Annotated in this window: 44 protein-coding genes; 18 read left to right on the top strand and 26 right to left on the bottom strand. The window is 62.9% G+C overall.

The window, feature by feature from the left end; genetic code table 11:
- The 7 genes from AF337_RS07320 to AF337_RS07290 all read right to left on the bottom strand — a co-directional run.
- The coding region (locus AF337_RS07320; protein WP_152970945.1) for an ABC transporter ATP-binding protein at positions 1 to 384 on the bottom strand (384 nt) is incomplete at its 3' end.
- A gap of 21 nt (positions 385 to 405) precedes the next feature.
- Positions 406 to 786 carry a cupin domain-containing protein gene (locus AF337_RS07315; protein ID WP_049731596.1) on the bottom strand — a complete coding sequence of 127 codons (381 nt, stop codon included), beginning with the start codon at positions 784 to 786 and terminating at the stop codon, positions 406 to 408.
- A 15-nt stretch (positions 787 to 801) separates the two neighbouring features.
- Positions 802 to 1,893 (bottom strand): Gfo/Idh/MocA family protein, encoded by a 1,092-nt coding sequence (locus tag AF337_RS07310; RefSeq protein ID WP_049731595.1) that lies wholly within the window; start codon positions 1,891 to 1,893, stop codon positions 802 to 804.
- Between the two features lie 2 nt (positions 1,894 to 1,895).
- Complete coding sequence (locus tag AF337_RS07305) at positions 1,896 to 2,723, bottom strand: carbohydrate ABC transporter permease (protein WP_049731594.1); 828 nt, start codon at positions 2,721 to 2,723, stop codon at positions 1,896 to 1,898.
- On the bottom strand, positions 2,720 to 3,622 hold the full coding sequence (locus AF337_RS07300; RefSeq protein WP_210293407.1) for a carbohydrate ABC transporter permease: 903 nt from the start codon (positions 3,620 to 3,622) through the stop codon (positions 2,720 to 2,722). The genes AF337_RS07305 and AF337_RS07300 overlap by 4 nt, the downstream gene beginning before the upstream one ends.
- A gap of 92 nt (positions 3,623 to 3,714) precedes the next feature.
- Positions 3,715 to 4,971 (bottom strand): ABC transporter substrate-binding protein, encoded by a 1,257-nt coding sequence (locus AF337_RS07295; protein WP_049731593.1) that lies wholly within the window; start codon positions 4,969 to 4,971, stop codon positions 3,715 to 3,717.
- Between the two features lie 78 nt (positions 4,972 to 5,049).
- The gene (locus AF337_RS07290) at positions 5,050 to 5,703 is read right to left on the bottom strand and encodes a GntR family transcriptional regulator (protein WP_049731592.1); all 654 of its coding nucleotides are present in this window, start codon (positions 5,701 to 5,703) and stop codon (positions 5,050 to 5,052) included.
- A 130-nt stretch (positions 5,704 to 5,833) separates the two neighbouring features.
- On the opposite strand from AF337_RS07290, the gene AF337_RS07285 reads away from it, so the two are divergent.
- Both AF337_RS07285 and AF337_RS07280 read left to right on the top strand, forming a co-directional pair.
- Positions 5,834 to 7,030: a Tm-1-like ATP-binding domain-containing protein gene (locus AF337_RS07285; RefSeq protein ID WP_049731591.1), complete on the top strand. Its 1,197-nt coding sequence runs from the start codon at positions 5,834 to 5,836 to the stop codon at positions 7,028 to 7,030.
- Positions 7,031 to 7,041: 11 nt separating this feature from the next.
- Positions 7,042 to 7,866, top strand: a complete 825-nt coding sequence (locus AF337_RS07280; protein ID WP_049731590.1) for a phosphoenolpyruvate hydrolase family protein — start codon at positions 7,042 to 7,044, stop codon at positions 7,864 to 7,866.
- A gap of 74 nt (positions 7,867 to 7,940) precedes the next feature.
- Here AF337_RS07280 and AF337_RS07275 read toward each other — a convergent pair whose 3' ends face one another.
- Positions 7,941 to 8,786 (bottom strand): NAD(P)-dependent oxidoreductase, encoded by an 846-nt coding sequence (locus AF337_RS07275; RefSeq protein WP_049731589.1) that lies wholly within the window; start codon positions 8,784 to 8,786, stop codon positions 7,941 to 7,943.
- A gap of 215 nt (positions 8,787 to 9,001) precedes the next feature.
- Between AF337_RS07275 and AF337_RS07270 the strand changes: the two genes are divergently transcribed.
- From AF337_RS07270 to AF337_RS07260, 3 genes are all read left to right on the top strand, one after another.
- Positions 9,002 to 9,469 (top strand): universal stress protein, encoded by a 468-nt coding sequence (locus AF337_RS07270; RefSeq protein ID WP_049731599.1) that lies wholly within the window; start codon positions 9,002 to 9,004, stop codon positions 9,467 to 9,469.
- 93 nt (positions 9,470 to 9,562) lie between these two features.
- Complete coding sequence (locus AF337_RS07265) at positions 9,563 to 10,477, top strand: DnaJ C-terminal domain-containing protein (protein ID WP_049731588.1); 915 nt, start codon at positions 9,563 to 9,565, stop codon at positions 10,475 to 10,477.
- Between the two features lie 2 nt (positions 10,478 to 10,479).
- Entirely contained in the window at positions 10,480 to 10,803 is a 324-nt protein-coding gene (locus AF337_RS07260) for a chaperone modulator CbpM (protein WP_049731587.1), read from the top strand.
- Between the two features lie 23 nt (positions 10,804 to 10,826).
- Here the strand turns inward: AF337_RS07260 and AF337_RS07255 are convergent, their stop codons facing one another.
- Genes AF337_RS07255 through AF337_RS07245 form a run of 3 tightly spaced genes read right to left on the bottom strand, consistent with a single transcriptional unit; the run spans position 10,827 to position 12,999 of the window.
- Complete coding sequence (locus AF337_RS07255; protein ID WP_049731586.1) at positions 10,827 to 11,756, bottom strand: phosphatidate cytidylyltransferase; 930 nt, start codon at positions 11,754 to 11,756, stop codon at positions 10,827 to 10,829.
- The gene (locus AF337_RS07250; RefSeq protein WP_049731585.1) at positions 11,753 to 12,373 is read right to left on the bottom strand and encodes a lysophospholipid acyltransferase family protein; all 621 of its coding nucleotides are present in this window, start codon (positions 12,371 to 12,373) and stop codon (positions 11,753 to 11,755) included. The genes AF337_RS07255 and AF337_RS07250 overlap by 4 nt, the downstream gene beginning before the upstream one ends.
- Entirely contained in the window at positions 12,370 to 12,999 is a 630-nt protein-coding gene (locus AF337_RS07245) for a CDP-alcohol phosphatidyltransferase family protein (RefSeq protein ID WP_049731584.1), read from the bottom strand. The genes AF337_RS07250 and AF337_RS07245 overlap by 4 nt, the downstream gene beginning before the upstream one ends.
- 115 nt (positions 13,000 to 13,114) lie before the next feature.
- Between AF337_RS07245 and AF337_RS43170 the strand changes: the two genes are divergently transcribed.
- The 7 genes from AF337_RS43170 to AF337_RS07215 all read left to right on the top strand — a co-directional run bounded on the left by AF337_RS43170 (position 13,115) and on the right by AF337_RS07215 (position 20,569).
- Positions 13,115 to 13,261, top strand: a complete 147-nt coding sequence (locus tag AF337_RS43170) for a hypothetical protein (RefSeq protein WP_160320261.1) — start codon at positions 13,115 to 13,117, stop codon at positions 13,259 to 13,261.
- A 75-nt stretch (positions 13,262 to 13,336) separates the two neighbouring features.
- On the top strand, positions 13,337 to 14,323 hold the full coding sequence (locus tag AF337_RS07240) for a BMP family protein (protein WP_049731583.1): 987 nt from the start codon (positions 13,337 to 13,339) through the stop codon (positions 14,321 to 14,323).
- Positions 14,324 to 14,331: 8 nt separating this feature from the next.
- Positions 14,332 to 15,744, top strand: a complete 1,413-nt coding sequence (locus AF337_RS07235; RefSeq protein WP_049731582.1) for an amidase — start codon at positions 14,332 to 14,334, stop codon at positions 15,742 to 15,744.
- The gene (locus tag AF337_RS07230; RefSeq protein ID WP_049731581.1) at positions 15,741 to 17,273 is read left to right on the top strand and encodes an ABC transporter ATP-binding protein; all 1,533 of its coding nucleotides are present in this window, start codon (positions 15,741 to 15,743) and stop codon (positions 17,271 to 17,273) included. Before AF337_RS07235 ends, AF337_RS07230 begins: the two co-directional genes overlap by 4 nt.
- Positions 17,263 to 18,312, top strand: a complete 1,050-nt coding sequence (locus AF337_RS07225; RefSeq protein WP_049731580.1) for an ABC transporter permease — start codon at positions 17,263 to 17,265, stop codon at positions 18,310 to 18,312. The genes AF337_RS07230 and AF337_RS07225 overlap by 11 nt, the downstream gene beginning before the upstream one ends.
- Positions 18,309 to 19,253, top strand: a complete 945-nt coding sequence (locus AF337_RS07220; protein ID WP_049731579.1) for an ABC transporter permease — start codon at positions 18,309 to 18,311, stop codon at positions 19,251 to 19,253. Before AF337_RS07225 ends, AF337_RS07220 begins: the two co-directional genes overlap by 4 nt.
- 26 nt (positions 19,254 to 19,279) lie before the next feature.
- Positions 19,280 to 20,569 (top strand): amidohydrolase family protein, encoded by a 1,290-nt coding sequence (locus AF337_RS07215; protein WP_049731578.1) that lies wholly within the window; start codon positions 19,280 to 19,282, stop codon positions 20,567 to 20,569.
- A gap of 99 nt (positions 20,570 to 20,668) precedes the next feature.
- On the opposite strand, the gene AF337_RS07210 is transcribed toward AF337_RS07215, so the two are convergent.
- The gene (locus AF337_RS07210) at positions 20,669 to 21,367 is read right to left on the bottom strand and encodes a ribonuclease activity regulator RraA (RefSeq protein WP_049731577.1); all 699 of its coding nucleotides are present in this window, start codon (positions 21,365 to 21,367) and stop codon (positions 20,669 to 20,671) included.
- A gap of 25 nt (positions 21,368 to 21,392) precedes the next feature.
- Positions 21,393 to 22,178, bottom strand: a complete 786-nt coding sequence (locus tag AF337_RS07205) for an SDR family oxidoreductase (protein ID WP_049731576.1) — start codon at positions 22,176 to 22,178, stop codon at positions 21,393 to 21,395.
- Positions 22,179 to 22,275: 97 nt separating this feature from the next.
- Between AF337_RS07205 and AF337_RS07200 the strand changes: the two genes are divergently transcribed.
- Positions 22,276 to 23,148, top strand: coding sequence for a LysR family transcriptional regulator (locus AF337_RS07200; protein ID WP_049731575.1), 873 nt, complete (start codon positions 22,276 to 22,278; stop codon positions 23,146 to 23,148).
- Between the two features lie 4 nt (positions 23,149 to 23,152).
- Here AF337_RS07200 and msrA read toward each other — a convergent pair whose 3' ends face one another.
- From msrA to AF337_RS43165, 3 genes are all read right to left on the bottom strand, one after another.
- Complete coding sequence (gene msrA, locus AF337_RS07195; RefSeq protein WP_049731574.1) at positions 23,153 to 23,662, bottom strand: peptide-methionine (S)-S-oxide reductase MsrA; 510 nt, start codon at positions 23,660 to 23,662, stop codon at positions 23,153 to 23,155.
- Positions 23,663 to 24,080: 418 nt separating this feature from the next.
- Positions 24,081 to 24,974: an NAD(P)/FAD-dependent oxidoreductase gene (locus AF337_RS07185; protein ID WP_049731572.1), complete on the bottom strand. Its 894-nt coding sequence runs from the start codon at positions 24,972 to 24,974 to the stop codon at positions 24,081 to 24,083.
- Positions 24,967 to 25,230 (bottom strand): hypothetical protein, encoded by a 264-nt coding sequence (locus tag AF337_RS43165; protein WP_049731571.1) that lies wholly within the window; start codon positions 25,228 to 25,230, stop codon positions 24,967 to 24,969. Before AF337_RS43165 ends, AF337_RS07185 begins: the two co-directional genes overlap by 8 nt.
- 32 nt (positions 25,231 to 25,262) lie before the next feature.
- Between AF337_RS43165 and AF337_RS07175 the strand changes: the two genes are divergently transcribed.
- Complete coding sequence (locus AF337_RS07175) at positions 25,263 to 25,910, top strand: TetR/AcrR family transcriptional regulator (protein WP_049731598.1); 648 nt, start codon at positions 25,263 to 25,265, stop codon at positions 25,908 to 25,910.
- A gap of 37 nt (positions 25,911 to 25,947) precedes the next feature.
- Positions 25,948 to 26,811, top strand: coding sequence for a class I SAM-dependent methyltransferase (locus AF337_RS07170; RefSeq protein ID WP_049731570.1), 864 nt, complete (start codon positions 25,948 to 25,950; stop codon positions 26,809 to 26,811).
- 279 nt (positions 26,812 to 27,090) lie between these two features.
- Here AF337_RS07170 and AF337_RS07165 read toward each other — a convergent pair whose 3' ends face one another.
- The 7 genes from AF337_RS07165 to AF337_RS07135 all read right to left on the bottom strand — a co-directional run bounded on the left by AF337_RS07165 (position 27,091) and on the right by AF337_RS07135 (position 34,343).
- Positions 27,091 to 27,924, bottom strand: a complete 834-nt coding sequence (locus AF337_RS07165) for an inositol monophosphatase family protein (RefSeq protein WP_049731569.1) — start codon at positions 27,922 to 27,924, stop codon at positions 27,091 to 27,093.
- 110 nt (positions 27,925 to 28,034) lie between these two features.
- Positions 28,035 to 29,105 carry an ABC transporter ATP-binding protein gene (locus tag AF337_RS07160; protein ID WP_049731568.1) on the bottom strand — a complete coding sequence of 357 codons (1,071 nt, stop codon included), beginning with the start codon at positions 29,103 to 29,105 and terminating at the stop codon, positions 28,035 to 28,037.
- Positions 29,102 to 29,929: a carbohydrate ABC transporter permease gene (locus AF337_RS07155; RefSeq protein ID WP_049731567.1), complete on the bottom strand. Its 828-nt coding sequence runs from the start codon at positions 29,927 to 29,929 to the stop codon at positions 29,102 to 29,104. Before AF337_RS07155 ends, AF337_RS07160 begins: the two co-directional genes overlap by 4 nt.
- Positions 29,926 to 30,828: a carbohydrate ABC transporter permease gene (locus AF337_RS07150; RefSeq protein ID WP_049731566.1), complete on the bottom strand. Its 903-nt coding sequence runs from the start codon at positions 30,826 to 30,828 to the stop codon at positions 29,926 to 29,928. The genes AF337_RS07155 and AF337_RS07150 overlap by 4 nt, the downstream gene beginning before the upstream one ends.
- A gap of 272 nt (positions 30,829 to 31,100) precedes the next feature.
- Complete coding sequence (locus AF337_RS07145) at positions 31,101 to 32,333, bottom strand: ABC transporter substrate-binding protein (protein ID WP_049731565.1); 1,233 nt, start codon at positions 32,331 to 32,333, stop codon at positions 31,101 to 31,103.
- A 61-nt stretch (positions 32,334 to 32,394) separates the two neighbouring features.
- The gene (locus AF337_RS07140) at positions 32,395 to 33,297 is read right to left on the bottom strand and encodes a sugar phosphate isomerase/epimerase family protein (RefSeq protein ID WP_049731564.1); all 903 of its coding nucleotides are present in this window, start codon (positions 33,295 to 33,297) and stop codon (positions 32,395 to 32,397) included.
- Between the two features lie 11 nt (positions 33,298 to 33,308).
- Positions 33,309 to 34,343 (bottom strand): Gfo/Idh/MocA family protein, encoded by a 1,035-nt coding sequence (locus AF337_RS07135; protein WP_049731597.1) that lies wholly within the window; start codon positions 34,341 to 34,343, stop codon positions 33,309 to 33,311.
- A 134-nt stretch (positions 34,344 to 34,477) separates the two neighbouring features.
- On the opposite strand from AF337_RS07135, the gene AF337_RS07130 reads away from it, so the two are divergent.
- Positions 34,478 to 35,542, top strand: coding sequence for a substrate-binding domain-containing protein (locus AF337_RS07130; protein WP_049731563.1), 1,065 nt, complete (start codon positions 34,478 to 34,480; stop codon positions 35,540 to 35,542).
- 6 nt (positions 35,543 to 35,548) lie between these two features.
- Here AF337_RS07130 and AF337_RS07125 read toward each other — a convergent pair whose 3' ends face one another.
- Entirely contained in the window at positions 35,549 to 36,883 is a 1,335-nt protein-coding gene (locus AF337_RS07125) for an LLM class flavin-dependent oxidoreductase (RefSeq protein ID WP_049731562.1), read from the bottom strand.
- A 304-nt stretch (positions 36,884 to 37,187) separates the two neighbouring features.
- On the opposite strand from AF337_RS07125, the gene AF337_RS07120 reads away from it, so the two are divergent.
- Positions 37,188 to 38,405, top strand: coding sequence for an SfnB family sulfur acquisition oxidoreductase (locus AF337_RS07120; protein ID WP_049731561.1), 1,218 nt, complete (start codon positions 37,188 to 37,190; stop codon positions 38,403 to 38,405).
- Positions 38,406 to 38,484: 79 nt separating this feature from the next.
- Here AF337_RS07120 and AF337_RS07115 read toward each other — a convergent pair whose 3' ends face one another.
- On the bottom strand, positions 38,485 to 39,693 hold the full coding sequence (locus AF337_RS07115; protein ID WP_049731560.1) for an acyl-CoA dehydrogenase family protein: 1,209 nt from the start codon (positions 39,691 to 39,693) through the stop codon (positions 38,485 to 38,487).
- 77 nt (positions 39,694 to 39,770) lie between these two features.
- On the bottom strand, positions 39,771 to 40,817 hold the full coding sequence (locus AF337_RS07110; RefSeq protein ID WP_049731559.1) for a substrate-binding domain-containing protein: 1,047 nt from the start codon (positions 40,815 to 40,817) through the stop codon (positions 39,771 to 39,773).
- Between the two features lie 232 nt (positions 40,818 to 41,049).
- Between AF337_RS07110 and AF337_RS07105 the strand changes: the two genes are divergently transcribed.
- Positions 41,050 to 41,263 (top strand): ATP-binding cassette domain-containing protein (locus AF337_RS07105; protein WP_152970944.1); only part of this gene is annotated, 214 nt, incomplete at its 3' end.

Below are 41,263 nucleotides of genomic sequence, written 5' to 3'. Positions count from 1 at the left end.
GTCGAGATAGGGTTCGATCGCCAGGATCCTGGCGGCGGACTGCACCCGCCGGCCGATCTCGTCCTTGGCCGTGCCGCGCAGCTTCAGCGAAAATCCCATATTCTCGGCGACCGTCAGATGCGGATAGAGCGCGTAGCTCTGGAACACCATGGCAATGTCCCGCTCCTTCGACGGCAGGCCGTTGACCATGCGGCCGTCGATCGAAAGACGGCCCTCCGAGATCGTCTCCAGGCCGGCAATCATGCGTAAGAGCGTGGACTTGCCGCAGCCGGACGGGCCGACGAGCACGATGAACTCGCCATCTTCGATGTCGACATCGACGCCATGGATGACGGGTAGCGTGCCGTAGGATTTGCGGATGTTGTGAAGCGCGATCGACGCCATGATATTTTCCTCAGGTTGCGCTCAGGCCGCGCCTTCGCCTTCATGATTGACCGCCGTCCTGGTGCCGGAGGAAAACATGATCAGGGCGAAGAGCGGTTCGGTGCCGAGTGCGCGCGCCCAATGACGGACATTGCGGGGAATGCGGATGGCGTCGCCGGCTTCGAGCCGGTAAAGCGCATCGCCGAGCTTGTGTTCGCAAAGGCCGGAAACGACGTAGAGGATCTCCTCGCAATCGGGATGCGAATGCAGCTGGTTGCGCTCACCGGGATTGATGCGGCAGGTGCCGAAGGTCATCTCGGCGCCGGGCGTGCCGTCGCCAGTGATCTTCCAATTGAGTTCGCCCCATGTGGTCGGCATGAATTCGCCGCCGGCTTTCCTGAAAATAATATCGGTCTCGCTCAAGGCGGTCCCTCCCCGTCAGAGATTGGTGGTGACGCCGGCATCCGTGCGTCGGTAAAATTCGAAGAGCTTCATGATCTCGCGGGCGATTTCGAGCGTGCCCCGGGTGATCGATGTGCCGGAAAGGATCGCATCCGTCATATGCAGGATCTCGGGCACATAGCCGAGATAGAAGAGATTGTTGTTGTAGAGCTGGCCGAGCGAATGCTCCGGCTCGTAGATGAGCGCGGCATTCTCGTCCGGCTGGATGAAGCTTGCGGCGCGGCCATAGGACGGCAGCTCCGCCTTGCGGAAGTAGGTCAGCCGGCTGCCGTTTTCGACGATGGCATTGGCGCCTTCGCCGATGATCTCCACCCGCTCGAAGATGCTGCCGCCGGATTGGCCGGCGGCAAGATGCAGCGTGCCGATCGCGCCGGAGCGGAAGCGCAGGCTGGTGACGGTCGCTCCGGTCAGCGCTTCCCATTCGTAGCCGGCGCGTTCGATCTCGCCGCCGAGAAAATTGAGGATCGCTCCCGGATGGTAAATATGGTCGAGGAAGCTCTGCATCTTGACGAGATCGGCACGGTCTTCCGGGCTCGGCAGGCTCTGGGGATAGCGGACGTTGATCGAGGTCAGTCTGCCGAAGCCGGGCGAGCCGATCAAATCCCTGAGCTTCTCGATCGTGGGGAAGAAGGTCTTCTTGAGACCGGTCATCACCATGCGGCCGGCCGCGGCACTTGCCGCCTGCAGCCTTCCGATATCCTCCAGGCTCGCCGCCGTCGGCTTCTCCATCCAGACATGCGCGCCGGCTGCCAGCGCGTCGAGTGCCAGATCGGTCGCCTGCACCCGGCCGTCGGGATGATAGGCGGTGACGAGAAAGACCAGGTCCGGCCTTTCCTGCTCGAGCATATCGCGGTGATCGGTATAGGCTTTGCCGGCGCCGAAAAGCTTGGCGAATTTTTCGGCGCGGCCGAGATCGAGATCGCAGATGCCGGCAAGCTCGACCGGTGCATAACGCAGTGCCGGATAGACATTGCGATAGGCATGGCCGCCGGCGCCGATGAAGCAGGCCCTGATGCGATGGTCGAATTCGAAATTGTAGCGGATGTCCCGCTGGACGTGGTGCGACATGGTCAGCCCTTGATTGCTCCCTGCGTCAGCCCCTCGGTGAAGCGGCGCTGCATCAGGATGTAGAGAAGAATGATCGGCAGGAACGAAATCACGGTCCCTGAGAAGACCAGGCGGTAATCCGAGGCATAGGTGCTGGCGAAACGGACCAGCCCGAGCGGCAGCGTTTGGACCTCAGGGCTGATCAGCACGATCAGCGGCAGGAAGAAATCGTTCCAGGTGGAGAGCGCGCTGATGATGACGAGCGCCTGCACCGCCGGCGTGGAGATCGGCAGAAAGACCTTGGTGAGGATCTGGAAATGCGAAGCGCCGTCGATCTTGGCGGCCTCGATCAGATCATCCGGCACGCCGATGAAGAAGCTCCGCATCAGGAAGATGCCGAAGGGAATGCCGTTGCTGACCTGCACCAGCACGATACCAGCAAGCGTGTTGACGAGGTTCAGTCCGAAAAGCACCTGGTAGAGCGGAATGACGATCGCCTGGACCGGCACGGTGAGGCCGAGGATGAAGGCATAGAACAGCCATTCCCGGCCGGGAAAGCGGATTTTGGCGAGCGCATAACCGGCCGGCGCGCAGGTGACGAGCGACAGGGCGACGACACCGATGAGGTTGATGAGGCTGTTGCCGACGAGGTCGCCGAAGCCGCCGATCTGCCAGGCGTCCAGATAGTTCCGCCACATCAGGTCGGCGGGCCAGGTGAAGGGATCGGCTCGGCCGATCTCGGCCTCGGTCTTGAAACTCGATATCAGCAGCCAGACGAAGGGGGCGAGGATCAGGATCAGAACAGGGGTCAGCGCCAGCGCCACCGGCCATTCGCGATTGCGCACACTCATTGGGAAAGCCTCGCGCGCCAGCGGTTGAAGACGATGGTGATGGCGATCGCAAGTAGGCTCAGCAGGATGCAGAGCACCGCCGCAAGCCCGTGATCCTGGGACTGGAAGGCAAGCCGGTAGATGTAGGTGGTGATCAGCTCGCTCTGATAGAACGGGCCGCCATTGGTCATGACGAAGACGGTGGCGAAGCCCTTCAGGCCGTTGATCATCGCCAGCGAAACGACGAAGGTCGTCACCTCGCGAAGCCCCGGCAGCGTCACATGGATCAGCTTCTGGAAGGCGTTGGCGCCGTCCACCTCAGCCGCATCGTAAAGCGAGCGGTCGATATTCTGCAGCCCGGCGATGAAGAGCAGCATGTAGAGGCCGAAACCCTGCCAGGAGCTTGCGAGATTGACGGAAAAGAGCACCAGCGCCGGGTCGGAAAGCCAGCCCTGCGTGAAGGCGCCGAGCCCGATCCGCGTCAGGCCGGTGTTCAGCAGGCCAAAAAACGGATCGTAGATATTGGCCCAGATGACGCCGACGACGGCGAGCGACACCAGATGCGGCAGGAAGAAGGCGGTGCGGAAGAAGACTTGCGTCACTCTCAGCCTGCTGACGGCAAGCGCCAGCAGCAGGCCGAGCCCGCCCGCCATCACCACATGATAGGCCAGCCAGACGAAGGTATGGACCAGGCTCTTCCAGACGATCGGATCATGCGCCGCCTTGGCATAATTGCCGAAGCCGACGAAGCTCGCGGATGTGTTGAAGCCGGCCGAGCTGTTGAAGCTCAGCCAGAAGGTGGCGACGATCGGCAGCAGGGTGAAGACGGCATAGAGGCCGAGTGCTGGCGCCATCAACCAGAACGCGGTGCCGGCATCGCCGTTGGGCGAAGCGGACCTGGCCGTACGGCGTTTGGACATACGGGCGGACAGGCCGCCCGCATGTCCCGCCACGGCAGACGCATCCCTGAGAGGAGCCACGACCTTGCTTCCGGGCGTTTCTGGAATGACCACTATTTCGCCTCTGCCATCTTCGCCTGGATCTGCTTCATGCCGTCCTCGCCGCCGATCTGGCCGGAGATGAGGCCCTGGATGACCTGGAAATAGGTGTCGAGCACGGTGCCCGGCAGATAGACGCTCGGATTGTAGCCGACGCCGCCGGCCGCGGCCGTGAAGATATCCTTCAGCACCGGGGTCGGCGGCTCGACGCCTGTGATTTCACGCGGATAGATCATCGTGCTTGCCGGATCCTGGGCGCGTTTCTTCATCACCGCATCAGACAGCATGAAGTCGATCCATTTCATCGCGAGTTCCGGCTGCTTTGAGTTGACCGGCACCAGCCAGCTCCAGCCGACGCCGCCGGTCGGCATCGCCGCGCCCTGGATGTCGGAAGGCATGGGCGCATAGCCGGCGTTAGTGAGGTCATAGCCTGCCTTGCGGGCATTGGCGGTGAACCAGGGGCCTGCGACGAACATGGCCGCGCGTTTGTTGAACCAGAGGCGCGAGGCGCCATCGAGATCGAGACCCGCCATTTCCTTCTTGATATAGCCCGCCTCGACCAGCTTCTGCAGCCGGATGGCGCCGGCGGCGACCGATGGATCGTCCCAAGCGATCTCGCGGCGCAGCGCCTTGCCGATCACCTCCTTGCCGCTTGCCGATTGCAGCAGGTTGCCGAAGAGATGGCCGGCGCTGCCCGTTGTGCGCGGGCCGATGGCGATCGGCTGCAGACCGGTCTCCTCGATCGATTTCATCAGCGCTTCGAATTCGCTCCAGCTCGCCGGGATCTTCCAGCCGGCCTGCGCGAAAATATCCTTGTGGTACCAGATACCAAGCGCATCGAGGCCATCGGGAACCTCATAGATCTCGCCGCCGAACTGGCCCTTCAGCTCGGTGTAGAGCCAGGGATAGATCTGGTCCTTCCAGCCGCGCTTTTCATATTGCTTGGTGAGCGGCATGACCTGCTTGGCGTTCTTGACGACGCTGATGCGGCCGATGCCTGAATTGGTGAGGATCACGTCCGGGCCGGCATCCGACTGGATCGCCGCCTGCACCGCGCCATTGCTGATCGTTCCGGTCGGCGGCATGAACTCGACGGTCACGCCGGGATTGGCCTTCTCGAAATCGGCCTTGATGCCGTTCCAGAGCTGCGCGACCAGCGGTTCGGTGATCTGTTCCGGCCCCCACATCTTCAGGGTCTCGGCATGTGCCGCCAGCGAACTTGCGGCAAGCATCGCCGCCAGTGCCGTGCTGCGGGCAAGAAATTTCAGCATTGTTCCCTCCTCCGGGCCGCTCCTCGGCCACGTTTTTACTGTTGAAAAGGAGACCTCCCTCTCCTTCACGTCCTTCGGCTAACCCTTCTGAAAGCGCGCCATGACCGCCTGCTGGACGTCGCTGATATGCGCGTGCATCAGCGCCTTCGCGCGGCCAATGTCGCGCGCCCGGAAAGCCTGCAGGATCTGATCGCGCTCCTCGGCCGCCCTTTCGGCCAGGTCGCGGCTCTCATTGGCGATCGAGCGGCAGATCTGGATCTGCAGCGCCAGCCGCGCCAGCGTCTCGATCAGTGGCAGGCTTCCCGACAGCTCGGCGATGGTCTCGTGAAATTCCTTGTCGCGGATGCCATAGGTCTCCATGTCGCCGCGGCGCAGCGCCGCCACCGCCTCGTCCAGGATGCGTTCGAAGCCTGAAATATGCCGGTCGCTCATCTGCGGGACGGCGAGCTCGACGGCGAAACATTCGAGCGTCTTGCGCAGATTGTAGAGATCATCGATCTCCTTCGGCGTGAAGCTGCGCACGAAGAAGCCGCGATAGGGCTTGATCTCGATCAGCCCTTCCTTGGCCAGCGTGCCGATCGCCTCGCGGAACGGCGTGCGGCTGACCTGCAGGCGTTCCGTGAGTTCCTTTTCATCGATCGAGACGCCGCTCGGCAGTTCGCCGGAGACGATCAGGCGAACGATTTCCTCGTAGATCCGCTCGCGAAGGGTGAGGTGGCGCGGTGCGTTCATGGTCTCCATTTCCGTCTGGCGTTCATGATTTAAGTATGCAATATGCGAAAGAATATACAATATGGAAAATACAAAATCGGAAATTTTATCGAAAACACACAGAGAAAGTTCAAAAAGAGGAGGAAAACCAATGGGAAAGGTCTATGTCGTCGGCACCTGCGACACCAAGGGAGCGGAACTGAACTACGCCCGGGAGGTGGTTCATGCGGCCGGCGCCGATGCCGTGCTGGTTGATGTCGGCACGCTTGGGGAGGATGCCGGCGCCGACATCCGGCCGCGCGAAGTCGCTGAATTTCATCCCGAGGGCGCGGCGGCCGTGCTCGGGCAGAGCGATCGGGGAACGGCGGTCTCAGCCATGGCCAAGGCGCTGACGGCATTCCTGAGATCGCGTGATGACATCGGCGCCGTCCTCGGCCTTGGCGGAACCGGCAATACCGCGCTGGTGACCGAGGCGATGCGTGCGCTTCCGATCGGCCTGCCGAAACTGATGGTCTCGACGGTCGCCTCCGGCAATGTCGCGCCCTATGTCGGGCCGAACGATCTGACCATGATGTATTCGGTCGTCGATGTCGCCGGCCTCAACGCGATCTCGCGCAAAGTGATCGGCAATGCGGCGAACGCCGCCGCCGGCATGGCCCGCAATCCGATCGCCGCTTCGAGCGATGATCGGCTTGGTATCGGCATGACCATGTTCGGCGTCACCACGCCTTGCGTCACGCAGGTTCGCGACATGCTCGGCAAAACGCATGAAATCTACGTCTTCCATGCAACCGGCGTCGGCGGCCAGTCGATGGAGAAACTTGCCGATTCCGGTCTGCTGCAGGGCGTGATCGATGTGACGACGACGGAGGTTCCCGACCTCCTGGTCGGCGGCGTCTTTCCGGCGACCGAGGATCGCTTCGGTGCCATCATCCGCACCGGCCTGCCCTATGTCGGCTCGGTCGGTGCCGTCGACATGGTCAATTTCGGTGCGCGGGAAACCGTGCCGGCGCCTTTTCGCGACCGCAGACTTCACGTCCACAATGCGCAGGTGACGCTGATGCGCACCACGCCGGAGGAAAACGCCCGGATCGGTGCCTTTATCGTCGAACGGCTGAACCGGATGCAGGGTCCGGTCTGCTTCCTGCTGCCGCTTCGAGGTGTTTCGGCCATCGATGCCGTCGGTCAGCCATTCCACGATCCGGACGCCGATGCGGCGCTGTTTTCAGCCATCCGTACCGGTTGGCGCGATGCGGAGAACAGGCGCCTCGTCGAGATCGACGCCCACATCAACAGCCCGGAATTTGCGGCTGTGCTCGTTTCCAATTTCCACGACATTCATGCCTGAAGGAGAGAGTTTTGACCCGTATCGACAGAAACGACATTCTGACCAAGCTTCGCCGCAAGATCGCCGCGGGCCGGCCGATCATCGGCGGCGGCGCCGGCACCGGCCTTTCGGCCAAGAGCGAGGAGGCCGGCGGCATCGATCTGATCGTGATCTACAATTCCGGTCGTTACCGCATGGCCGGGCGCGGCTCGCTGGCCGGCTTGCTCGCCTATGGCAATGCCAATGAGATTGTCAAGGAGATGGGCCGCGAGGTGCTGCCGGTCGTGCACCACACGCCGGTGCTTGCCGGCGTCAACGGCACCGATCCCTTCATGCTGCCAGATCTTTTCCTCGACGAGTTGAAGGCAATGGGTTTTGCCGGCATCCAGAATTTCCCGACCGTCGGGCTGATCGACGGCACCTTCCGCGCCAATCTAGAAGAGACCGGCATGGGCTTCGATCTGGAAATCGACATCATCGCCCGCGCCAATGCCAAGGACATGCTGACGACCCCTTACGTCTTCAGCAGCGAGGACGCCATAGCCATGACCAAAGCCGGCGCCGATATCGTCGTCTGCCATCTCGGCCTGACCACGGGCGGCGCGATCGGCGCCGAAACGGCGCTGACGCTCGACGGATGCGTGGAGAAGATCAACGCATGGTCGGATGCCGCAAGGTCGGTGCGCGACGACGTCATCGTGCTCTGCCATGGCGGACCGATCGCCATGCCGGCGGATGCGGCCCATGTGCTCGCCCGCTGCAAGGGGTGCAACGGCTTTTACGGCGCAAGCTCGATGGAGCGGTTGCCGACCGAGGTCGCGATCCGGGCGCAGGTCGAGGATTTCGCCAAGATATAGGCGCGGTTTGGACCGGCCGTACGCCAGCTGTCGGCGTCTCCGTTGGGGGCGCCGACGGCGAAGAGCCATAGTGGTCAGCCGCCGGTTTCCGCCAGGATCTCGTCCAACTGACTGGTGAGCATACGGCTGCCCTTGACGTCGTCCGCCAGCCTGGCAAAAACCTCCGCCATGCCCCGAAAAATCGTCGCAGCCGGATCGTCTTCTCCGAGGAAATCGGCGATCTCCTGCATTTCGGCGACCCAGCGATAGGCTTTCGGATACATGTCGGGAATGGATTTCGAGAGCTTTCGGTCGACGTCGGGAAGGCTTTCGGTGAGTTCGGCCTTCAGGCTTTCGGCAGCACCCGAGCGCGATGCGGCAAGCAGCATCGCCGCGCCGAGGCCGGTAAAGCCCTTGTTGATGCCGGCGTAACACATCTTCAGCGCCGAAGCCGCGCCGAGCGGCCCATCGAGTCTGCGGACCTTGAGGCCGTAATCTTCGAGCAGCCTGCTTTGCTCCGCGCTATCGCCGCTGACATAGAGGGTCGGACCTGGTTTACCGGGAGCCGGCGGCCCGCCGATGATGGTGCCGTCCAACACGTCCATAGTGGTGCCGCCGAACCGCGCCGCCAATGCCTGCATGGTTTTCGGCGCAATCGCGTTGAGGTCGATGAAAGGCGGCGGCGTCGGCAATCCCGACGATATGTCGGCGACGAACTCGGCAACGCCGATCGCTTCCGCCGGCGGAACAATCGACAGGATGAGCGCGGCCTTCGCCAGATCCTGCCTGCCGACCGGCACCATGCCGGCTGCCGCAGCCCGCGCGATCGTCTGTTCACTGCGACCTTCGAGACAGGTCAGCACCGTGGCGCCATGGTCGATAAGCCGTCTGGCGACAGCGCTTCCCATGGCGCCCGCTCCGATAATCGCAAAATCCGGCATGTGAACCTCATGGTGTGACGGCATCGCATGAGAGCTATGGCCGATCGCGCCGCCGTCAACTGCGACACGTCGGCAGAACTCTCGTGTTGAAGGGGCGTTTTCCGTCCGGCCCGCCGATGGTGGTTGCGCATTTCGGTTTGATTTTGGTCAAAGTAGACGCGGTCGATACGGGTATGATCGGAGCGGCTATCTGCATTCTCAGGACATGGATCTCAATGTATCGGACGATCATCTGCGGCATCGGCATGGGTTCCAGGCAAACGGCAAACCGCCTGCTGCGCCGGGCGGCGGCACTGGTGGAGGAAGGCGGCAGCATCGTTGTCGTGCACGTCGTCGAAAACATCCCGCATCGTCACCTGGTGGAGCTTCCCGAGGAATTCGAAACGACTGCCATGGCCGATGCGGAAAGAAAACTTGCAGCGCTCTGCAAGGAGCTTGGGATTCCGGCGACGATCGAAGTTCGCGTCGGCACCGCCGCCTCCCTGCTCGTCGCAGTCGCCAGGGAGACGTCGGCTGATCTTATTCTGCTGTCATCGCATGTGCTCGATATCACCGACTACGTCTTCTCCTCGATCGTCGACAAGGTCGTGCGCCACGCCGGATGCTCGGTTCTCATTGATCGGCGTTTCGATTGCAGGCACTCCGGCGCGGAGTCGCAAGCGGAAGACACGGCGCTGCTCTAATCCAATGCGGTCTCCCCTCCCCGGCGGCGGCCTAAGAGCCTATATCTCTGCTAAGCCAACCGGCAGTATTGACTGCCCTGACCGGAGATATGCATGAGCCAGGATCCCTATGAGCTTCTGGGCGTGAAACGGGATGCGACGCAGAAGGATATTCAAAGCGCCTTCCGCAAGCTCGCCAAGAAACTTCACCCCGACCTTAACCCCGGCGACAAAAAGGCCGAGGAGCGGTTCAAGGAAATTTCGACCGCCTACGAGATCTTGAGCGACGAGGAAAAACGCGGGCGCTTCGATCGCGGCGAGATCGACATGACGGGCGCCGAGCGGGCGCAGCGCAGCTATTACCGCGACTATGCCTCGGCGAGCGGTCCCGGTAATCCCTACCGCAACAGTTCCGGTTTTGCCGATTTCGCCGATGCCGACAATTCCTTTGCCAATTTCTTCTCGCGCCGCGCCGGCGGCGGCAGGATGCGCAGTCAGGGCCAGGACCGGCGGTTCTCCATGGAGGTCGATTTTCTCGAGGCGGTCAACGGCACCCGGACCGAGATCAAACTACCGGACGGGCCGCAGCTCGATGTGCAGATCCCGCCAGGCACCCGCGACGGCCAGACTTTGCGGCTGCGCGGCAAGGGCGAGCCGGGCATTGGAGGCGGGCTGCCGGGCGATGCCCTCATCGAAATCCGGGTGGGGCCTCACCGCTTCTTCACGCGCGACGGCGACGACATCCGCCTGGAGCTGCCGATCTCGCTCGGTGAAGCGGTGCTCGGCGGCAAGGTCCGCGTGCCGACACCGTCGGGACCGGTCAACCTGACGCTGCCCCCGCACTCGAATGCCGGCAAGGTCCTGCGTCTCAAGGGCAAGGGTGTCGCCACACGCGGCGGCGGGCACGGCGACGCCTATGTCACCCTGAAGATCGTGCTGCCCGACAATCCCGACGAACGGCTGATATCTCTGATGAAGGAATGGGCGACGGCAAATCCATACGATCCGAGGAAGAACATGGAGGCCTGATCATGGATGATCTTGAATTCCGTCTTTGCTTGAAAATCGACGTCGTCCAGCTCGATCTCTGGATCGAACAGGGCTGGCTGATCCCGGAGATGTCGGATGAAGGACGGCAGTTTCACGACGCCGACGTCGCGCGCGCCCGGCTGATCCTGGACCTCATGGGAAACATGGGGGTCAACGAAGCCGGCGTCGATATCGTCATGGAGCTGGTGGACGAATTGCACGGCCTGCGGGGAACGATGGGCCAGTTGATGACGGCGATAGGCAGGCAGGAGCGGGATGTTCAGCGCCGGCTGTTCGAGAGCCTGGAGGACATCGGCCGGTCTTGAACGGTCGGCCGCATGCCTTCACCTCAGGTGGTGAACCAGTAGCGCACGATGTGGAAGAACAGCGGCGCGGCGAAGGTGATGGAGTCGAGACGGTCGAGCACCCCGCCATGGCCTTCGATCACATAACCCCAATCCTTGGCGTTGAGGTCGCGCTTGATGGCCGACAGCACGAAACCGCCGAAGAAGCCGGCGACGACGATGACGGTGCTGACGGCCGCCGCCTGCAGCGGCGAAAACGGCGTCAGGCGATAGAGCAGCGTTCCGACGAGGATGGCCGAGGCGCCGCCGCCGATCAGGCCTTCGAGCGTTTTCGACGGGCTGATGTTCGGTGAGAAGCGGTGCTTTCCGAGCAGCTTGCCCCACACATACTGGAAGACGTCGCTGAGTTGCACGACGATGACGAGATAGATGAGAAGAAGCGCGGACGGCGTGCCGGTCTGCAGCATCATGAGGGCCGGTGCGTGGCTGATCGAATAGACCGTCAGCATCAATCCCCATTGCACCTTGGCGGTTCGCGCCAGGAATTCGTTGACGTCACCCGTCAGGGTCGCCACCGCCGGCAGGATCAGGAAGGCATAGACCGGAATAAAGATCGAAAATAGGCCGTACCATAGCGTTCCGAGCAGCACATATTGCACCGGCAGGACCACGAAGAAGGACAGGAACAGCGCCAGGTGATCGCCGCGCCGCGACGGCGTCAGCGTCCAGAATTCGCGAAGCGCCATGAAGGATAGAAACCCGAACAGGATGACCACCGCGGTATCGCCGAGCAGGATCGCGCCGCCGAAGACGGCGACCATGATCCACCAGGAGCGGATGCGGGCATTGAGGTTGTGGACGGTGGCTACGGAGCCGGGCTCGGTCGCGCGCCGTTGCAGGGTGAAACCGATGGCAGAGGCGACCGCAAGCAGGCCGAGGATTGCGGCAAGTACGATGGAGAAAAGGTTGGTCATGCGATACGCACTCCGTCCGCAAGCTCGATAACCGCTGCACGGGCGCGGGCCAGGAATGCGTCCTTTCCTTCGCCCGGTTCGACGCGCAGCGGCTTGCCGAAGCGTGCCGTGCAGGTGATCGGGACAATCAGCCAGCTTCCCTTGGGCAGAATGCGCTGAAGATTGTCGAGATGGATCGGCACGAGATCAACATCGGGGAAACGGCAGGCGAGGCGATAGATGCCGCTGCGGAACGGGGCGACCTCATCATTGGCGCTTCTCGTCCCCTCGGGAAAGATCAGGATCGAACGACCCTCTTCGAGCAGCCGCTCGAGCGGTTCCAGCGGATTGCTGTCCGGCAGAGGCTTGCGGTCTATTAGGACGGCGCGCAGGCCTTTCTCGGCGATGAAGCGGCGTAACGGGCTCGTTCCCCAATAATCGCGCGCCGCGACAGGATGGGTCATCCGGCGGACCGGCCATGGGAGGGCGGCCATGACGGCGACGGTATCGACATGGCTGTTGTGATTGGCGAAATAGATGCGGCGGCGCGGGTCGGGCACGCAGCCCCGCCACTCGCTTCGGGCGCCGACCATGATACGGACGAACAGCACGAGAAGACGACGGATGATGGCAATCATAGGCTCTCCAGGGAGCGGCTGAGGCTTATCGTGCGCGTGACGCAGGTGACGAGGCTGCCGGCCGCGATGATGATGGAGGCGATGAGCAGCGACCAGCGGCTGGCCGATATCAGCGTCTCGATGCTTTGGGCAAGCAGGCCGGCGGTCAGCACCGCCATGCGGCGCTGCTTGGCCATGATGCCGCTGAAATCCTGGGGCAGACCGACCGATCCACCGAAGACCCTGATATAGGCGGTGAGCGCGGCGAGCAGCGCCGACAGCCAACCCAGCCAGGGAAAGCCGCAGGCATAGCCGGCCGCGACAATTAGCAGGCTGTCGGCGATCCGATCGGGAAATTCGTTGTAGATCGGGCCGCTCTTGGTTTTCTTGCCGCCTTCGATCGCGACCATGCCGTCGAGCAAATTGCAGACGAGCCGCATCTGCACGGCGATCGCAGCGCAGAGCATGGCGATCGGATGGGCCGTGAACAGGATCAGCGCCGCGCCGATGCCGGCAAACAGGATCGAGAAAAGCGAAATGCAGTTCGGCGTGACGCCGGTGCGCACCAGCCACGCACTCAGGCCGATCGCCCAAGACGATGACCGGCTCGCGATCGGTCGCCGCGAGGCGTCTTCTTCTTCACCCATTTTCTTGTTTCCCCACCCAACAGTTCTCTGCATATCCTGCAAATATCGCCGCGCCAAGCCCTGCAGATCCGGTCCGAGCTCTCCCTGCGCCGAAACGAAGGAGGCGATTATTGGTATGGAAATTCTCAACCGAGAAGCGCTGCGGCATCGAGGTGCAGCCTGCCACGCCACGGTCTTTCCGCCAAGTCGCGACGCCGAGCAGCCACGTAAAAATTCGGCGGTCGAGGAAAGAGCCCAAGGGGTCGATCAGCCTGATTTTTAAGCCTCTTCTCTCCTTGACACATTTTTAGGCGCTACTATGATTTTTGAACCAGATGGTAAAAAAGGGGAGCAATCGATGACCAAAGACATCCTGATTTCACGCCGGGCAGTGATCGCATCGGGCATTGCGCTCGGAGTCAGCAGCTTCGCCCCGCTCGCAAGGGCTGCCGCCCCGCTGAAAGTTGCCGGCATTCATGCGTCGCCGGTTGAAAACGCCTGGAATTCCTGTCTTCACAAGGCGCTTCAGGACGCGGCCAAGGACGGCGTCATCGAATATGTCTTCTCCGAAGGCGTCTCCGGCACCGATTATCCCCGCGCCATGCGCGAATATGCCGAACAGGGCAACAAGCTGATCATCGGCGAGGCCTATGCCGTGGAGAAGGAGGCCCGGCAGGTCGCGGCCGACTATCCCGATACCGCTTTCGTGCTGGGTTCAAGCGGCGAGCAGGCCGGCGACAATTTCGGCGTCTTCGGCACCTGGAACCACGACGGCGCCTATCTGGCCGGCATGCTGGCGGGCAAGATGACCAAGTCGAACATCGTCGGTTCGGTCGGCGCCATTCCGATCCCCGAGGTCAACATGCTGATCAACGCCTTTGCCGCGGGCGTCAAGGCGGTCAACCCGGATGCAAAACACCTCGTCTCGTTCATCGGCACCTTCTTCGATCCGCCGAAGGCCCGCGAAGCTGGTCTTGCCCAGATCGACGCCGGCGCCGATATCCTGTTCGGCGAGCGCATCGGCACGGCCGATGCCGCCAAGGAACGCGGCATCAAGTCGGTCGGCTCGCTGGTCGATTATACGCCGCGTTATCCCGATACGGTGTTTGCCAACGCCATGTGGTATTTCCGCCCGATCCTCGATGCCGCGATCGCCGACGTCGCTGCCGGCAAACCGGTCGGCAGGAACTACACGTCCTACGGTCTGATGAAGGAAGGCGGCAGCGATATCGTCTTCGTCAAGGGCGTGGCGCCTGCCGAGGCGGAGGCAGCGATGGAGGCCAAGCGGGCGGAGATCAAGGCAGGCACCTTCGAAGTTCCGAAGATGATGGAAGAGCCGAAGTAGTTCGCCCCATGCAGGGCGATGCGACGGAGCTGGCGGCAGCGATCAGGCATGGTAGCCTGAGCGCTGCAGAAGCGATGCAGATCTCCCTCGAGGCCGCCGCGCGGCATGAGCCGCTCGGCGCGATCGCCTATCTCGACGGCGTCATGGGTCTCGCCACGGCGCAGGCCTGCGACCGGGAGCGGCAGAGCGCGCCCGAGCATTTCTCGGCGCGACCCTTTGCCGGCGTGCCGACCTTGGCGAAGGATCTTGGCGGTCCCTTCCGCGGATTGCCGGTAACGGCCGGTTCCCGCCTCTTCGAGAGAAAAGGCGGCGGAGCCGACTCCGATCTCGCGTCGCGGTTCCGCGAGGCCGGCTTCTGTCTGTTCGGTCTGACGACGAGCCCGGAATTCGGCCTTTCGCTCGCCAGCGAACCGGCAATCGGGCCTGTCTGTCGCAACCCGCTCGATCCGGCCCGCACCGCCGGCGGCTCGTCGGGCGGTGCGGCGGCAGCGGTTGCCGCCGGAATCGTCGCGATTGCCCATGCCACCGATGCCGGCGGCTCGATCCGTGTGCCGGCCGCCTGTTGCGGTCTCGTCGGAATGAAGCCGACCCGCGGCGCCATCCCCGGCGGACCTTTTTTCGGCAACCACCTTGCCGGCATCGCGAGTGAACTTGCGGTCTGCCGCTCGGTGCGGGATACGGCACTGATCTTCGGCAGTCTGAGCGGCAATGCACGCGGACCCGTTCCGGATCCCTCTCCCGCCGATGTCGACACCGACCGTTTGCGGATCGGCCTGTTGACCCATACCGGATCGGCCCACCCGATCGAGGACGATCGCCTTGCAGCCGTCGCGGATGCCGCGCGTGTGCTCGAGAAGGACGGACACGCTATCGTTCCGTTGGCCTGGGCCGAGTTCGAATGGAGCGCCGCCGCCAGCAGCCGTGCCTTCGCCGATATCGTTTCCGTCAACCTCGCCGCGCTGATCGAGGCGGCAGCTCTTGAGGAAAGCAGGGCCGAGCCCCTCACCCGGGCTTTCGCGATGCGCGGACGAGCGCTTTCGGCCACCGAACTCTGGAAAACGCTGAACGATGCGGTGCTGGTGAGCCACGCCCTCTGGGCGCTGTTCGACAAGGTCGATTGCATCCTGATGCCGATGCTCGCCTCCGCCCCCCTTGCGATGGGCTCCTTTCCGTCCGATCATGCCGACACCGATCTGCATCTGGAGCGAATGACCGCGTTTGCGCCGCTTGCCTGTCTTGCCAATGTTTCGGGTTTTCCTGCTTTGACGCTGCCTTTCGGAGAGGATGAGCACGCCATGCCGCTGCCGGTGCAGCTCATGATGCCGATGGGGCACGAGCCGCAACTTCTGTCGCTGGCGGCGCGCCTGGAAGCCGAGGGGCGATGGCAGCACCGTTTTCCAGTGGCGGGGTTGCCGTCATGACCGGGCCGGTTCTGGAAATTGTCGGCGTCAGCAAACGTTTCGGCGCCAACCTTGCCAATGACGATATTTCCATGATGCTGGCCAGGGGCGAGGTCGTTGCCCTGCTCGGCGAGAACGGCGCGGGCAAGACCACGCTGATGAGCATCCTTTTCGGCCACTATGTGCCGGATGCCGGCCGAATTTTGATTGACGGCGCCGAGCTGCTGCAGGGCAAGCCGCGCGCGGCGATCCGCGCCGGCGTCGGCATGGTGCATCAGCATTTCTCGCTCGCGCCCAATCTGACCGTTCTCGAAAACGTCATGACCGGCACGGAAGGGCTGTGGTCCTGGCGATCGGCAACATCGGCGGCGCGCAAGAAACTGCTGGCCATTTCCGAGCGCTTCGGCCTGCAAGTCGATCCGGATGCCCGCCTTGGCGACCTTTCGGTCGGCGAGCAGCAAAGAGTGGAAATCCTCAAGGCGCTTTACAACGATGCCCGCATCCTGATCCTCGACGAGCCGACGGCGGTGCTGACCAATATCGAAGCCGAGCGGCTGTTCACGACCCTGAAGGAAATGGCCCGCCAGGGCCTGTCGCTGATCTTCATCTCGCATAAACTCGACGAGGTGATGGCGGCGGCAGACCGCATCGTCGTGCTGCGCGCAGGCAGGATGGTCGCCGAGCGCAGAGCATCGGAAACGAGCAAGGCGGAACTTGCCGAGCTGATGGTCGGGCACCGCGTAACGCGGCCCGTTCGCGAACCGTCGACCCCCGGCGCCGTTGCGCTAGAGGCTTCAGGCGTGACCGCGCGAACCGGTGGCATCGATCGTCTGAAATCGATCAGCTTTCGGCTGCACCAGGGAGAGATCCTCGGCATTATCGGCGTTTCGGGCAATGGTCAGGCGGCGTTGGCGCATCTTCTTTCCGGGACGCTGGCGCGCAGCGGCGGCGACCTCAGGCTGTTTGGCGAAGTGGTCGGCAATCTTGGCGTCGCCGATGTCGTCGACGCGGGCATCGGCCGCATTCCCGAGGACCGCAACCATGAGGGCGTGATCGGCGAAATGGCGATCTGGGAAAACGCCGTGCTGGAGCGCCTCGCCTCGCCGGCCTTCTCCCGCCACGGTCTCGTCAACCGCAAGGCGGGCATAACCTTCGCGCGCGAGATCATCGACGGCTTCGACGTTCGCGGCGGCGGCCCGGCGATCCGCACGCGGCTGCTGTCCGGCGGCAATATGCAGAAGCTCATTCTCGGGCGCAGCCTCTATCGGCGGCCGCGCATCCTGATTGCCGCCCAGCCTGCCCGCGGCCTCGACGAAGGGGCCGTGGCCGCCGTGCATGCGCGCCTGCTCGAAGCCCGCCGGCAGGGGACCGCCGTGCTGCTGATCTCGGAGGATCTTGACGAGGTGATCGCGCTCGCAGACCGTATCCAGGCGATCGTCGGCGGCCGGCTGTCGCCGCCCGTCGACGCCGATGGCGCCGACGCCCGCAGGCTGGGGCTGATGATGGCTGGGGAATGGCAAGAGACCCGCGAGGCCGATCATGCGATTTGAGCGCCGCGAACACCGTCCGCTTTCCCTGCTGATATTCACGCCTGTCGTCGCGGTCATTGCAGCACTGGCGCTGGCGGGCATCTTGATCTCGATCGCCGGCGCACCTGTTCTGGATGCCTATTGGCGCATCCTGACCGGTGCCTTCGGCTCGCGGCTTTCGGCGACCGAAACACTGACGCGGGCAACACCACTGATGCTGACCGGACTTGCCGCTGCCGTCGCCTTTCGCGCGCGGCTCTGGAATATCGGCGCCGAGGGCCAATTCTACCTCGGCGCCATCGCCGTCGCGGCGGCAAGCTCGAAACTGCTCGGCAATCTTCCGGCACCCATCCTTATCCCACTCCTGCTGCTGATCGGCGCGATTGCCGGCATGGTGCTGATCCTGGTTCCGCTGTGGCTCAGGCTGCGCTTTTCCGTCGATGAGGTCGTTACCAGCCTGCTCCTGAACTTCATCGCCGTGCTTTTCGTCTCGATGCTCATCGACGGCGTTCTCAAGGATCCGCTCGCCTTCGGCTGGCCGCAGTCGCAATCCGTCAGCGATCATGCCATGCTGCCGAAGCTGATCGCCCGCTCGCGCCTGCATATCGGTTTGGCGATTGCGATCGCCCTGGCGGTCGTCGTCCACTTCGTCCAGTCCCGCACGGTCTTCGGCATGCAGTCTCGCGCAGCAGGCCTCAGTCCCGCCGGCGCGGTCTTCGCAGGCGTGCCGCTCGGCAGAACACTGGTGAAGGTTGCTTGTCTCTCGGGCGGGCTTGCGGGGCTCGCCGGAGCGATCGAGGTGATGGGCGTCAAGGGTTATGTGACGACGGACCTGTCGCCCGGTTTCGGCTATGCCGGCATCGTCGTCGCCATGCTCGCCAACCTCAATCCGCTCGGCGTCGTCTTCGCCGCCATTTTCACCGCCACGATGTTCGTCGGCGCCGACGGCATGAGCCGGGGTCTCGGCATCCCGACCTATATTGCCGACGTTACCGTGGCGCTGTCGCTGCTGACGATGCTGATCGCACTGTTCTTCACCCAATACAGGATAAGGCGATGACGCAACTGTTCGATATCATCGCCTCCGCCGGGCTCTGGGCGGCAGTCCTGCGGATCGCCACGCCGCTGATTTTCGGCACGCTCGGCGCCCTGCTCTGCGAACGGGCCGGCGTGCTCAATCTCGGTATCGAAGGCATCATGACCTTCGGCGCGATGATCGGCTGGCTTTCCGTCTATCACGGCGCCGATCTGTGGACCGGCCTGCTGATCGCCGCGGTCTCCGGCGGCATCTTCGGCCTGCTGCATGCGGGGCTGACGGTGACACTCGGCCTGTCCCAGCATGTCTCCGGTCTCGGCGTCACGCTCTTTGCCTCCAGTTTCAGTTATTATGTCTTCCGGCTGATCGTGCCGCTTGCCAATACGCCGCCCACCATCGTGCCCTTCCAGCCGATCGCCATCCCCGGCCTCTCGACGCTGCCGTTCATCGGCCCGGCCTTCTTTACGCAGACGGCGCCGACCTATCTTGCGATCGTGATTGCCCTCCTGATGGCCTACATCATCTTCCGAACTCCCGTGGGGCTCGCAATCCGCATGACCGGCGAAAATCCGCATGCAGCCGAAGCCCAGGGCGTCAATCCGATGAAGGTGCGATACGGTGCAATCATCATCGGCAGCGCGCTGATGGGAATGGGCGGCGCTTTTCTGACATTGTCGGCGTTCAACAGCTTCTTCCCGACCATGGTGCAGGGGCGCGGCTGGATCTGCATCGCGCTTGTCGTGTTCGCCTCCTGGCGGCCGGGACGCGCGCTGTTCGGCGCTCTGCTCTTCGCCTTCTTCGATGCCTTTCAGCTTCGGCTGCAAACTGCGCTGAGCGGACTTGTACCCTATCAGCTCTTCCTGATGACGCCCTATATCCTTTCCATTGCCGCGCTAGCCGTCATGGCCCGCCGCGCCCGCGTCCCGCAGGCGCTGATGCAACCCTATCGTCGCGGCGAGCGCTGAGACCGTCCACATCCAAAGAGGCTCCGATGTTCGATCTGATCGTCAGAAACGCAAATCTCCCTGATGGCCGAACCGGCATCGACATCGGTATCGAGGGCGACAGGATCATCGCCGTCGAGCGCAATCTGCAGGCGCAGGCGCCGGAGGAAATCGACGCAACCGGCAGGCTGGTCAGCCCGCCCTTTATCGATCCGCATTTTCACATGGACGCCACGCTATCGCTTGGCCTGCCGCGGATGAACGTGTCGGGTACGCTGCTCGAGGGCATCGCGCTCTGGGGGGAGCTGCGCCCGATCGTGACCAAGGAGGAACTGGTCGATCGCGCGCTGCGCTATTGCGATCTGGCGGTGACGCAAGGCCTGCTTTTCATCCGCAGCCATGTCGATACCAGCGATCCCAGGCTGGTGACCGTCGAGGCGATGATCGAGGTCCGCGAGAGGGTCGCGCCCTATATCGATCTGCAGTTGGTCGCCTTCCCGCAGGACGGCTATTACCGCTCGCCGGGCGCGGTCGATGCGCTCAACCGGGCGCTCGACATGGGCGTCGATATCGTCGGCGGCATTCCTCACTTCGAACGGACGATGGGCGAAGGGACGGCCTCGGTCGAGGCGCTCTGCCGCATCGCCGCCGATCGCGGCCTGCCGGTCGACATGCATTGCGACGAAACCGACGATCCGCTGTCGCGCCATATCGAGACGCTGGCGGCTGAAACCATCCGCTTCGGCCTGCAGGGACGCGTCGCCGGTTCGCATCTGACATCGATGCATTCGATGGACAATTATTATGTCTCGAAACTCATCCCGCTGATGGCGGAGGCTAAGATCAACGTCATCCCCAACCCGCTGATCAACATCATGCTGCAGGGCCGGCACGATACCTATCCGAAACGCCGCGGCATGACCCGGGTGCGCGAGCTGATGGACGCCGGGCTGAATGTCTCCTTCGGGCACGATTGCGTCATGGACCCCTGGTATTCGATGGGATCGGGCGACATGCTGGAGGTCGGCCATATGGCGATCCATGTCGCGCAGATGGCCGGCATCGACGACAAGAAGAAGATCTTCGATGCCCTGACCGTCAATTCGGCGAAGACGATGGGGCTTGCAGGCTACGGCCTGGAGAAAGGATGCAATGCCGACCTCGTCATCCTTCAGGCAAGCGACACGCTGGAAGCGCTGCGGCTGAAGCCCAATCGGCTGGCGGTGATCCGCCGCGGCAAGGTCATCGCCCGTTCAGCGCCGCGCATCGGCGAGCTTTTCCTGGACGGGCGCCCGACGCGGATCGACGGCGGCCTGGACTACACGCCGGGTCATTGAGATGCGACGGGTTTCCGGCTTTCCGGGGCAGTTTCAATTTGAGCCAAAACAAAAAGGCTCGCGACGCAGCGACCCTTTCAATTCAATTTGGCCTGAAAATTATTTCTTCGAAGCCTCGTAGAGCGCCCTGGTATCGGCGTTCATCGGATAGAGGCCGGGCAGCGGCACGCCGTCATCGATCCTGGTCATGATCCAGGCTTCCATACGCTCCTGTTCCGGCGCTTCATCGAGCACGGTGTCGAGCAGATCGGCCGGAATCAGCACCGCGCCGTCCTGGTCGACGACGATGATGTCATCGGGGAAGACCGCGACGCCGCCACAGCCGATCGGCTGCTGCCAGGCGACGAATGTGAGGCCGGCGACCGAAGGGGGGGCTGCGACGCCGCGGCACCAGACCGGCAGGTGGCTGTCGAGCACACCGGCGACGTCTCGCACGACGCCGTCGGTGACGAGGGCCGCGACACCGCGCTTCTGCATGCGGGCGCAGAGGATATCGCCGAAAATGCCGGCATCGGTGACACCCATCGCATCGACGACCGCAACGCAACCTTCAGGCATCGCCTCGATTGCGCCACGTGTCGAGATCGGCGAGGCCCAGGAGGCGGGTGTCGCCAGATCTTCACGGGCTGGAACGAAACGCAGGGTGAAGGCCGGGCCGACGATGCGCGGCTGGCCGGGCTTCAGCGGAACGGCGCCGCGAATCCAGACGTTCCGTAGTCCCTTCTTCAGAAGAACGGTCGTCAGGGTCGCCGTCGAGACGGTGTTGAGGGTTGCTATTGCTTGAGCGTCGAGGGCCATTGTATCGTTTCCAATCAGGTTTCGTCTAGATGCTCTGGATCATGCCGCCGTCGACGCGGATCACCGATCCGGTGAGATAGGAGGCGGGTTCGCTCGCCAGGAAGGCGACGACATTGCCGTATTCTTCCGGCCGGCCATAACGGCCGAGCGGAATGCCGCCGGTACTTTCAGTGATGACGTCATCAATGGATCGGTTTTCGCGCTTGGCCTTCTGCTCATCGAGGAAGGTGATGCGGCCGGTGGCAATGCGGCCCGGCAGGACGATGTTGACGGTGATGCCGTCGCGGCCAACCTCGCGCGCCAAGGTTTTCGACCATCCCACCAGCGACAGGCGCAGCGCGTTCGAGATGCCGAGATTGGGGATCGGCGCGACCACGCCCGACGAGGTCGAGGTGACGATGCGCCCCCATTTGCGCGCCCGCATCCCAGGCAGGACGCGATCGGCTATCGAGATGACGGAGAGCACCATGCTCTGGAAATACCGGTTCCAGACATCAGCGTCCTGGCCGGAAACCATGGTCGGCGGCGGGCCGCCGGTATTGTTGATGAGGATATCGACCGGTCCGACGTCACGTTCGATTGCGGCGACATGCGCATCGATCGAGGCGAGATCGGCAAGATCCCATTGCAACGCCAGCGCCTTGCCGCCTTCGGATTCGATTGTCGCTGCGGTCTTTTGCGCGGCGGCGAGATCGATATCCGCAGCGACAATTCTGGTGCCTTCGCGCGCAAGCCTCGCGGCGATCGCACTGCCCAGTCCGCCGCCGGCGCCAAGCACAAGAGCTGTCTTATCCGTGAGGCCCAAATCCATGTCGCTCGTCTCCTCAGATGGTCGAGCCATCTTTCGGAGCATCGAACTGTAAATAAAATATCGCTTTTGCTTCGTTCAAGAGATAGAAAAACTATCGATGGACACGCGTTTTCTCGAAACCTTCATTGTCGTTGCCGAGCGGCACTCGCTGGCGCAGGCCGCCCAGCGGCTGAACCTGACGCCGGCCGCCGTCGCCCAGCGCATCCGTGCGTTGGAGGTTGAATTGGGGGTGCGGCTGCTGGTGCGCTCCGGCCGCGTCATGCGGCCGACCGAGGCGGGTTTTGCCATTCTCGAACGCTGCAGGGACCTGGTGCGCGATACACGCGACCTGAAAGCGATGGCCGGTACCGCGACGATCTCGGGCGAGATGCGGCTCGGCGCGATCAACACGGCTCTGACGGGTCTTGTTCCCGACATTCTCCACCGTCTTGCCCAGGATTTTCCGCTGATCGAGATCTTCATCCGGCCGGGCGCTTGGATGGATCTCTATACCGAGGTTCTGAACGGCGCGCTGGATGCGGCCTTCATCATCGAACCGCGATTTCCGATGCAGAAGACGCTGACCTTCAATACGCTGCGCCAGGAACCCCTCGTGCTGATCGCGCCGCGAAGCTTCCAGCGGGCCGATCCGCTCGAGCTGCTGAGGACCCAACCCTTCATCCGCTACGACCGCAACCAATGGGGCGGCCATATCGCCGACGAATATCTGCGCGAGATCGGCATTCGCCCCATCGAGCGTTACGAACTCGACGCGCTCGAGGCGATCGCGGTGATGGTCAATCGCGGTCTCGGGATCTCGATCGTGCCGGATTGGGCGCCGCCGTGGCCGGCTGGGCTCGATATCGTCAAGCTGCCCCTGCCGCGTGCGTCGGCCATGCGCACTGTCGGCATCGTCGCGACGCGTTCGTCGCCGCGGGCAAACCTCATCGCCGCACTTCTGCAAACCAGCCGCGCGGCGATGGAGGCCTGATGGCTCAGGCGATCTTCTGCCGAACCGGCAGCTTCCAGCCGGGCCGGACGAAGTGGCAGGTATAGCCGTTCGGGATCCGCTCCAGATAATCCTGATGCTCGGGCTCGGCCTCCCAGAAATCGCTCACCGGCACGACTTCGGTGACGACCTTGCCGGGCCACAGGCCCGATGCGTCGACATCGGCGATCGTATCCTTGGCGACACGCTCCTGCTCGGGGCTGGTATAGAAGATCGCCGAGCGATAGCTCGTGCCGACGTCGTTGCCCTGGCGGTTGCGCGTGCTCGGATCGTGGATCTGGAAGAAGAATTCGAGGATGTCGCGATAGCTGGTCTTGGCCGGATCGAAGATGATCTCGATGCCTTCGGCATGGGTCCCGTGGTTGCGGTAGGTCGCATTCGGCACGTCGCCGCCGGTATAGCCGACGCGGGTCGAACTCACACCGTTCAATCGGCGGACCAGGTCCTGCATGCCCCAGAAGCAGCCGCCGGCGAGCACTGCACGTTCTTCGGTCATTGGATGTCTCCTTGTTTGCCCAGAGATAGTGTCTCGTGCAGCCGATTTCCATAAGGCGCAATGAGACGCGGCCTTGCTATCGTCCCCAAGGGAAGATGAGGTCGGGGCTCCGTGGGCATTTCTACAATAATGCCGCTAAGGGAATTGAAGTTGTTTGGATTGAAGCGGTTCGCGCGGATCGGCCTGAGATAATCGCCGGTGGGCGCGATATGGGCCCAGGGAAGCGGTGCGACCTGAGAAAGCAACTCGTCCGCAATAACGATACCCTGGTCTCGGACTCCCGGCCGTTTGCCGTATTTCGCATCGTATTCAAGGCTGGCTTCGCCGCCCAGGCGGCGGCGAAAGGATGGGCCTGCTGCGGATCGACCGGATTCTGAACATGATTGCCCGCGGCAACCGGAGAAAGCAAACTACGCTCTCAAGCCAGCATCGACTGCTGGGCGGAGATACCTGCCGTCGCGCCCTGCGATATTGCCGTGGTGACCGAGTTCATGGCTGGGTTTGCGAGATCGCCGGCGGCGTAGATGCCCGGCATGCTGGTTTCGCGGCGCTCGTCGACCTTGAGGGCGATGCCGAAGGGCGTATTGACCGTGGCGAGGCCCAGTGAGTCATGCAGGCTTGCGGACGGCTTGTTGCGCGGATGCGCGAACAGGATATCGACCCCGGCATTGCGGCCGCTCTCGAGATTAACGGTGGTGATATGGCCCCGGTGATGGGCGATTTCGGCGATCCGGCCATCGACGACAGGGATGTTGCGGCGCGCCAGATCGGCGCGGATATCGGGTGCAATGTCGTGACCATCGGCGAAGACCGTCAACGTGTCGGTCCAGTCGTGGTACAGCCTGACATAATTGTGCGACGGCGGGCCGGACCAGACGAGGCCCCAATGCTGGTCGGCGACCTCAAAGCCATCGCAATAGGGGCAGGGCACGATGGATGTGCCCCAGCTTTCGGCAAAGCCGGGAACATCAGGCATCTGATCGGCGACGCCATAGCTCAGGATCAGGCGGCGCGCCCCAAGACTTTCGCCATCGCCAGTGAGAACGGAGAAATCATCGATGGCGCCGGAGATGCTGTCGGCTCGGGCATTGACCAGCTTGACCGTGGGATAACGCGTCAGTTGCTGCCGCGCCTCGGCCAGGATGTCCAGTGGTGGCTTGTGATCGTGGCCGAGCAGACCATGCGAGTGGCCGGCGAAGCGATTGCGTGGCAGGCCGGTATCGAGAACGGTGACCTTGCGGCGGGCACGGCCGAGCTGCAGGGCGGCGGCGAGACCGGCAAAGCTGCCGCCGATGATGATGACGTCATCCATGGTGATAAGCTCCGTATTGCGGATGGAGGGGGTTGAGCTGGGGTTGGCGCGCAATATCGTCCAGCGACTCGCGCCCGAGACGGCCAGCGCGCAGGGCTTCGGCATCGGCGAGAAAGTCGCCCATCACTGTTTTGGCCGTCGGCACAATGCCGCATTCGATATCGCTGGGCGGCCAGGAGAAACTTGATTTGGAGGACAGCATAAAATCCACTCTTTGACTTGCATAGTTTTGATACTGCATGGTATCGTAAAGCATGAATAACGATACTGTCAAGGATCCTAATGGTCGTGACCGAAAATAGTCGAGGTCGGCGCGGCCGGCCAGCCAACGAGGCGCTTGGCCAAACGATAGTCGACGCAGCATACGAACTCTTTGTGGAATTGGGTTTTCAAGCGACGACATTGGACAAGGTCACCCAGCGTGCGAAGATATCCAAGCTCAGCATCTATCGGCACTTCGAGAACAAAGAGGCGCTGTTCAGCGCGGCCATCGCGGACCGCTGCCATCAGTTTGCACCACAGGCCCTTTTTGAAGGCGTCGACGGTTCGGCCGAAGAGCAGCTCATGGCGGTGGGATCATCCTTGCTTCGCACGCTGTTGAGCCCGGACGTCCGCAGTGTCGAAGCCATGGTCATGGCCGACAAGACGAATCAAAAGTCGTTGAGCAAGCTCTATTACGAAGCCGGCCCCGCCCATGTCATCGCCCAAATCGAGGCCCTGTTGCGTCAGTTGCACGCGAAGGCGGTTCTGAACGTGCCCGATCCTCTCCAGTCCGCCCGCTTATTTGGCGCGCTTTTCAAAGGATCCGATCTCCTGATTATTGCGCGCTTCGATCAGGCAAGGGCAGAGGACGACAACGAAATCGAATCCTATTGCCGGTCGGCCGTCGCCATGTTCATCGCCGCGCACGGTGGCAGCGACCACGCGGGCGGATAGCCTAGTCAAGAACGGATCAGAACAAGGTTATGGCATCATGGCAGAGAAAAATGTTTATCAGGTAGCCGACTGGAATGGCCCAGGCGGGGAGCGCTGGGTCGCTTACCAGGCCCGGCTCGATGCCATGATGGCGGTGTTCGGCCAGGCCGCGATCGAAGCCGCCGCGCCCGCCACGGGTGAGCGCGTGCTGGACATCGGCTGCGGCGCGGGGGCGTCTAGCCTGGATTTGGCCGCCCGCGTCGGCGCGGGGGGCCAAGTGCTGGGCGTGGACATATCTGAACCGCTGATCGACAGAGCGCGCGTGTTAGCGCCGCAGGATACGCCGGCCCGGTTCCAGGTGGCCGACGCCAGCAGCACCGAGTTGCCTGAGGGCGCGTTCGACATCCTGTTCTCGCGCTTCGGCGTAATGTTCTTTGACGATCCGACAGGGGCGTTCGCCCATATGCGCCGTGCGCTCAAGCCGGGCGGGCGGATCGCTTTCGTCTGCTGGCGCGGCATGGCCGAGAACGATTGGGTGCGCTTGCCGATGGGCGCGATCAAGGGCATCGTCCCCCCGACGGCGCCGCCCGATCCCGAAGCGCCCGGCCCGTTCTCGTTCGGCGACCGGGGGCGGGTGGCGCGTATTCTGACGGCGGCCGGATTCGCCGATATCGCTATCGCGCCCTTCGATGCTTCCATCCCGTTCGGCGAGGGCGGGACGCGGGACGCGGCGATCGACGACGCGGTGAAGATGACACTCGAAGTCGGCCCGCTGGCGCGCGCTCTCGCTGATCAGCCCGAAGACATCCGCGCCCGCGCCTCGGCCGCGGTTCGTGCCGTCTTCGCGGACCGCCCCGGCGAGCGATCTGTGATGCTCGACGGCGCGGCCTGGATCGTCACCGCGCGCAATCCGGCGAACTGACAAGGATTAACCGGGGGAGACGCTCCGTCTCGATGGCGCGGCGTTGGCCGTGACGCGATCGACCCCGCACCGCTTGCGGCCGGAACGCAGAGGAGGCAGGGCGGCGGGCTTGTGTCCCAGGTCGCACCGCTGCCATTGGTTTATATCGCGCTCATCGGCGACTACCTCTGGAACGAAATTGACCGCCCCCTCGAACGATTCAGGCCAATCCGTGCCAACCACTTCAATACAAACAAGTCAATTTACCGCAGCGGAAATGCCCACAGATCCCCAGGTCAATCAGGCTTTGATACGGAAGCCTTCTTTGAGCCAGGGGTGCAGCACCTTGCTGGCGGCAAGGATATCGCCCTTCCCGTCGACGGCGGCGCCGGAAAAACGGGTGACGATGCCGCCCGCCTCCTCGACCATCAGCGCCGAGGCGCCGAAATCATGGATCGAAAGACCGTCCTCGAAGAATCCATCCAACCGGCCGCAGGCGACATAAGCGATCGACAGCGCCGCCGAGCCGAGGCGGCGCACGCCTGCCGTGTTGGCCATCAGCCGTTTGATCGCGTCGAAATAGGTCTCTTCTGCCACCGCCTGCACTTGGCCGGGGATCGGCAGGCCGGCGCCGATGAGGACGTTCTCGATGTCGCCGACATCGGAGCAACGGATGCGCTGGCCGTCGAGATACGCGCCGCCGCCGCGCTCGGCGCTGAACAGCTCGTCCTGCATGGCGTCGTAAACGACGCCGGCGACCAGCCTGCCGCCTTCGGCAATTGCGATCGTCATGCCGAAATGCGGGAGGCCCCAGGCGTAGTTGGTGGTGCCGTCGATCGGATCGATGTAGATGATCGGCGTTTCCGGCCCGGCCGTGCGATTGCCGACGGCTTCCTCGCCCTGGATGGCGTAATCCGGGAAGGCCTTCACCATCTCGTCGACGATGATCCGCTCGACCGCGACATCGATCTCGGTCTGGTAGTCGCGCGGCGCCTTGGCAAGCATTTCCCGAGAGGTTCGCCGCCGCAGCGAGACGCGGGCGGTTTCGCCGGCCTTCACGACCGTTTCGGCAAGCACGAGGAGGCGGGATGACGCGGCCGGGGAAAGGCGCGCTGAAATCGGGGAGGATGCCATGAAGAAAATCCGGATGCTGCAGATGAACGGAATGACGCGTGCGGGAGCAATCCCTTCGCAGAGGCGGATGATGGTTTTATGAAGCCATCAGCGCCCCGGCGCTGTCGATGTTATACCAGACGGTCCGTCGATGCATCGAAGAGATGGATCTGCCCCGGGTCGATCGAAAGTCCGATCCTGTCTCCCGTCTTGACCCTGTCGCGGCGGGTCTCGACGATCGTCAGCTCCGGCTGGGTCTCCGCGACGATGAAGGTCGACGAGCCGGTCGATTCGACGAAGGCGATCGGCACGTCGAAACTGCCATGTCCGGGCTCGACGACGCCGATATGTTCCGGCCGGATACCGGCGACGAGCTTGCGTCCCGGTTCAAGGGCGCGAGAGGTCGCGAGCTTCGGCTTTGCCCCGCCGAAATCCAGCACCAGGCTCGTCCCATCTTCGGCGACGATCGCGGGAATGAAATTCATCGCCGGCGAGCCGATGAAGCCCGCCACGAACCGGTTTGACGGCCGATCGTAGAGATCGAGCGGCGCGCCCTGCTGTTCGATGATGCCGTCGCGCATCACCACCACATGGTCGGCCATCGTCATCGCTTCCACCTGGTCGTGGGTGACATAGACAAAGGTGGCGTTCAGCCGGTCGTGCAGCGCCCGGATTTCCTTGCGCATATGGACGCGCAGCGCCGCATCGAGGTTGGACAGCGGCTCGTCGAACAGGAAGGCCTTGGGGTGGCGGATGATGGCGCGGCTCATGGCAACGCGCTGGCGCTGGCCGCCGGAAAGCTCGCGTGGGTAACGTTTCAGCAGATGCGAAAGACCCGTCGTCGCCGCCACTTCCTCGGCTGCCTTTTTGGCTTCCGCCTTGGCGATGCCGCGAATGCGCAGGCTGTAGGTCAGGTTCTCCTCGACCGTCATGTGCGGATAGAGCGCATAAGACTGGAAGACCATGGCGACGTCGCGCTTGCGCGGCGGCACGCCGTTCATCAGCTCGCCGGCGATCCTCAAATCTCCGGTCGAAATGCTTTCAAGGCCGGCAAGCGAACGCAGCAGCGTGGACTTGCCGCAGCCGGAGGGGCCGACGAGCGCGACGAAGGTGCCCTTGGCGATCGACAGGTCGATGTTCTTCAGGGCGTGGAAGGCGCCGTAATATTTGTTGACGCCTCTGAGCTCGATCTGCGTGGTCATTTGAGGGCTCCAGAGGTGAGGCCGGATACGATGCGGCGCTGCAAGAGAACGAAGATGGCGAGGATCGGCGTCACATACATCGTGGCGTAGGCCATGATGTTGTTCCACTCGTTGGTGTTCGGCCCCATGAAGGAGTTGAGGCCGACGCTTGCCGGCTGAAGGTCGACCGCCTGGATCATCGACTTCGAATAGACGAATTCGCCGAAGGCCTGCATGAAGATCAGGATGGCGCTCACGAGGATACCGTTGCGGGCGAGCGGCAGCACGATGTTGAAGAAGGCGCCGACGCGCGAATTGCCATCGACAAGCGCCGCCTCCTCCAGTTCCTGGGGAACGCTCATGAAGGTGGCGCGCACCAGGATGACGAAGAAGGGCATGCTTTTGGCCGCGACCGCGATGATGACGGCAAGCCGCGGCGTGGAGAGCATCCCGATCTGCGAGAAGCCGACAAAGATCGGCGTGATCATCAGCGAGGCCGGCAGGACCTGCAGCATCAGGATCAGGAACAGGCCGATGTCCACCCAGACGTTGCGGTATCGGGCCAGCACATAGGCGCAGCCGACGCCGAGCACGGTGATCAGCGCCATGGAACCGAGAGCGATGACCAGCGAATTCCAGAGGTAGCGGCCCATGTCGCGGCTTTCCCAGACATAGGTGTAGGTGCCCCATTGGGGTGCTGCCGGCCAGAAGCTCGGTGGCGTCGCGAACATCTCCGAGCCGCTTTTCAGTGCGGTGATGTACATCCAATAGAGCGGGAAGAGATAGATCGCCGCCATGACGATCGATATCGCCAGCATCAGCCGGTCGCGATTGGTCGTCGTCATCCGCGCACCTCGTGACGTGTGGAGCGGACATAGACGACGGAGGCGAACATCACGAAGACGATCATGATGACGGAGATCGTCGCGCCCTTGGCGAAATCATATTGCCGGAAGGACAGGTCCCAGGCCCAATATTGGGTGACGTTGGACGAATTGTTCGGCCCGCCCGAGGTGATCGCGGCGAAGAGATCGAACTGCTGCAGGGTGAAGATCAGGCCGAGCGCGATGATGGCGCCGATCGTCGAGCGCATCATCGGCAGCGTGATCGTCCAGAAACGCTGCCAGACATTGGCGCCGTCGAGTTCGGCGGCTTCGTAGAGATCGGCGGGAATGCCGGCAAGGCCGACGGACAGCAGGATCATGTTGAACGAGGTGCCGAGCCAGATATTGGCGATGATGACGGCATAGAGCGAATAATGCGGGTCCGAGCGCCAGAAGATGTTGCCGGAGATGATGCCGCCTTCCCTGAGGATGAAATTCAGCACGCCGAAATCGCCCGAGAGAATCCAGTTCCAGATGGCGCCGACGACGAGGCCAGGCATCACCCAGGAGACGAGGAACAGGCCGCGCATCCATGAGGCGCCGGGAAAATTGACCCAGAAGAACAGCGCCAGGCCGAAGCCGATCAGGAACTGGCCGGCGATGGAGCCGGTGACGAAGATGATGGTATTGTAGAGGATCGGCAGCGTTTCCGGCTGCGCGAAAAGGTCGGTGTAATTCTTGAAGCCGACGAAGGGGCGTGAGAAGGTTCCGAGGCTGAACATGTCGACCTCCTGGAAACTCATCACCACGTTGTAGATGAGCGGCAGCCCCGCCATCAGGAACAGAAAGCCGAGCGGGAAAGCGACGAGCACGATGTCGAAACCGCGGCCGTCCCTGACGCTCATCAGGATCCTCTTCATGCGTCCTCCGATGCTCCGATCGGGGCCGCCTAGCGCGTGACGCGGAAGACGGCCCCTGCCGGGAGGAAATGGTTGATGGCCTTCGCCATCGGTGGGTAGTCCCCTTCTCCCCGCTGGGGAGAAGGTGGCGGCAGCCGGATGAGGGGGCGGCAGGCTCGGCGTTTGCTGTTCTTCACTTGCGTTCAGAACGTTCGTAGCTTTCGCTCCTCACCCCCACATCTGCCCTTCGGGCATCTTCTCCCCGCTGGGGAGAAGGGGGAAGCCGCCGATGATCAGCCTAAGACCGCCTTGATCTTGTCCGCGGCCTGGTCGAGCGCGTCCTTCGGGCTCATCTGGCCGGTCAGCGCCGCCTGGATGGCGTCCTGGATCGCCTTGGAGATCTTCGGCCATTGCGGATGCGGGCCGCGCGGCTTGGCGTATTTCAGCTGTTCGAGGAAGACCTTGAGGGCGGCGTCCTTCAGCGGCTGGCCGCTTTCGGGGATCGAGATGTCGGAACGGGCCGGAAGCTGGCCGAAATTCTTGAACATCTTGTCGTCCTGCGAGGCGAAATATTCGAGCGCCTTGAAGGCTTCGGCCGGATGTTTGCTGCTGGCGAAGATCGCCCAGTTGAAGTCGCCCATGGCCGACGAGCGCTCAGCCCCTTCCTTGGGAACCGGAAGCAGGGTGACGCCCCAGTCGAATTTCGCTTCCTGCGTCATGCGGTCGAGTTCCCAGGGGCCGGAGATCGCCATGGCCGCATTGCCGGAGTTGAACGTGCCTGTGGAATCCCACTGGCCGCGCGTCAGCGTATCGGGAGAAGCGAGCTTCTCGTCCATGATCGTCTTCCAGATCCCGAGCGCCTTCACTGCGCCGTCGGCATTGATATGCTCATAGCTGCCGCCGCCCATCTGCGCCCAGGGCAGGAACTGGAAGGTGCCCTCCTCATTGGCCTTGGCTGAGAAAGCGAGACCGTAGATGTTTTTGGCGGGGTCGGTCAGCTTGCGCGCATCCTCGACCAGTTCGTCCCAGGTCTGCGGCGGCTTCGCCGGATCGAGGCCCTTGGCCTTGAACATGTCCTTGTTATAGTAGAGCGCGATGGTGTTCGTCGCCTTCGGCACGCCGAAATATTTGCCCTCCCATTCGACCGACTTCAACGGCCCGGGGAAATAATTGTCCGGCTTGATGACGGTCGACTTGGCGATCATGTCGGTGAGGTCGAGGAAGGCGCCGCGCGACGAGAACATCGCATGCTCCGGATTGTCGACGGCGATGATATCGGGCGCCTGACCGGTGGCATAGGCGCGCATGGCCTCGGTGACGACGTCGTCGAACTGGATCAGCCGATATTCGATCTTGATACCGTTGTTCTGGGCGTTGAACTCCTTGACGAGGTTCGGCGCCGGCTGGGTGTCCTTATCCAGCGACCAGAGCGTCAGCGTGACGTCCTCGGCCTTGGCCGAAAGGCCGAAGAGCGAAACGCCTGCAAGCGCCAGAGCGCCGAGAATTGCATATTTGCGGATAGCCATGGTTCTCCTCCTTTGTGGTTATCCCGTGTCCGGCAATTCCTCCTTGCCGGAAACGATATCATCAGACCGGATCGACGACGAATTCGCCGCCCCGGGCATGCTTGAGGTGGTTCAGCGCATAGACCTGGCCGGTCATTTCGAGTTCGTCGCGATAGACCGGGTCGTGCCAGCCTTCGATGTCGATCGAGCCGGACCAGCCGGCAAGTCGCAGCTCGGAAATGATGTCGGTCCAGTTACTGTCGCCGAAGCCCGGCGTGCGCATGAAGACGAATTTCTCCTTGCCGAAGATGCCGTGTTCCTTGATGACCTCCCAGCGGATGGTCGCGTCCTTGCCGTGGACGTGGAAGAATTTGTGCGCCCATTTGCGGATCTGCGGCATGGGGTCGATCAGATAAACCATCTGATGGCACGGTTCCCATTCCAGCCCGATATGATCATCCGGCGTCTCGTTGAAGATCAGCTCCCAGGCATCAGGATTATGGGCGATGTTCCAGTCGCCGCTTGCCCAGTTGCCGTCCATGGCGCAGTTCTCGAAGGCGATCCTGATGCCCTTGTCGGCGGCACGCCTGGCGAGTTCGCTCCAGATCTGCTTGTAGCGGCTGAGGCTGTCGGTCAGCGGCTTGCCCCGGATGCGGCCGGTGAAGCCGGCGACGCAGGTCGCACCGAAATGATGGGCATTGTCGATGCAGTCCTTCCAGCCCTGCAACGTCTCCAGGTCGATGGCGCTCTCTTCCAGAGGATTGCCGAACATGCCGAGCGTCGAGATGGTGATGTCGCGGTCGCCGATCGCATCGAGGCAGCGCTTGCCAAGTTCGGCGAGGTTCTGCCCCTTGGTCGTCTGCCAGAAGAAGGGTTCGAAGCTTTCGAAGCCCAAGTCGGCAATCTGGCCGATGCGCGTGGCGGCATCGCCCTTGTTGCCGCTGACCATGGTGCCGATGCGAATGGATTTTGCAGGGTTGCTCACGTGACGTCTTCCTATGCTGAAATTTCGATGCGCTTGCCCCTCTTGGCGCTTTCGATGGCGCCGAAGACCATGGCGAGGCTTCTGATATTGTCGGAATTGACCGTTTCGGGCTGTTTGCCGGTGCGGATTGCCGCGATGAAATCGGCGATGACGCTGGCATGGCCGTGGGTTTCCGCGTCATGTTCCGGACCGGGAACGTTTACGGCAGCAGAGCCGCGCAAAAGCCCGGGCTCCTCGCTGGCGACGGTCGCCTTGAAACTCTCCTCGCCGTCCCAGGTGAGCATCCCCTTCGAGCCGACGAGACGCCACTGGCTTTCCCAACTGGTGCGCTCGCCCTCGGCGCACCAGGAGCCGCGATAGGTGAAGACGATGTCGTCGGAGAATTCGAAGATGGCATTGGCCGAGGCGCCGTGGCGATACCACGATCCCTTCGGATTGCGCTCGACGCAATAGACGGTGAGCGGCTTCCGGTCGGCGACGTAGCGGGCCGCATCGAAGGTGTGGATCGCCATGTCGAGCAGCAGCACATTGTCCATTTCTTCACGGAAGCCGCCGAAATGCGGCGCGAGGAAGAAATCGCAATGAATGCCGGTGAGTTCACCAATCGCGCCGCTATCGACGAAACGGCGCAGGCGCCGGATGCCGGAGATGAAACGGCGGTTCTGAATGACGGCGTGGATGCGGCCGGTTTTGGCAGCAAGGTCGATCAGCGCGGCGCCCTCGGCAAGCGAGGCGGCCATCGGCTTTTCGCTGAGCACATGGCAGCCGGCCTTGAGCCCCGTCGAAACAACATCGTAGCGGGCGGCCGGAATGACGATGTCGAAGACCAGATCGGCCTTGGTGGCGGCGATGACCGCGGAGAGATCCGAACCGATGACGGCGCTGTCGAGTCCGAACTCGGCAGCGAGCTTTTCGGCCGTCTCGCGATTGAGGTCGACGAGGCCGACAATGGTGATGGAGTCGGCGAGATCAGGGTTGGCAGCGATGGCGCGCAACCAACCTTTGGACATAGCTCCGCACCCGCACAGAATGGCACTGAATTTCACGATTTCCTCCAAGGAATGGCGCCAACTCTCCTCGTGACACGCACTCCGTAAACGTTTACGAATGTTGGCGGAAACATTTTGCGATGTCAAGAGACGCCAAATGCGAAATTACGCATGGGAAGGAAACGCAGCCGATGAAAGGGATTCGCCAGCTTGCCGAACACCTGGATATTTCGATCGGTACGGTTTCCCGGGCGCTGAACGGCAAGCCCGATGTCAACGAGGAAACGCGGCGGCGCGTGCTGGCGGCGGCCGAGGAGCTGGGCTACGTCGCCAACCAATCGGGCCGGAGCCTGAGGCAGGGAGAGACGAAGGTCATCGGGTTGATGATCGAATCCAGCGCGGAGGCGGTCGAAAATGCCGACAACTTCTTTCTCGGCGTCACCAGCGGGTTGCAGAGCGTCTTTGCCCGCCATAAGCTCGACCTGATCATGCTGCCCTGCCCGAGCGACGAGGATCCGCACGAATATCTGAAGCGGATCGTGGCGCGCCGGATCGTCGATGCGATGATCATCTCGAATATGCAGCGCATCGACCGGCGCATCGATCTTCTGTCGCGGGCAAAGATCCCCTTCGTTGCGGTCGGCCGCAGCCTTTCCCCCGGCAATTTCCCCTGGATCGATCTCGATTTCGAAGGCGTGGCCGACCGTGCTGTTGAACGGCTGGTCGCGCGCGGCCATCGCCGGATCGCGATCACGGCGCCGTCGAGCGAGGTTAACCTCGGCTATGTCTTTATCGAGAGCTATCGCCGCGCGCTCGCGCGGCACGGTATCGCCTTCGATCCGTCGCTCGTCATCCGCGTCAAATCGAGTGAACAGGGCGGCTACCAGGCGGCCCATGAGCTGCTGCTCCTCGAAGAGCGGCCGACGGCGGTGATCCTGATCTACGAGCTGATGGCGATCGGCCTCTACCGCCGCCTGATGGAAACGGGCGTCGTGCCCGGCCGCGACCTTGCCGTGATCGGCTTCCGCGATGCCCCGCGCGCACGGTTCCTGAACCCTTCGCTCAGTTGCTTCCGTATGTCGCTCTATGATCTCGGCGTCGCACTCGGACAGACGCTTCTCGCCAATGTGCCGGCCTATCGCGCGTTCTATCCTGATGCCGGCCGCAACGTCGTCTGGCCGCTCGAATTGATGCCGGGGGAAAGCGACGCGTTTGAGATCGGGACGGCGAAAAGGAGTTCGAGCCCGAGCGGTTGACACGCCTCAAGTGGGGGCTGTGAAAAACCGGTTCTCCGGCCGCGGCAAACCAAGATGCTCGCGCAGCGTCGTGCCTTCATATTCGCTGCGGAACAGGCCGCGGCGCTGAAGCTCCGGAACCAGTCGCTCGGTGACGTCAAGAAGACCCTGCGGCAGATAGGGGAAGACGATATTGAAGCCGTCCGAGCCTTCCTCCTCCAACCAGCGTTCCATCTCGTCGGCAATGCTTGCAGGTGTGCCGACGAAGGCGAGGCCCGCATAGCCGCCATAGCGCTGCGCCAGCTGGCGGACGGTCAGCTTCTCCTCGGCGGCAAGTTTCAGCACCTGGGCGCGGCCAGTCTTGCTGGCATTGGTGTCGGGAATATCCGGCAGCGGCGCGTCGGGATCGAAGTCGGAAGCGTCATGGCCGAGTGCGATCGAAAGCGAGGCGATGGCGCTGTCGTAATGCACGAGGCTGTCGAGAGTGGCGCGTTTGGCCCGTGCCGCCTCGATCGTATCGGCGACGATAACGAAGGCTGCGGGCAGGATCTTCAGATGGTCGCGGTTGCGGCCGATCGTTTCCATGCGTCCCTTGATATCGGCATAGAGCGCCTTGCCGGCGGCAAGATCGCGCGGCGAACAGAAGACCATTTCGGCAGTCTCGGCGGCAAGCTGGCGGCCGGGATCAGATTGGCCGGCCTGGACGATGACAGGCCAGCCCTGCGGTGGCCGGGCGATATTAAGCGGCCCGCGGACGCTGAGCTCCTCCCCCTTGTGGCCGAGCACATGCATCTTGTCGGGATCGAAGAACAGGCCGCTTTCCCGGTCGCGGATGAAGGCATCGTCGGCGAAGCTGTCCCACAGCCCGGTCACGACATCGTAGAATTCCCGGGCGCGATGATAACGCTCGCCGTGCTCTACATGTTCGTCGAGGCCGAAGTTCAGCGCGGCATCGGGGTTGGACGTGGTGACGATGTTCCAGCCGGCGCGGCCGCCGCTGATGTGATCGAGCGAGGCGAAACGCCGGGCGATATGATAGGGCTCGTCGAATGTGGTGGAAGCGGTGGCTACGAGGCCGATACGCTCCGTCACGGCGGCCAGCGCCGACAGCAATGTGAAGGGCTCGAAGGAGGTGACCGTGTGGCTGCGCCTGAGCGCCTCGACCGGCATGTTGAGCACGGCGAGATGGTCGGCCATGAAGAAGGCGTCGAATTTCGCCCGTTCCAGCGCCTGCGCGAAGGATTTCAGATGGGCGAAATTGAAGTTGGCGTCGGGGTAGGAACCGGGATAACGCCAAGCGCCGGTATGCAGGCTGACGGGGCGCATGAAGGCGCCGAGGCGCAATTGCCGTGAACGGGTCATGATTTTCCTCATGGATCGGGCAAGGCGGCCGCCTGCTCCGCATTGGGCGTTTTTCCATCGGTGCGGCGACGCACCTGACATTGGTTACGTAGGAGGGCGCCGAAATCAAATCGAGGCCGGGAAGGCGGAAATCTCATCGTCCCCGGGCGCGTCGCCGCGCGAAGGTTGGACCGAAACCCTAATCCCGGCCGCCGAAGGCCGATAAGCAAACACTTTTTATTTTCTATCGCATCTATAGAATTTGTACTCTTATCTCGACGCTCGATTTCTTTCACCGATAGGATTGTCAGAATTGGAGACATCGATGAATACCGTGCTGAGGCAAGCAGATCAGATCCGGCCCGTGGCCGACCGTATCGGCAGCGAAGAGGAAGCGATCGCAACCGCCCGCAGGCTGGCGTCGCAATTTGCAGCGCGTGCTGCCGAGCGCGACGCCGACCGGATCCTGCCCTTCAGCGAACTCGACCTGCTCGCGCAGTCCGGCCTCCTGGCGATCACCGTGCCGGCGCAATATGGCGGCCTCGACGTTTCGAACGCAGTGCTTGCCGAGATCACCGCGATCCTGTCGCAGGCGGACGGTTCGATCGGCCAGATCCCGCAGAACCACTTCTATATTCTCGAGGCGCTCCGCACCGACGGCAGCGAGGAGCAGCAGCGCTATTTCTTCGGCCGGGTGCTTGCCGGCGACCGTTTCGGCAATGCGCTTTCCGAGCGCGGCACGAAGACGGTCGGGCATTACAACACGCGCATCATCCGCGACGGTCCGGGCTACCGGATCAACGGCCGCAAGTTCTATTCCACCGGCGTGCTCTTCGCCGACTGGATCACTGTCTTCGCGCTCGATGCGGAGGAGCGGCTGACCATGGCCTTCGTGCCGAAGGGCACCGAAGGCGTCGAGATCGTCGACGACTGGGACGGCTTCGGCCAGCGCACCACCGGCAGCGGCACGACTGTGCTCGACAATGTCTATGTCAGCGCCGATTCCGTCGTCTTCCATCATAAGGGCTTCGAGCGCCCGACGACGATCGGCTCCGTCGGCCAGATCATCCATGCCGGCGTCGATCTCGGCATTGCGCGCGCGGCTTTCGCCGAAACGCTTGATTTCGTCAGGACGAAATCGCGCCCCTGGATGGATAGCGGTCTCGACCGTGCCTCCGACGATCCACTGACGATCGCTAAGGTCGGGCAGATCGCCATCCGGCTCGAAGCCGCGACCGCCCTTGTCGAGCGCGCCGGACACAAGGTCGATGCCGCACAGGTCGAGACGACGGAGCAGAAGGTGATCGAGGCAACGCTTGCGGTCGCCGCGGCCAAGGTGCTGACAACAGAGGTGGCGCTCGAGGCTTCGAACACGCTCTTCGAGCTTGCCGGAACCTCGTCGGTACGGGCTGGCCTCAATCTCGACCGCCATTGGCGCAATGCCCGCACCCATACGCTGCACGATCCCGTGCGCTGGAAATATCACGTCGTCGGCAACTACCATCTGAACGGTGTGACGCCGCCGAAGAACGGTGCGCTCTGAGTTTGCATCTCATCCAAATGAAAAAAAACCACCGCCGGCGCCGGCGGTGGTTTTTTTCTTTCGACGGTCGGCCTGTGCCTCAGCTGTAGAGGCTGACCTCCGGTATCCTGTCGTTCAGCACGAATTCACCGACTTCCCTCGCCTTGTAGAAGACCGGATCATGCAGTGTGTGAGTGCGGACATTGCGCCAGAACCGGTCGAAGCGGTATTTGTCCGCCGTCGAGCGCGCACCGGTCAGTTCGAAGACGCGCGAGGTGATGTCGAGCGAAACATGGGTGGCGTGGACCTTGGCGGCATAGGCTTCCGCCGCCGCTTCGCCGCGCTCGCGCGCCGTCACGTCGCGGCCGCGGGTAAGGCCGGCCTGCACGGCGGCTGCCGCACTGTCGGCAAGGGCGGCCGAGGCCTTCAGGGCTGCGGTGAATTCGCCGACGCGTTCGAGGATATAGGGGTCGTCGGCTGCCCGCTCGACGCCTGACGTAATCCACGGCCGGGTCGTGGTGCGGACATAATCGACGGCTGCCTGCAGCGCGCCTTCGGCGGTGCCGAGATAGAAGTTGACGAAGACCAGCTGAATGAACGGTGTGTTGAAGGTCGACAGCACCGGCGGCGGCACATCGGCTGCTGCGGGCGCGCCGACGAAATCCTCTTCGTAAACAGGGAAATCGCGGAACTCGACGCTGCCGCTGTCGGAGAGGCGCTGGCCGATATTGTCCCAGTCGTCATTGGCGATGTAGCCCGGGCGATCTGTCGGCACGGCGAAGCCGGCGATCTGGTCGTCGAGCGCGGCATTGGCATTGATGTAGTCGGAAACCCGCGCCGCGGTCGAGAAGGACTTGCGCCCGTTCAGCACGTAGCCGTTGCCGCGGCGGGTCAGCACCAGGCCGGGATCGCGGGGATTGACGGCCGCACCCCAATAGAGGTTCTTCGCCACCGTCTCGCTGCCCAGCGCATGGGCGCGCGCAGAATCGAGAGCCCAGTAGACGTACTGGCTGTTGACGAAGTGGTAGCCAAGCAACTGGCCGATCGAGCTCTCGCCGCGGGCGAGGATGCGCACCAGCCTCAGCCCGTCGACCCAGTCAAGGCCGCCGCCGCCGATCTCTTTGGGATGCAGCGCATTGAGCAGCCCGGCATTCTTCAGCTTGACGATTTCCGCAAGCGGCGGGCGGCCGTCGCGGTCGAGCTCGGCGGCGCGCTCGGAAAGGTCGACCGAGATGGTCTCGGCACGGGCAAAGAGGTCTTCTCGCGTCAGGTTGCGGGGGGCCGCGAAGACGACATTGGACTGGCTCATGGGCGGAACTCCAATTCTTCAAAAGATGATCCGGCGCGAGCCGCACGCTCCCGCCGGAAGGATCGAGCAGAAACGTCTCAGAACAGCTTGTCCGGGATCCAGCTGGCGGTCGCGGCGTCGCTGGTGCTGAAGGCCGGGATCTTCTCAGCCAGATCCTCGATTGTCTTGACGCCGGCCGCGCGCAGGCTCTCCTGGGTCAGCAGCGTCGGCTTGACGGTGATCTCTCGGGGAACCGTCTGGCCGGCGATTTCGAGGGCGGCGGCGCGGATGGAGACGGCGCCGACGACAGCCGGATTGGTCGCGACGGTGGCCACCCAAGGGCTGCCTTCCTCGGTGATCTCCTGGATATCGGCTGTGGAAACGTCGGCCGAATAAATCTTGAGCTTGCTTGATATGCCAAGATCGTTGGCGGCGAGCTTCACGCCGCGGGCGAATTCGTCATAGGGGGCGAAGACCACCGAAATATCGGGATTGGCGGTGAGCGCAGCCTTCGCCTGGTCGGCGGTCGAGGTCGCCGTCGTATCGCTGACATTGCCGAAGCGAGCCTTTTCGACCACGCCGGTATTTTCGGACTTGAACTTGTCCCAGACTTCGTTGCGGCGGTCGAGCGGCGCAAAGCCTGCGACATAGACGTATCCCGCCTTGAAGTCCTTGCCGTTGTCCTTCACCGCCTGCTCGAGGGCCAGCGAGGCAAGCTCGTGATCGCTCTGCTCCACCTGCGGAATTTTAGGGTTGTTCAGGTTGACGTCGAAGGCCACGACCTTGATGCCTTTGTCGAGGGCCTGCTGGACGACGTCGCCGAGCGATTCAGGCAGGCCGTGGTCGATGACGATGCCGGAGACGCCGAGATTGATCGCCTGCAGGATCTGTTCGCGCTGCTCGGCGGCATCCTGCCGGCCGGGGAAGACGCGCAGGTCGATATCCAGAGCCCTGGCCTGGGCCTCGGCGCCCGCCTGGTAGGCCTGAAAGAAATCACCGGCCGAGATGTAGCTGATCAGCGCCACCTTGACCCCACCCTTGTCGAAGGGAGCCGGAGCGCCGGACAGGCCGTCGGCCTGCGCGCCCTGAATGAAAATGAACGGAATGACGGCAGCGGAGAGTGCGAGCCGTGCGAGGGATTTCATCGTCGCGTTCCTTCTAACAATCGGAGGCGTCGTCTGACAGGTCTCAGCCCTCGCGACGCGTCGATTTATTAGATATAATATCTATGCTTTTAGTAGATTAAATGATCCGATTTTGCGGGCTGCGGGAGATTCTTTGTTTCCCGAGAGCAGTTCGCAAGGGAAATGCGTGCCTGGAATTCGACCGCCCGGACAGGGCACACTCCGGCTTCGAATGCAGCCCCGGACACTATTGATGCCGCTTCTTCACATTGAAAACATCACCCGCAGTTTCGGGTCGACGCGGGCGCTTGCCGGCGCTGATCTTTCGATGGAGCGCGGTGAGATCGTGGCGCTGATGGGTGCAAACGGCGCGGGCAAATCGACGCTGGTGAAGATTCTTTCCGGCGTGCTTCCGGCCGATGGCGGCACGGTCAGTCTCGATGGCCGCCCCTTCGCGCCGCGCAGCC

Origin of the sequence: Rhizobium ecuadorense, assembly GCF_001187535.1 — a bacterium.
Lineage (GTDB): Bacteria > Pseudomonadota > Alphaproteobacteria > Rhizobiales > Rhizobiaceae > Rhizobium > Rhizobium ecuadorense.
This window is presented reverse-complemented; position numbering and strand designations above follow the sequence as displayed.

Excerpts from the sequence above, each read along its gene's own strand:
- AF337_RS07310 (WP_049731595.1), bottom strand. The coding sequence starts at position 1,893 with ATGTCGCACCACGTCCAGCGGGACATCCGCTACAATTTCGAATTCGAC.
- AF337_RS07305 (WP_049731594.1), bottom strand. The coding sequence starts at position 2,723 with ATGAGTGTGCGCAATCGCGAATGGCCGGTGGCGCTGGCGCTGACCCCT.
- AF337_RS07300 (WP_210293407.1), bottom strand. The coding sequence starts at position 3,622 with ATGTCCAAACGCCGTACGGCCAGGTCCGCTTCGCCCAACGGCGATGCC.
- AF337_RS07295 (WP_049731593.1), bottom strand. The coding sequence starts at position 4,971 with ATGCTGAAATTTCTTGCCCGCAGCACGGCACTGGCGGCGATGCTTGCC.
- AF337_RS07290 (WP_049731592.1), bottom strand. The coding sequence starts at position 5,703 with ATGAACGCACCGCGCCACCTCACCCTTCGCGAGCGGATCTACGAGGAA.
- AF337_RS07285 (WP_049731591.1), top strand. The coding sequence starts at position 5,834 with ATGGGAAAGGTCTATGTCGTCGGCACCTGCGACACCAAGGGAGCGGAA.
- AF337_RS07275 (WP_049731589.1), bottom strand. The coding sequence starts at position 8,786 with ATGCCGGATTTTGCGATTATCGGAGCGGGCGCCATGGGAAGCGCTGTC.
- AF337_RS07270 (WP_049731599.1), top strand. The coding sequence starts at position 9,002 with ATGTATCGGACGATCATCTGCGGCATCGGCATGGGTTCCAGGCAAACG.
- AF337_RS07265 (WP_049731588.1), top strand. The coding sequence starts at position 9,563 with ATGAGCCAGGATCCCTATGAGCTTCTGGGCGTGAAACGGGATGCGACG.
- AF337_RS07260 (WP_049731587.1), top strand. The coding sequence starts at position 10,480 with ATGGATGATCTTGAATTCCGTCTTTGCTTGAAAATCGACGTCGTCCAG.
- AF337_RS07255 (WP_049731586.1), bottom strand. The coding sequence starts at position 11,756 with ATGACCAACCTTTTCTCCATCGTACTTGCCGCAATCCTCGGCCTGCTT.
- AF337_RS07250 (WP_049731585.1), bottom strand. The coding sequence starts at position 12,373 with ATGATTGCCATCATCCGTCGTCTTCTCGTGCTGTTCGTCCGTATCATG.
- AF337_RS07245 (WP_049731584.1), bottom strand. The coding sequence starts at position 12,999 with ATGGGTGAAGAAGAAGACGCCTCGCGGCGACCGATCGCGAGCCGGTCA.
- AF337_RS43170 (WP_160320261.1), top strand. The coding sequence starts at position 13,115 with ATGGAAATTCTCAACCGAGAAGCGCTGCGGCATCGAGGTGCAGCCTGC.
- AF337_RS07240 (WP_049731583.1), top strand. The coding sequence starts at position 13,337 with ATGACCAAAGACATCCTGATTTCACGCCGGGCAGTGATCGCATCGGGC.
- AF337_RS07235 (WP_049731582.1), top strand. The coding sequence starts at position 14,332 with ATGCAGGGCGATGCGACGGAGCTGGCGGCAGCGATCAGGCATGGTAGC.
- AF337_RS07230 (WP_049731581.1), top strand. The coding sequence starts at position 15,741 with ATGACCGGGCCGGTTCTGGAAATTGTCGGCGTCAGCAAACGTTTCGGC.
- AF337_RS07225 (WP_049731580.1), top strand. The coding sequence starts at position 17,263 with ATGCGATTTGAGCGCCGCGAACACCGTCCGCTTTCCCTGCTGATATTC.
- AF337_RS07220 (WP_049731579.1), top strand. The coding sequence starts at position 18,309 with ATGACGCAACTGTTCGATATCATCGCCTCCGCCGGGCTCTGGGCGGCA.
- AF337_RS07215 (WP_049731578.1), top strand. The coding sequence starts at position 19,280 with ATGTTCGATCTGATCGTCAGAAACGCAAATCTCCCTGATGGCCGAACC.
- AF337_RS07210 (WP_049731577.1), bottom strand. The coding sequence starts at position 21,367 with ATGGCCCTCGACGCTCAAGCAATAGCAACCCTCAACACCGTCTCGACG.
- AF337_RS07205 (WP_049731576.1), bottom strand. The coding sequence starts at position 22,178 with ATGGATTTGGGCCTCACGGATAAGACAGCTCTTGTGCTTGGCGCCGGC.
- AF337_RS07200 (WP_049731575.1), top strand. The coding sequence starts at position 22,276 with ATGGACACGCGTTTTCTCGAAACCTTCATTGTCGTTGCCGAGCGGCAC.
- msrA (WP_049731574.1), bottom strand. The coding sequence starts at position 23,662 with ATGACCGAAGAACGTGCAGTGCTCGCCGGCGGCTGCTTCTGGGGCATG.
- AF337_RS07185 (WP_049731572.1), bottom strand. The coding sequence starts at position 24,974 with ATGGATGACGTCATCATCATCGGCGGCAGCTTTGCCGGTCTCGCCGCC.
- AF337_RS43165 (WP_049731571.1), bottom strand. The coding sequence starts at position 25,230 with ATGCTTTACGATACCATGCAGTATCAAAACTATGCAAGTCAAAGAGTG.
- AF337_RS07170 (WP_049731570.1), top strand. The coding sequence starts at position 25,948 with ATGGCAGAGAAAAATGTTTATCAGGTAGCCGACTGGAATGGCCCAGGC.
- AF337_RS07165 (WP_049731569.1), bottom strand. The coding sequence starts at position 27,924 with ATGGCATCCTCCCCGATTTCAGCGCGCCTTTCCCCGGCCGCGTCATCC.
- AF337_RS07160 (WP_049731568.1), bottom strand. The coding sequence starts at position 29,105 with ATGACCACGCAGATCGAGCTCAGAGGCGTCAACAAATATTACGGCGCC.
- AF337_RS07155 (WP_049731567.1), bottom strand. The coding sequence starts at position 29,929 with ATGACGACGACCAATCGCGACCGGCTGATGCTGGCGATATCGATCGTC.
- AF337_RS07150 (WP_049731566.1), bottom strand. The coding sequence starts at position 30,828 with ATGAAGAGGATCCTGATGAGCGTCAGGGACGGCCGCGGTTTCGACATC.
- AF337_RS07145 (WP_049731565.1), bottom strand. The coding sequence starts at position 32,333 with ATGGCTATCCGCAAATATGCAATTCTCGGCGCTCTGGCGCTTGCAGGC.
- AF337_RS07130 (WP_049731563.1), top strand. The coding sequence starts at position 34,478 with ATGAAAGGGATTCGCCAGCTTGCCGAACACCTGGATATTTCGATCGGT.
- AF337_RS07125 (WP_049731562.1), bottom strand. The coding sequence starts at position 36,883 with ATGACCCGTTCACGGCAATTGCGCCTCGGCGCCTTCATGCGCCCCGTC.
- AF337_RS07120 (WP_049731561.1), top strand. The coding sequence starts at position 37,188 with ATGAATACCGTGCTGAGGCAAGCAGATCAGATCCGGCCCGTGGCCGAC.
- AF337_RS07115 (WP_049731560.1), bottom strand. The coding sequence starts at position 39,693 with ATGAGCCAGTCCAATGTCGTCTTCGCGGCCCCCCGCAACCTGACGCGA.
- AF337_RS07110 (WP_049731559.1), bottom strand. The coding sequence starts at position 40,817 with ATGAAATCCCTCGCACGGCTCGCACTCTCCGCTGCCGTCATTCCGTTC.